The 56,648-nt window shown below is 43.7% G+C and carries 57 protein-coding genes, 1 pseudogene and 1 riboswitch (1 of these 59 running past the window's edge); of the genes and pseudogenes, 50 read left to right on the forward strand and 8 right to left on the reverse strand.

Annotated features, from left to right (window positions below):
* From ptsP to HMPREF1150_RS04140, 31 genes and pseudogenes are all read left to right on the forward strand, one after another.
* Positions 1 to 1,168, forward strand: a 1,168-nt coding sequence (ptsP, locus tag HMPREF1150_RS04285; protein WP_032905543.1) for a phosphoenolpyruvate--protein phosphotransferase, incomplete at its 5' end; no start/stop codon positions are given.
* A 233-nt stretch (positions 1,169 to 1,401) separates the two neighbouring features.
* Positions 1,402 to 2,826 (forward strand): NADP-dependent glyceraldehyde-3-phosphate dehydrogenase, encoded by a 1,425-nt coding sequence (locus HMPREF1150_RS04280; RefSeq protein WP_002910196.1) that lies wholly within the window; start codon positions 1,402 to 1,404, stop codon positions 2,824 to 2,826.
* 385 nt (positions 2,827 to 3,211) lie between these two features.
* Complete coding sequence (gene glgB / locus HMPREF1150_RS04275; RefSeq protein WP_002902694.1) at positions 3,212 to 5,122, forward strand: 1,4-alpha-glucan branching protein GlgB; 1,911 nt, start codon at positions 3,212 to 3,214, stop codon at positions 5,120 to 5,122.
* Between the two features lie 6 nt (positions 5,123 to 5,128).
* Complete coding sequence (locus HMPREF1150_RS04270) at positions 5,129 to 6,271, forward strand: glucose-1-phosphate adenylyltransferase (protein ID WP_009660014.1); 1,143 nt, start codon at positions 5,129 to 5,131, stop codon at positions 6,269 to 6,271.
* A complete protein-coding gene (glgD, locus tag HMPREF1150_RS04265) occupies positions 6,261 to 7,400 on the forward strand; it encodes a glucose-1-phosphate adenylyltransferase subunit GlgD (protein WP_002896012.1) in 1,140 nt (379 codons plus the stop codon). Before HMPREF1150_RS04270 ends, glgD begins: the two co-directional genes overlap by 11 nt.
* On the forward strand, positions 7,397 to 8,827 hold the full coding sequence (glgA, locus tag HMPREF1150_RS04260; RefSeq protein WP_009660010.1) for a glycogen synthase GlgA: 1,431 nt from the start codon (positions 7,397 to 7,399) through the stop codon (positions 8,825 to 8,827). The genes glgD and glgA overlap by 4 nt, the downstream gene beginning before the upstream one ends.
* Before the next feature lie 213 nt (positions 8,828 to 9,040).
* The gene (locus tag HMPREF1150_RS04255; RefSeq protein ID WP_009659998.1) at positions 9,041 to 11,437 is read left to right on the forward strand and encodes a glycogen/starch/alpha-glucan phosphorylase; all 2,397 of its coding nucleotides are present in this window, start codon (positions 9,041 to 9,043) and stop codon (positions 11,435 to 11,437) included.
* A gap of 142 nt (positions 11,438 to 11,579) precedes the next feature.
* The gene (locus tag HMPREF1150_RS04250) at positions 11,580 to 12,080 is read left to right on the forward strand and encodes a phosphatase PAP2 family protein (RefSeq protein WP_009660002.1); all 501 of its coding nucleotides are present in this window, start codon (positions 11,580 to 11,582) and stop codon (positions 12,078 to 12,080) included.
* A 125-nt stretch (positions 12,081 to 12,205) separates the two neighbouring features.
* On the forward strand, positions 12,206 to 13,147 hold the full coding sequence (gene manA / locus HMPREF1150_RS04245; protein ID WP_009659992.1) for a mannose-6-phosphate isomerase, class I: 942 nt from the start codon (positions 12,206 to 12,208) through the stop codon (positions 13,145 to 13,147).
* A gap of 263 nt (positions 13,148 to 13,410) precedes the next feature.
* Positions 13,411 to 13,611 carry a F0F1 ATP synthase subunit C gene (locus HMPREF1150_RS04240; protein WP_002897908.1) on the forward strand — a complete coding sequence of 67 codons (201 nt, stop codon included), beginning with the start codon at positions 13,411 to 13,413 and terminating at the stop codon, positions 13,609 to 13,611.
* Between the two features lie 35 nt (positions 13,612 to 13,646).
* A complete protein-coding gene (gene atpB, locus HMPREF1150_RS04235; protein ID WP_002897906.1) occupies positions 13,647 to 14,363 on the forward strand; it encodes a F0F1 ATP synthase subunit A in 717 nt (238 codons plus the stop codon).
* An 18-nt stretch (positions 14,364 to 14,381) separates the two neighbouring features.
* A complete protein-coding gene (atpF, locus tag HMPREF1150_RS04230; RefSeq protein WP_009659995.1) occupies positions 14,382 to 14,876 on the forward strand; it encodes a F0F1 ATP synthase subunit B in 495 nt (164 codons plus the stop codon).
* Positions 14,876 to 15,412 carry a F0F1 ATP synthase subunit delta gene (locus HMPREF1150_RS04225; RefSeq protein WP_002915582.1) on the forward strand — a complete coding sequence of 179 codons (537 nt, stop codon included), beginning with the start codon at positions 14,876 to 14,878 and terminating at the stop codon, positions 15,410 to 15,412. Before atpF ends, HMPREF1150_RS04225 begins: the two co-directional genes overlap by 1 nt.
* A 15-nt stretch (positions 15,413 to 15,427) precedes the next feature.
* Positions 15,428 to 16,933 (forward strand): F0F1 ATP synthase subunit alpha, encoded by a 1,506-nt coding sequence (gene atpA, locus HMPREF1150_RS04220; RefSeq protein WP_002895997.1) that lies wholly within the window; start codon positions 15,428 to 15,430, stop codon positions 16,931 to 16,933.
* A 15-nt stretch (positions 16,934 to 16,948) separates the two neighbouring features.
* Positions 16,949 to 17,830, forward strand: coding sequence for a F0F1 ATP synthase subunit gamma (locus tag HMPREF1150_RS04215; RefSeq protein ID WP_002895995.1), 882 nt, complete (start codon positions 16,949 to 16,951; stop codon positions 17,828 to 17,830).
* A 38-nt stretch (positions 17,831 to 17,868) separates the two neighbouring features.
* Entirely contained in the window at positions 17,869 to 19,275 is a 1,407-nt protein-coding gene (gene atpD / locus HMPREF1150_RS04210) for a F0F1 ATP synthase subunit beta (protein WP_009660004.1), read from the forward strand.
* 7 nt (positions 19,276 to 19,282) lie between these two features.
* Positions 19,283 to 19,705: a F0F1 ATP synthase subunit epsilon gene (locus HMPREF1150_RS04205; RefSeq protein WP_002895991.1), complete on the forward strand. Its 423-nt coding sequence runs from the start codon at positions 19,283 to 19,285 to the stop codon at positions 19,703 to 19,705.
* 174 nt (positions 19,706 to 19,879) lie between these two features.
* A complete protein-coding gene (locus tag HMPREF1150_RS04200) occupies positions 19,880 to 20,110 on the forward strand; it encodes a DUF1146 family protein (RefSeq protein ID WP_009659990.1) in 231 nt (76 codons plus the stop codon).
* A 67-nt stretch (positions 20,111 to 20,177) separates the two neighbouring features.
* Complete coding sequence (gene murA, locus HMPREF1150_RS04195) at positions 20,178 to 21,458, forward strand: UDP-N-acetylglucosamine 1-carboxyvinyltransferase (RefSeq protein ID WP_002897900.1); 1,281 nt, start codon at positions 20,178 to 20,180, stop codon at positions 21,456 to 21,458.
* Positions 21,451 to 21,633, forward strand: a complete 183-nt coding sequence (locus tag HMPREF1150_RS04190; protein ID WP_002900736.1) for a DNA-directed RNA polymerase subunit beta — start codon at positions 21,451 to 21,453, stop codon at positions 21,631 to 21,633. Before murA ends, HMPREF1150_RS04190 begins: the two co-directional genes overlap by 8 nt.
* Positions 21,634 to 21,691: 58 nt before the next feature.
* Entirely contained in the window at positions 21,692 to 22,552 is an 861-nt protein-coding gene (locus tag HMPREF1150_RS04185) for a DNA/RNA non-specific endonuclease (protein ID WP_009659999.1), read from the forward strand.
* Between the two features lie 176 nt (positions 22,553 to 22,728).
* Positions 22,729 to 23,448 carry a matrixin family metalloprotease gene (locus HMPREF1150_RS04180; RefSeq protein WP_009659982.1) on the forward strand — a complete coding sequence of 240 codons (720 nt, stop codon included), beginning with the start codon at positions 22,729 to 22,731 and terminating at the stop codon, positions 23,446 to 23,448.
* Between the two features lie 4 nt (positions 23,449 to 23,452).
* Complete coding sequence (locus HMPREF1150_RS04175) at positions 23,453 to 23,818, forward strand: hypothetical protein (protein ID WP_009660011.1); 366 nt, start codon at positions 23,453 to 23,455, stop codon at positions 23,816 to 23,818.
* Positions 23,819 to 23,917: 99 nt separating this feature from the next.
* Positions 23,918 to 25,813 carry an ABC-F family ATP-binding cassette domain-containing protein gene (locus HMPREF1150_RS04170; RefSeq protein ID WP_032905547.1) on the forward strand — a complete coding sequence of 632 codons (1,896 nt, stop codon included), beginning with the start codon at positions 23,918 to 23,920 and terminating at the stop codon, positions 25,811 to 25,813.
* Positions 25,814 to 25,949: 136 nt separating this feature from the next.
* Entirely contained in the window at positions 25,950 to 26,507 is a 558-nt protein-coding gene (locus HMPREF1150_RS04165; RefSeq protein WP_032905550.1) for a hypothetical protein, read from the forward strand.
* Between the two features lie 146 nt (positions 26,508 to 26,653).
* Positions 26,654 to 27,385: a hypothetical protein gene (locus HMPREF1150_RS04160; protein WP_009659985.1), complete on the forward strand. Its 732-nt coding sequence runs from the start codon at positions 26,654 to 26,656 to the stop codon at positions 27,383 to 27,385.
* 90 nt (positions 27,386 to 27,475) lie between these two features.
* Positions 27,476 to 28,147, forward strand: coding sequence for a hypothetical protein (locus HMPREF1150_RS04155; RefSeq protein ID WP_009660005.1), 672 nt, complete (start codon positions 27,476 to 27,478; stop codon positions 28,145 to 28,147).
* Positions 28,148 to 28,316: 169 nt separating this feature from the next.
* A pseudogene (locus HMPREF1150_RS0111240) lies at positions 28,317 to 29,222 on the forward strand (beta-carotene 15,15'-monooxygenase).
* A gap of 69 nt (positions 29,223 to 29,291) precedes the next feature.
* Complete coding sequence (locus HMPREF1150_RS04150) at positions 29,292 to 29,996, forward strand: hypothetical protein (protein ID WP_009659988.1); 705 nt, start codon at positions 29,292 to 29,294, stop codon at positions 29,994 to 29,996.
* Between the two features lie 216 nt (positions 29,997 to 30,212).
* Complete coding sequence (locus tag HMPREF1150_RS04145) at positions 30,213 to 31,109, forward strand: hypothetical protein (protein ID WP_032905564.1); 897 nt, start codon at positions 30,213 to 30,215, stop codon at positions 31,107 to 31,109.
* Positions 31,110 to 31,167: 58 nt separating this feature from the next.
* Positions 31,168 to 31,827 (forward strand): hypothetical protein, encoded by a 660-nt coding sequence (locus HMPREF1150_RS04140; RefSeq protein ID WP_009659979.1) that lies wholly within the window; start codon positions 31,168 to 31,170, stop codon positions 31,825 to 31,827.
* Between the two features lie 40 nt (positions 31,828 to 31,867).
* Here the strand turns inward: HMPREF1150_RS04140 and HMPREF1150_RS04135 are convergent, their stop codons facing one another.
* The 3 genes from HMPREF1150_RS04135 to murT are packed head-to-tail and all read right to left on the reverse strand — an operon-like array spanning position 31,868 to position 34,272.
* The gene (locus HMPREF1150_RS04135) at positions 31,868 to 32,125 is read right to left on the reverse strand and encodes a LapA family protein (RefSeq protein WP_002895980.1); all 258 of its coding nucleotides are present in this window, start codon (positions 32,123 to 32,125) and stop codon (positions 31,868 to 31,870) included.
* 18 nt (positions 32,126 to 32,143) lie between these two features.
* Positions 32,144 to 32,929: a lipid II isoglutaminyl synthase subunit GatD gene (gene gatD / locus HMPREF1150_RS04130; RefSeq protein ID WP_002906920.1), complete on the reverse strand. Its 786-nt coding sequence runs from the start codon at positions 32,927 to 32,929 to the stop codon at positions 32,144 to 32,146.
* Positions 32,929 to 34,272 carry a lipid II isoglutaminyl synthase subunit MurT gene (gene murT / locus HMPREF1150_RS04125; RefSeq protein WP_009659997.1) on the reverse strand — a complete coding sequence of 448 codons (1,344 nt, stop codon included), beginning with the start codon at positions 34,270 to 34,272 and terminating at the stop codon, positions 32,929 to 32,931. Before murT ends, gatD begins: the two co-directional genes overlap by 1 nt.
* Before the next feature lie 232 nt (positions 34,273 to 34,504).
* On the opposite strand from murT, the gene cdaA reads away from it, so the two are divergent.
* The 7 genes from cdaA (at position 34,505) to HMPREF1150_RS04095 (ending at position 41,138) form a co-directional block, all read left to right on the forward strand.
* On the forward strand, positions 34,505 to 35,353 hold the full coding sequence (gene cdaA / locus HMPREF1150_RS04120) for a diadenylate cyclase CdaA (RefSeq protein WP_009659978.1): 849 nt from the start codon (positions 34,505 to 34,507) through the stop codon (positions 35,351 to 35,353).
* A complete protein-coding gene (locus HMPREF1150_RS04115) occupies positions 35,341 to 36,105 on the forward strand; it encodes a YbbR-like domain-containing protein (protein ID WP_185760129.1) in 765 nt (254 codons plus the stop codon). The genes cdaA and HMPREF1150_RS04115 overlap by 13 nt, the downstream gene beginning before the upstream one ends.
* A 94-nt stretch (positions 36,106 to 36,199) precedes the next feature.
* Positions 36,200 to 37,552 carry a phosphoglucosamine mutase gene (gene glmM / locus HMPREF1150_RS04110; protein ID WP_009660006.1) on the forward strand — a complete coding sequence of 451 codons (1,353 nt, stop codon included), beginning with the start codon at positions 36,200 to 36,202 and terminating at the stop codon, positions 37,550 to 37,552.
* 66 nt (positions 37,553 to 37,618) lie between these two features.
* A complete protein-coding gene (locus HMPREF1150_RS04105) occupies positions 37,619 to 39,358 on the forward strand; it encodes an Ig-like domain-containing protein (protein WP_032905566.1) in 1,740 nt (579 codons plus the stop codon).
* Positions 39,359 to 39,475: 117 nt separating this feature from the next.
* Positions 39,476 to 39,604, forward strand: coding sequence for a DUF4044 domain-containing protein (locus HMPREF1150_RS11755; protein ID WP_002895969.1), 129 nt, complete (start codon positions 39,476 to 39,478; stop codon positions 39,602 to 39,604).
* A 50-nt stretch (positions 39,605 to 39,654) separates the two neighbouring features.
* A complete protein-coding gene (gene obgE, locus HMPREF1150_RS04100; protein ID WP_009660000.1) occupies positions 39,655 to 40,965 on the forward strand; it encodes a GTPase ObgE in 1,311 nt (436 codons plus the stop codon).
* 11 nt (positions 40,966 to 40,976) lie between these two features.
* Positions 40,977 to 41,138, forward strand: coding sequence for a hypothetical protein (locus HMPREF1150_RS04095; protein WP_002895966.1), 162 nt, complete (start codon positions 40,977 to 40,979; stop codon positions 41,136 to 41,138).
* Between the two features lie 86 nt (positions 41,139 to 41,224).
* Here the strand turns inward: HMPREF1150_RS04095 and HMPREF1150_RS04090 are convergent, their stop codons facing one another.
* Positions 41,225 to 41,776, reverse strand: coding sequence for an ECF transporter S component (locus HMPREF1150_RS04090; protein ID WP_032905569.1), 552 nt, complete (start codon positions 41,774 to 41,776; stop codon positions 41,225 to 41,227).
* Between the two features lie 13 nt (positions 41,777 to 41,789).
* Entirely contained in the window at positions 41,790 to 42,761 is a 972-nt protein-coding gene (locus HMPREF1150_RS04085; protein ID WP_009660013.1) for a nucleoside hydrolase, read from the reverse strand.
* Positions 42,762 to 42,881: 120 nt separating this feature from the next.
* Positions 42,882 to 42,926: riboswitch (PreQ1 riboswitch) on the reverse strand.
* Between the two features lie 132 nt (positions 42,927 to 43,058).
* Between HMPREF1150_RS04085 and HMPREF1150_RS04080 the strand changes: the two genes are divergently transcribed.
* The 4 genes from HMPREF1150_RS04080 to whiA are packed head-to-tail and all read left to right on the forward strand — an operon-like array spanning position 43,059 to position 46,267.
* Complete coding sequence (locus HMPREF1150_RS04080) at positions 43,059 to 43,439, forward strand: RidA family protein (protein ID WP_002906916.1); 381 nt, start codon at positions 43,059 to 43,061, stop codon at positions 43,437 to 43,439.
* Between the two features lie 55 nt (positions 43,440 to 43,494).
* On the forward strand, positions 43,495 to 44,385 hold the full coding sequence (rapZ, locus tag HMPREF1150_RS04075) for an RNase adapter RapZ (RefSeq protein WP_002921728.1): 891 nt from the start codon (positions 43,495 to 43,497) through the stop codon (positions 44,383 to 44,385).
* The gene (locus tag HMPREF1150_RS04070) at positions 44,382 to 45,359 is read left to right on the forward strand and encodes a YvcK family protein (RefSeq protein WP_002902735.1); all 978 of its coding nucleotides are present in this window, start codon (positions 44,382 to 44,384) and stop codon (positions 45,357 to 45,359) included. Before rapZ ends, HMPREF1150_RS04070 begins: the two co-directional genes overlap by 4 nt.
* Positions 45,356 to 46,267, forward strand: coding sequence for a DNA-binding protein WhiA (gene whiA / locus HMPREF1150_RS04065; RefSeq protein ID WP_002912116.1), 912 nt, complete (start codon positions 45,356 to 45,358; stop codon positions 46,265 to 46,267). The genes HMPREF1150_RS04070 and whiA overlap by 4 nt, the downstream gene beginning before the upstream one ends.
* Positions 46,268 to 46,300: 33 nt before the next feature.
* Here whiA and HMPREF1150_RS04060 read toward each other — a convergent pair whose 3' ends face one another.
* Both HMPREF1150_RS04060 and HMPREF1150_RS04055 read right to left on the reverse strand, forming a co-directional pair.
* On the reverse strand, positions 46,301 to 47,269 hold the full coding sequence (locus HMPREF1150_RS04060; protein WP_009659977.1) for an NAD(P)/FAD-dependent oxidoreductase: 969 nt from the start codon (positions 47,267 to 47,269) through the stop codon (positions 46,301 to 46,303).
* Positions 47,270 to 47,380: 111 nt separating this feature from the next.
* On the reverse strand, positions 47,381 to 48,697 hold the full coding sequence (locus tag HMPREF1150_RS04055) for an FAD-containing oxidoreductase (RefSeq protein WP_009660016.1): 1,317 nt from the start codon (positions 48,695 to 48,697) through the stop codon (positions 47,381 to 47,383).
* 189 nt (positions 48,698 to 48,886) lie between these two features.
* Between HMPREF1150_RS04055 and HMPREF1150_RS04050 the strand changes: the two genes are divergently transcribed.
* The 6 genes from HMPREF1150_RS04050 (at position 48,887) to rpsU (ending at position 53,348) form a co-directional block, all read left to right on the forward strand.
* Positions 48,887 to 49,243 (forward strand): DUF1304 domain-containing protein, encoded by a 357-nt coding sequence (locus HMPREF1150_RS04050; protein WP_002933015.1) that lies wholly within the window; start codon positions 48,887 to 48,889, stop codon positions 49,241 to 49,243.
* Between the two features lie 114 nt (positions 49,244 to 49,357).
* A complete protein-coding gene (locus HMPREF1150_RS04045) occupies positions 49,358 to 49,735 on the forward strand; it encodes a BlaI/MecI/CopY family transcriptional regulator (RefSeq protein ID WP_002895954.1) in 378 nt (125 codons plus the stop codon).
* Between the two features lie 15 nt (positions 49,736 to 49,750).
* Positions 49,751 to 51,220, forward strand: coding sequence for a M56 family metallopeptidase (locus HMPREF1150_RS04040; protein WP_009659991.1), 1,470 nt, complete (start codon positions 49,751 to 49,753; stop codon positions 51,218 to 51,220).
* Between the two features lie 377 nt (positions 51,221 to 51,597).
* A complete protein-coding gene (locus HMPREF1150_RS04035) occupies positions 51,598 to 52,329 on the forward strand; it encodes a polyphosphate polymerase domain-containing protein (RefSeq protein WP_009659986.1) in 732 nt (243 codons plus the stop codon).
* 11 nt (positions 52,330 to 52,340) lie between these two features.
* Complete coding sequence (locus HMPREF1150_RS04030) at positions 52,341 to 53,024, forward strand: DUF4956 domain-containing protein (protein WP_009660012.1); 684 nt, start codon at positions 52,341 to 52,343, stop codon at positions 53,022 to 53,024.
* Between the two features lie 147 nt (positions 53,025 to 53,171).
* On the forward strand, positions 53,172 to 53,348 hold the full coding sequence (gene rpsU / locus HMPREF1150_RS04025) for a 30S ribosomal protein S21 (protein WP_000048054.1): 177 nt from the start codon (positions 53,172 to 53,174) through the stop codon (positions 53,346 to 53,348).
* Positions 53,349 to 53,461: 113 nt separating this feature from the next.
* On the opposite strand, the gene mscL is transcribed toward rpsU, so the two are convergent.
* On the reverse strand, positions 53,462 to 53,845 hold the full coding sequence (gene mscL / locus HMPREF1150_RS04020; RefSeq protein ID WP_009660015.1) for a large conductance mechanosensitive channel protein MscL: 384 nt from the start codon (positions 53,843 to 53,845) through the stop codon (positions 53,462 to 53,464).
* 154 nt (positions 53,846 to 53,999) lie between these two features.
* Here mscL and dnaG point away from each other — a divergent pair, with 154 nt between their 5' ends.
* On the forward strand, positions 54,000 to 55,784 hold the full coding sequence (gene dnaG / locus HMPREF1150_RS04015) for a DNA primase (RefSeq protein ID WP_009660003.1): 1,785 nt from the start codon (positions 54,000 to 54,002) through the stop codon (positions 55,782 to 55,784).
* 2 nt (positions 55,785 to 55,786) lie between these two features.
* A protein-coding gene (rpoD, locus tag HMPREF1150_RS04010) for an RNA polymerase sigma factor RpoD (RefSeq protein ID WP_002897871.1) crosses the window boundary here: on the forward strand, positions 55,787 to 56,648 show its 5' portion. Its footprint extends 251 nt past the window's final position; 862 of the gene's 1,113 nt are visible here — the first part of the coding sequence; its start codon is at positions 55,787 to 55,789; its stop codon lies off the right edge, out of view.

Raw genomic sequence — 56,648 nt, forward strand, 5'->3', positions numbered from 1 at the left:
AAGCCACTCTGCTATCATGGCACGTACGCTTGAAATCGCAGCAGTATTGGGAACTAATAACATTACTGAACTTGTAAAAGACGGCGATGTGATCGCAGCTAACGGTATCACTGGTGAAGTGATTATCAACCCAACTGAAGAACAAATCGCAGCATTTAAAGCAGCTGGTGAGGCTTATGCTAAGCAAAAAGCTGAATGGGAATTGCTTAAAGATGCTCAGACTGTGACTGCAGATGGCAAGCACTTCGAATTGGCAGCCAATATCGGTACGCCAAAAGACGTTGAAGGTGTCAATGCTAACGGTGCAGAAGCAGTTGGGCTTTACCGGACTGAGTTCCTTTACATGGATTCTCAAGACTTCCCGACAGAAGATGAGCAGTATGAAGCATACAAGGCTGTGCTTGAAGGAATGAATGGAAAACCAGTAGTTGTTCGTACAATGGACATTGGTGGAGATAAGGAACTTCCTTACTTTGATATGCCACACGAAATGAACCCATTCCTTGGTTTCCGTGCTTTGCGTATCTCTATCTCGGAAACTGGTGATGCTATGTTCCGTACACAAATCCGCGCTCTCTTGCGTGCTTCTGTACATGGACAATTGCGCATCATGTTCCCAATGGTAGCCCTTCTGACAGAATTCCGTAAAGCTAAAGCGGTTTATGACGAAGAAAAAGCTAAGCTGCAAGCTGAAGGCGTTGCAGTAGCAGACAATATCCAAGTGGGGATTATGATTGAAATCCCAGCAGCAGCTATGTTGGCGGATCAATTTGCCAAGGAAGTAGACTTCTTCTCTATCGGTACCAACGACTTGATCCAGTACACTATGGCAGCTGACCGGATGAATGAGCAAGTCTCTTACCTCTATCAACCTTACAACCCATCTATCCTTCGCTTGATTAACAATGTTATCAAAGCAGCTCATGCTGAAGGCAAGTGGGCGGGTATGTGTGGAGAAATGGCCGGCGACCAAACAGCGGTGCCATTGCTCGTAGGTATGGGCTTGGATGAATTCTCTATGAGTGCGACTTCTGTCCTTCGGACTCGTAGCCTCATGAAGAAGCTGGATACGAAGAAGATGGAAGAACTGGCTCAGCGTGCACTGACTGAATGTGCAACGATGGAAGAAGTTCTTGAGCTTGAAAAAGAATATCTGGACTTCGATTAATCTGAAAATTAAGATCAGGGAGTTTTTCCTGGTCTTTTTTAGTTTTCTTCAAAGGCATAGTGAAGTTTGTTCAGAAAGTTGAAATCAAAGAAAATAGAAATAATCAGATATAATATGAACAAACTTAGACAATCTATCTTAATTGTGAAAAAATTCTTTAAATTTATAACTTTTGGTTGAAATTTTCAGAAAATTTGGTAAAATAATATTTAATAACATTTTGGAGGGGACAAGTGACACAATATAAAAACTATATAAATGGAGAGTGGAAAGTTTCTGAAAATGAAATTACCATCTCATCTCCTATCAACAATGAGATTTTAGGAACTGTGCCTGCCATGACTCAGGCAGAGGTTGACTATGCGATGGCAAGCGCTCGTGCGGCTTTGCCAGCTTGGCGAGCTCTTTCAGCAGTTGAACGTGCAGCTTATTTGCATAAGGTTGCGGATATTTTGGAGCGCGATCAGGAGAAGATTGGCGAAATTCTTGCAAAAGAAGTTGCCAAGGGGATCAAAGCGGCAGTCGGAGAGGTAGTCCGGACAGCAGACTTGATTCGCTATGCGGCTGAAGAAGGCATTCGTATTCACGGTCAGGTTATGGAAGGTGGCGGCTTTGAAGCTGCCAGTAAGAAAAAACTGGCTGTGGTTCGTCGTGAGCCTGTAGGAGTTGTACTGGCCATTGCGCCATTTAACTACCCAGTCAACCTGTCTGGTTCCAAAATTGCTCCTGCCCTTATCGGCGGAAACGTCGTGATGTTTAAGCCACCTACTCAAGGTTCAATTTCTGGTCTGCTCCTGGCTCAAGCTTTTGCTGAGGCTGGTCTGCCTGCTGGAGTTTTCAATACCATCACAGGACGTGGTTCAGAAATCGGGGATTACATCATTGAGCATAAGGAAGTAAACTACATTAACTTTACTGGCTCCACCCCAATCGGTGAGCGCATCGGGAAGTTAGCTGGTATGCGTCCAATTATGTTAGAATTGGGTGGTAAGGATGCTGCAGTTGTGCTGGAAGATGCTGACTTGGAGCATGCAGCTAAGCAGATTGTTGGCGGGGCATACAGTTATTCTGGCCAGCGCTGTACGGCTATTAAACGTGTCATTGTCATGGAGAGCGTAGCAGACAAATTAGCGGCGCTGATTAAGGCAGAGGTAGAGAAACTGACGGTTGGGGATCCCTTTGATAATGCGGATATCACACCAGTCATTGATAATGCATCAGCAGATTTCATCTGGGGCTTGATTGAAGATGCTCAGGAAAAGGGAGCGTCAGCCTTGACAGAAATCAAACGTGAAGCAAATCTCATCTGGCCTGCCTTGTTTGACCATGTGACACTGGATATGAAATTAGCTTGGGAAGAGCCATTTGGTCCTGTTCTTCCGATTATTCGTGTGACTTCCGTTGAAGAGGCTATTCAGATCTGTAACCAGTCAGAGTTTGGTCTTCAATCTTCAGTCTTTACAAATGATTTCCCTAAAGCATTTGAAATTGCTGAGAAACTGGAAGTGGGTACTGTACATATCAATAATAAGACCCAACGTGGTCCAGATAACTTCCCATTCCTTGGAGTTAAGGGATCTGGAGCAGGAGTGCAAGGGATTCGTTACAGTATCGAAGCGATGACACAAGTGAAATCCATCGTGTTTGATGTGAAATAATGAGAAAGGCGGCTTTGTGCGGCCTTTTTTCTTACATTGATGAACTTGTAAATCTAATAAGATTACCTCATGATTTGAAAAGAATCAAGCATTTATATGTTTAATTGCTTATTATTTTAAAATGTAAATTTACATATTGGTCTATATCTTTATGAAAATTTTCATCTTTTTCTTGTTTTGGATAGCTCCTATATTTAGCGAAAAAGGAATAAAAACATACTTAGAGGCACAAAATGCAGTGTTTTCTCTCTCATTTATTACTAATTTTAGCTAATGTTCGGTTTTAGTGATTTTCCGTAAGGATATTTGAAATTTACTTGAAAAAGAGATAAAAATAATGTAGAATAGTATTATAGAAAACGCTTACAAATAGAAAGGTGATTACATGGATAAGAACGAAGCATTAAGAACCTTTACAACAGGTGAAAACTTTCATTTGCAGCATTATCTAGGGGCGCATCAGGATGAAGTGGACGGCAAGTCTGGCTACTCTTTCCGCGTTTGGGCGCCTAATGCTCAGAGTGTCCATTTGATTGGAGATTTCACCAATTGGTATGAAGAGCAGATTCCTATGGTCCGAAATGAAGCGGGCGTTTGGGAAGTCTTCACGGAGCTGCCTAAGGAAGGTGATATATACAAGTACAATATCAAGCGCAGCAGTGGTCAGGAAATTTTGAAAATTGATCCGCTGGCTATTTATCTGGAAGAGCGTCCGGGCACGGGAGCAGTCATTCGCACTATTCCTGAGAAGAAGTGGAAAGACGGTCTTTGGCTGGCACGCCGGAAGCGCTGGGGCTTCTTCTCTCGGCCGGTCAATATCTATGAAGTGCATGCTGGTTCGTGGAAACGCAATGAAGACGGCAGTCCTTATAGCTTTGCCCAGTTAAAAGAAGACTTGATTCCGTATCTGGTGGAGATGAACTACACGCATGTGGAATTCATGCCGCTTATGGCTCACCCGCTGGGACTTAGCTGGGGCTATCAACTCATGGGCTACTTTGCCTTTGAGCACACCTATGGCACGCCTGAGGAGTTTCAGGACTTTGTCGAAGAATGTCACTTGAACAATATCGGTGTCATTGTGGACTGGGTACCGGGTCATTTCACTATTAATGATGATGCTTTAGCCTACTATGATGGGACACCGACTTTCGAGTATCAGGACCACGATAGGGCCCATAACTATGGATGGGGTGCTCTCAACTTTGATTTGGGCAAGAATCAGGTTCAGTCTTTCTTGATTTCCAGCATTAAATTCTGGATTGATTTTTATCATCTGGACGGAATTCGGGTTGATGCTGTCAGCAATATGCTCTATCTAGACTATGACAGCGGTCCATGGCAGCCAAATAAAGATGGCGGCAATCGTAACTATGAAGGCTATTACTTCCTGCAGCGCCTCAATACGGTTATCAAACTAGCCCATCCTGATGTCATGATGATTGCAGAGGAAAGCTCCTCAGAGACCAAGATTACTGGCATGAGAGAGCTGGGTGGTCTTGGATTTGACTACAAGTGGAATATGGGCTGGATGAATGATATCCTTCGCTTCTACGAGGAAGATCCGATTTATCGTAAGTACGATTTTAATCTAGTGACCTTCAGCTTTATGTACGCTTTCTCTGAAAACTTCCTCCTGCCATTCTCGCATGATGAAGTGGTTCACGGCAAGAAGAGTCTCATGCATAAGATGTGGGGTGACCGTTACAATCAATTTGCAGGGCTCCGCAACTTGCTGACCTACCAAATCTGCCATCCGGGCAAGAAACTGCTCTTTATGGGCTCAGAATTTGGTCAGTTCCTAGAATGGAAGTCAGAAGAGCAGCTAGAATGGTCTAATCTGGACGATCAGATGAACAAAAAGATGCAGGGCTTCACTGCTGCACTCAATGCCTTCTATAAAGACAATCGTCCGCTTTGGGAAATTGATTTGAGCTACGATGGCATCGAAATCATTGATGCGGATAATACCGATCAAAGTGTCCTCTCCTTCATCCGTAAGACGGAAAAAGGAGATATGTTAGTTTGTGTATTCAATATGGCGCCGGTAGAGCGGAAGAACTTTACCATTGGTGTTCCAGTGGAAGCCATTTATGAAGAAGTATGGAACACTGAATTAGAAGAATGGGGAGGTGTTTGGAAGGAACATAACGAAACAGTTCAGTCTCAAGAAGGACTTTGGAAAGATTATCCACAGACCTTGACCTTTACGTTGCCAGCTCTTGGAGCCAGCATCTGGAAGATCAAGCGTCGGATTGCTCGAAAAAATGTTAAAAAAGATTCCACAAAGGAGTAATAGTCTATGAAGAATGAAATGCTAGCTTTGATTCTTGCCGGCGGGCAAGGAACTCGTCTTGGAAAGCTCACACAGAGTATCGCAAAACCTGCGGTACAGTTTGGCGGCCGCTATCGTATTATTGACTTCGCCTTGTCTAACTGTGCCAACTCCGGTATTCACAATGTCGGTGTCATTACTCAATACCAACCACTAGCTCTGAACAGTCATATCGGAAATGGTTCTAGCTGGGGGCTCGATGGTATTAACTCGGGCGTGTCCATTCTTCAGCCTTATTCTGCGAGCGAAGGAAATCGTTGGTTTGAAGGTACCAGCCATGCGATTTATCAAAATATTGACTATATCGACAGTATCAATCCTGAGTATGTCCTGATTTTGTCTGGGGACCATATCTACAAGATGGACTATGATGATATGCTTCAATCTCACAAGGACAACAATGCCAGCCTGACAGTTGCTGTTTTGGATGTGCCTCTCAAAGAAGCCAGCCGTTTTGGTATCATGAATACAGATGCTAATAATCGGATTGTTGAATTTGAAGAAAAACCAGAAAAACCTAAGTCAACCAAGGCTTCTATGGGGATTTATATCTTTGACTGGCAGCGTCTGCGCAATATGCTGGTAGCTGCTGAAAAGAGCAATGTGGATATGTCTGACTTTGGTAAGAATGTTATCCCTAACTACCTAGAATCTGGCGAAAGCGTTTATGCTTATGACTTTGCAGGCTATTGGAAAGACGTTGGTACAGTAGAGTCTCTCTGGGAAGCCAACATGGAATACATCAGCCCAGAAAATGCTCTGGATAGCCGCAATCGTCGCTGGAAGATTTATTCTCGCAACTTGATTTCTCCGCCAAACTTCATCAGTGAAAATTCCCACGTGGAAGACTCGCTGGTCGTTGATGGCTGTTTCGTTGACGGTACAGTAAAACACTCTATTCTTTCTACTGGTGCTCAAGTCAAAAAGGGCGCAGTTATTGAAGACTCTGTTATCATGAGTGGAGCTGTTATTGGCAAAGACGCTAAGATCAAGCGGGCCATTATCGGCGAAGGTGCTATCATCTCTGATGGTGTAGAGATTGATGGTACAGAGGAAGTATATGTTGTTGGATACAACGAGAAAGTGGGGGTACCAAAAGATGAAGATTGATAAATACTCAGCAATTTTAGGAAACACAGTCGGCTTCCATGATATGTCAACTCTGACAAATCATCGTCCAGTAGCCAGCTTGCCATTCGGTGGGAAATACCGCTTGATTGACTTCCCGCTTTCAAGTCTTGCCAATGCTGGTATCCGCAGTGTCTTTGGTATCTTCCAGCAGGACAATATCAGCTCTGTCTTTGACCATATTCGTTCGGGTCGTGAGTGGGGTCTGTCTACCTTGCTTAGCCACTATTACCTGGGAATCTACAATACTCGTGTAGAAAGCTCTACAGTCGGTGAGGAATACTATAAGCAGCTTTTGACCTACCTCAAACGTTCTGGTTCCAACCAAACTGTTGCACTTAACTGTGATATCTTGGTTAATATTGACCTCAATCAAGTTTTCCACTTGCATAATACAACAGAGCAGCCGATTACAGTTGTCTACAAGAAATTGCATAAGGAAAATATCTCAGATGTGAATGCTGTTCTGGATATTGACGAAACAGACCATGTCAGAGGGCATAAACTCTTTGATGGCCGAGAAGATGCTGAGCTCTTCAATATGTCTACAGATATCTTTGTAGTGGATACTCCTTGGCTGATTGAAAAGCTGGAAGAAGAAGCTAAGAAAGAGCATCCACAAAAACTGCGTTATGTCCTGCGTGATTTAGCGACTCAGGAAGGGGCATTTGCCTACGAATATACAGGCTATCTGGCTAATATCTATTCTGTAGAGACCTACTACAGATCCAATATCGATATGCTGGAAAGTAAGAAATTTTACTCTCTCTTCAGTCCGAACCAAAAGATTTACACCAAGGTTAAGAATGAAGAGCCAACTTACTATGCTGAGTCTTCAAAAGTATCTCGCTCCCAGTTTGCGTCAGGAAGCATTGTGGAAGGTGAAGTCATCAATTCTGTGATTTCACGGAATACCAAGATTAAGACTGGAAGCAGTGTCAAACACAGTGTTCTCTTCCCTCGAGTGAAAGTTGGAGAAAATGCAACTGTCGAGTACGCGATTGTGGACAAGGGTGTTGAAATTGGCGAAGGAGTGGTGATTCGCGGAACAGCAGAAGACCCAATCGTAGTCAAGAAGGGCCAAAAAGTTACAGAGGACATAATTCGATGAAGATTTTATTTGCAGCAGCAGAAGGAGCCCCATTTTCTAAGACAGGTGGTTTGGGAGACGTTATCGGCGCTCTCCCAAAATCACTGGTCAAGGCTGGCCATGAAGTTGGTGTCATTCTGCCTTACTATGACATGACCCATGCCAAATTTGGCGACCAAGTGGAAGACCTTTTCTACTTTGAAGTCAGTGTTGGCTGGCGTCGCCAATACGTTGGGGTCAAGCGACTGGTCTTGAACGGTGTGTCCTTCTATTTTATTGACAATCAGCATTATTTCTTCCGCGGCCATGTTTACGGGGATTTTGATGATGGTGAGCGCTTTGCTTACTTCCAGTTAGCAGCCGTAGAGCTGATGGAGCGGATTGATTTCATTCCGGATGTTCTGCATGTTCACGATTATCATACAGCTATGATTCCTTTCTTGGTTAAGGAAAAATACCATTGGATTCAAGCATATCAGAATATCAAAACCGTCTTGACCATTCATAATTTGGAATTCCAAGGTCAATTCCCTGACAGCATGCTTTGGGAACTATTTGGAGTAGGCTATGAGCGCTATGCAGACGGAACCCTGCGTTGGAATGACTGTCTCAACTGGATGAAGGCTGGTATTCTATATGCTGATCGAGTGACAACTGTATCACCAAGCTATGCAGGCGAAATTCGTACACCAGAATTTGGCTGTAATTTGGATCAAATCCTGCGGATGGAGTCTGGTAAGCTGGTCGGAATTGTCAACGGTATAGATACAGATATCTATAATCCAGAAACGGATTCGCTATTAGCCCATCACTTTGACAAATCTGACTTATCTGGTAAACTAGAAAACAAGCGGGCTTTGCAAGAGCGAGTTGGTCTGCCTGTGCGTGATGATGTGCCAGTAGTTGGGATTGTTTCCCGTCTGACCCGTCAAAAAGGCTTTGACTTGGTAGTGGAAGAGCTGCACAATCTCCTCCAGGAAGATGTGCAGATTATCCTCTTGGGAACAGGCGATCCAGCTTTTGAGCAGGCTTTCGCTTGGTTTGGCCATGCCTACCCTGATAAGCTTTCAGCCAACATTCTCTTTGATGTAACCTTGGCTCAGGAGATTTACGCTGCCAGCGATATTTTCCTCATGCCAAGCCGTTTCGAACCTTGTGGCCTGTCACAAATGATGGCTATGCGCTACGGAACCCTGCCTTTGGTGCATGAAGTGGGCGGTCTGCGTGATACCGTCGAGCCTTACAATGTCTATACAGGACAGGGAACTGGCTTTAGCTTCAATAACTTTTCTGGCTACTGGCTGACTTGGACCTTCAAGGAAGCACTCAGGCTTTATGCCGATGACAAGGAAGCTTGGAAATCTCTGCAAGAGCAGGCGATGGAGAGAGACTTCTCTTGGGATACAGCCAGCAAGGCTTACAGTGATTTATATCAATCACTTCTATAACATTTACTTTGGAATCAGTATAAGCAAATCCTCTCTTGCCCATGGGACAAGGGAGGATTTCCGTGAGAATTACATTTTTATATATTATCATACTGTGTTGGAGCCCTGTTTTCAGCTTGTGGCTGAAGTGAGTGCTTCCCATCTTGATTGAAAAAAGTATTTCTACGTTTAAATCTGCTTCCCGCTATTAAGAAAGGGAGATAACCATCGACTATGGAACTAACAAAAGAACGTTTTATTCGAGATTTTAAGGATATTCTACATGAAAGACAGCTGATTAAGGTTGCTGATGCGACTTCAGTGGAGCTTTTTCAGGCTTTGGCCAGCACTGTCCGCAAGTATATCACGCCCCTGTGGCTGGAGCGCCGCAATCAGTTGATTGAGCAGCAGCAAAAGACAGCTTATTACTTTTCTATCGAGTTTCTTCCAGGACGCATGCTGGAAACCAATCTGCTCAACTTAGGTATCCTCGATATGGTCAAGGAGGGCTTTGCCGAGTTGGGCGTTGACTTTGAAGATGTCAAGAATGCGGAGTATGACATGGCCTTGGGCAATGGCGGTCTGGGCCGCTTGGCGGCTGCCTTTATGGACTCGCTGGCAACCACTGGCTATCCAGGATTTGGAAATGGGATTCGCTATCGCTATGGACTCTTTAAGCAACGCATCGTAGATGGCTATCAGGTAGAAATTCCTGATGCTTGGTTTGGCAGTCTGGGCAATGTCTGGGAGACCCGTAAGGACCATGATATTGTCGATGTTAAAATCTTCGGAAATGTTTCCCTCCATGCTAATGAAAAGGGCCGGATCGTGCCACTTTATGAGAATTCCAAAACCTTGCGGGCCGTTCCTTACGATGTGCCGCAGATTGGCTTTGGCAATGATAATGTCAATAATCTCCGGCTTTGGGATGTTGAAATTCCAGAGGAGTATGAACTGGACTATCCGACCATTGAAGCTCGTCGCCGGGTGCAAGACATCACTGCCATTCTCTATCCAGACGACTCTAGCTACGAAGGAAAAGAGCTGCGCTTGATCCAGGAATACTTTATGACCAGTGCAGGTCTGCAGACCATTATCAAATCCTACCTCAAGCAAGGTCGCCCGCTCAAGGATATTCATGAGAAGGTCTCTGTCCATATCAACGATACCCACCCAGCTGTCGCACCGGCTGAGTTTATGCGTCTCTTGGTGGATGAGTACGACCTGGAATGGGCAGATGCTTGGAATGCCACGGTTAAAACCATGAGCTACACCAACCATACCATTTTGTCTGAAGCCTTGGAAAAATGGGATGCAGAGCTCTTTAAGAATGTCCTGCCACGGGTTTATCAGATTATCCTAGAAATTGACAACCGCTATGTGGCTGAAATGGCTGGACGCAGCCTTGATCCGCAAGTCATCGAAAACACTCGGATCGTCAAGGACAATCAAATCCACATGGCTCACTTGGCTATCATCGGTGGTCATTCAATCAATGGTGTTGCTAAACTCCACACCGAACTGCTCAAAGAAGACACCTTGCGTGATTTCTACAGCATTTACCCAGAGAAGTTTAATAACAAAACCAACGGAATTATCCAGCGCCGCTGGCTGCAGATTGCGGATGAGCCTTTATCAGCTGAGATTGATAAGCTAATTGGTAAGGGCTGGAGAAGTGATATCCATGAATTGCGTAAGCTTTTGGAATTCAAGGACAATCAGCAAGTGCTGGGCGATTTTTATCGAGTGAAGCAAGAAGCCAAGGCTCGTCTGGCTGACTTCATCAAGGAATCAACAGGAGTAGAAGTTTCTACAGAAGCCATCTTTGATGTGCAGGTGAAACGTCTCCACGCCTACAAGCGTCAGCTTCTTAACCTGCTTCATATCATCAAGCTCTACTGGGACCTCAAGGACAATCCTGATAAGGATATGGTGCCACGCGTCTTTATCTTCGGTGCCAAGGCTGCTCCAGGCTACCACTTTGCTAAGTCGGTTATCAAGCTGATCAATGAAGTAGCCAATCTGGTCAACAAGGATGAAAGCCTGCAAGGCAAACTCAAGGTTGTCTTCTTGGAAAACTACCGGGTCAGTCTAGCTGAGCTCATCATTCCTGCGGCAGATGTATCAGAGCAGATTTCTCTGGCTTCCAAGGAGGCTTCTGGTACTTCCAACATGAAGTTCATGATGACAGGTGCCATTACTCTGGCTACATTGGACGGAGCCAATATCGAAATCAAGGACGAGGTCGGTGACGACAACATTGTTATTTTCGGGATGGACAAGGACCAAGTTTACGAGCACTATGCCCGCCATGATTATTACTCACGAGGTGTCTATGAAAGCAATCCAGATATTCGCCGAGTGGTCGATACCTTTGTCAACGGCACCATTCCAAATGTTCGTGAAGAAGGCTCTGAAATCTACGAAGCCCTCATCACCCACAATGACGAATACTTCCTCTTGGAAGACTTCCACTCCTATGTAGAAGCTCAAGAGAAGATTGATGCTCTCTATCGTGACAAAGAAAAATGGGCCCGCATGAGCTTGATTAATATCGCTACATCTGACAAGTTTACCTCAGACGATACCATTGAGCAATATGCCAAGGAAATCTGGAACTTGGAGAAATAATACTCTTCAGAAAACATGAACAATAAGAGATTGGGGCTGGGGTCTCAGTCTCTTTTGCTATCCATCTACCATCTTGTCTAGAAATATGCTATAGTAGAGAAAGTATGAGAGTCCAACTTTTAGAAAAGCAGGGTAAGAAAGCATGAAAGACTACACGATTTTTTATCAACAATTAACGGCTCCTTTTCGCAGTCGCCCTCAGTGGCTGAAAGGGCTGGTTTACTTTAATAGGGGAATGACCCTGTTCATACCTATTATTTATGGTCTCGTTCTAATCAGTGCCTTTCTGACGGAAGGCTGGAAAGGGCTGCTTGCTTTTTTCTTCCTGCCAGCTATCGGATTTGGTCTGTTATCAGCTATTCGTAAACGGCTGAATCAAGCACGCCCTTACGAAAAATGGGCTATTCAGCCTTTGCTTGCAAAGGATACATCAGGCAAGTCCATGCCCAGCCGCCATGTCTTTTCGGCGACAGTGATTTCTATGTGCCTACTCTACTTTTTCTGGTTGCCGGGACTCCTCTGCCTCTTGCTTTCAGCAGGGCTGGCCGCAGTGCGCGTGATTGGCGGAGTGCACTATCCAAAGGATGTGCTGATTGGCTATCTTTGCGGCATTTGCTGGGGAGCTTTACTCTTTTTATTATAAAGGACCTGTTTTCGGCAGAGAGTAGACAAAGAACCTCCAGCTATATTATAATAGAAGCAGCAACAACCGTTTCGACACCAAGGGCTATTCCTTGCTGGATGTAAAAAATATTTAAGGAGAATACTATGTCAGAACCATTATTTCTACAGTCTGTGATGCAGGAAAAGATCTGGGGCGGCACCAAGCTGCACGATGTCTTTGGCTATGAAATTCCCAGCGACTATGTAGGGGAGTACTGGGCTATCTCGGCTCATCCCAATGGTGTGTCAACCGTCAAGAACGGACGATTTGCCGGCCAGAAGTTAGATGCGCTCTATGCCGAGCACCGTGAACTTTTTGGCAATCGTTCGGAACCTGTCTTTCCGCTTTTGACTAAGATTTTAGATGCCAATGACTGGCTCAGCGTTCAGGTCCATCCTGATGATGCTTATGGACTAGAGCATGAAGGGGAGCTTGGTAAGACTGAATGCTGGTATGTCATAGCTGCAGATGAAGGAGCAGAGATTATTTATGGCCACAATGCCAAGAGCAAGGAAGAGCTGCGCCAGCAGATTGAGAGCAAGGACTGGGACCGTCTCCTGACTAAAATTCCAGTAAAAGCTGGCGATTTCTTCTATGTACCAAGTGGCACCATGCATGCCATTGGATCAGGTATTCTGATTTTGGAGACCCAGCAGTCCAGTGACACAACCTATCGTGTCTATGACTTTGATCGTAAGGACGATGCTGGCAATCTTCGCGAGCTGCATTTGGAGCAGTCTATTGATGTTTTGACTATCGGTGAGCCAGCCAATAGCCGTCCTGTTACCATTCAGGCAGATAGTTTGACTTCTACTCTTTTGGTGGCCAATGACTTCTTTGCTGTTTACAAGTGGGATATTGCCGGTTCAGTCAATTTTAAAAAGACAGCAGACTATAGCTTGGTCAGTGTCTTGGAAGGTATCGGTGAGCTAGAAGTTGATGGAGCTGTTTACCCGCTCGAAAAAGGGGACCATTTCATCCTGCCAAGCGACATCACAGAATGGACCTTGTCTGGAGATTTGCAGCTGATTGTCAGCCATCCATAACTATAGAAAAATCAAGAGCAAATAATCGCTTTGCTCTTTTTTCTTTTAAAAATATAGGAAATAAGTAAAATTCTAGACAGTTTCTTCTTATTTATATAGCAGAATAGTTTGTATGTTGATAATTATTCAATTGATTTTGGTAAAAAATTTTATATAACAAAAGAAAAAAACAAAAAACGCTTACAAGTGTGTAAAAGATTGACTATTCGATATTTTAGGAGTAAACTAAGGAAGTAATTAAAAAATATTAAGGAGAAGTCATCATGAATTTAACATATTTAGGACTTTGTTTTGCCTGCTTTGGCGTATCAATTGCTGAAGGTTTGATTATGAGTAATTTATTTAAGGCAGCGTCTCGTCAGCCAGAAATGATTGGTCAATTGAGAAGCCTCCTAATCTTGGGAATTGCCTTTGTCGAAGGTACTTTCTTTGTAACGCTGGCTATGGCCTTTGTTATCAAATAAGAAAGAATTCTCTTTAGAAAAGGGGGTGTCATCTGTTGGAAGAAAGTATCAATCCAACTATCAATGTCGGTCCTGTGACCTTTGATTTGACCCTGCTGGCCATGACTCTGCTGACGGTGTTTGTAACTTTTGGACTTGTTTATTGGGCAAGTCGAAAGATGACGATTAAGCCGTCAAGAAAGCAGAATGCTTTGGAATATATCTATGATTTTGTCATTGATTTTACCAAGGGAAACGTTGGCGAGCATTATATGAAGAATTACTCGCTTTTTCTATTCTCCCTCTTTCTTTTCGTGGCTGTGGCGAATAACTTGGGATTGATGGCTAAGGTTCAGACAACCAATGGCTTTAATCTCTGGACATCGCCGACAGCCAATCTCGCTTTTGACCTGGGCTTCTCTCTTTTGGTGACGATTTTCTGTCATGTTGAAGGAGTTCGACGTCAAGGGATAAAAGGATATCTAAAAGGTTTTGTGACTCCGGGTATCATGACACCCATGAATATCTTGGAAGAATTTACCAATTTTGCTTCTCTAGCCTTGCGGATTTATGGAAACATTTTTGCAGGTGAAGTATTGGCTGGTTTGCTCTTGACTTGGGCACATCAAGCGGCGTATTGGTATCCGATTGCCTTTATTATGAACATGGTTTGGACTGGTTTTTCCATCTTTATTTCCTGTATCCAAGCCTATGTTTTTACCATGCTAACATCTATGTATCTTGGTAAAAAAATTAATGGTGAGGTAGAATAAAAAGAAAGGATAGATAAAATGAATATAACCGTAGGTGAAATTATTGGCAACTTTATCTTGAGTGCCGGCTCCTTTCTTCTTTTAGTATTTCTCATTAAGAAGTTTGCTTGGGGCAATATTATCGGGATTTTAGATCAGCGTGCTCAAAAGATTTCAGACGATATTGACGGTGCGGAATCGGCCCGTAAGAAAGCTGAAGACTTGGCGCAAAAGCGCGAGGAAGCTCTGGCAGGTAGTCGGGTCGAAGCAGTTTCTATCGTTGAGACTGCTAAGGAGACAGCTGAAAAGAACAAGGCTGGAATCCTAGCTGATGCAGCAGAAGAAGCAGGACGTCTGAAGGCTAAAGCCAATCAGGAAATTGCCCAAAATAAGGCAGAGACTATGAGCAGCATCAAAGGAGAAGTGGCTGACTTGACAGTGACTCTGGCTAGTAAGATTTTGAGTCAGGAGCTGGATAAGGAAGCTCAGAGCGAGCTCATTGATCGCTATATCAAACAGTTAGGAGATGCCTGATGGATAAGAAGCAATATGCAATCATTGAGAAATATGCTTTGCCTTTTGTTCAGACGGTCTTTGAAAAAGCTCAGCAAGAAGATGTTTTTGAAAAACTTAGTCAGATTAAGGCTGTTTTCGCGGAGACCGGCCTTGCTGACTTTTTGTCACATATCGGCATCAGTGACCACGAGAAAGAAAAGAGTCTGCGACTCTTTCAAAACTCAGGCTCTCAGCTGCTTGATAATCTGATTGAAATCGTCATTCTCAATCATCGTGAGGACCTCTTTTATGAGATTTTGCTGGAGAGTCAGCACCAGCTTGAAAAGATCAGCAATGAGTTTGAGGTGACGCTGCGCTCTGTTCAGCCTTTGACAGCCAGTCAGAAGGAAAAGATTCGACCGATTATTGAGCAGAAGATGGGCCTAAAAGTCCGCTCGCTCAAGGAAGAATTGGACAGCAGCTTGATTGGCGGCTTTGTCATCTCTGCCAATAACAAAACAATTGATGCAAGCATAAAACGTCAATTGCAAGTCGTAAAAGAAAAATTGAAATAGAAAGTGGTGTGAATTTTGGCGATTAACGCACAAGAAATCAGCGCTTTAATTAAGCAACAAATTGAAAATTTCCAGCCAAATTTTGACGTCACAGAAACAGGGGTCGTCACTTATATTGGTGATGGAATCGCGCGTGCTCATGGACTGGATAAGGCTATGAGCGGAGAGCTCTTAATCTTTGAAAATGGCTCTTATGGTATGGCGCAAAATCTAGAGTCAACCGATGTTGGGATTATCATCTTGGGAGACTTTACAGACATTCGTGAGGGAGATACCATTCGCCGGACTGGTAAAATCATGGAAGTTCCTGTGGGAGAGGCCTTGATTGGGCGGGTTGTTGATCCGCTGGGTCGTCCTGTTGATGGACTTGGTGACATTGTCACGGACAAGACACGTCCGGTTGAAACACCGGCTCCGGGTGTCATGCAGCGTAAGTCAGTATCTGAGCCTTTGCAGACAGGTCTCAAGGCTATTGATGCCTTGGTTCCGATTGGCCGCGGCCAGCGGGAGCTGATTATCGGGGACCGTCAGACTGGGAAGACGACCATTGCCATTGATGCCATCCTGAACCAGAAAGGTCAGGATATGATTTGTATCTATGTGGCGATTGGTCAGAAAGAATCTACCGTTCGTACGCAGGTAGAAACGCTGCGTCAGTATGGTGCTTTGGACTATACGATTGTCGTGACAGCCTCTGCTTCACAGCCGTCCCCCTTGCTTTTCCTAGCGCCTTATGCTGGTGTAGCGATGGCAGAAGAGTTCATGTATAATGGCAAGCATGTTTTGATTGTCTATGATGACTTGTCTAAGCAGGCGGTGGCCTATCGTGAACTGTCCCTCTTGCTCCGTCGTCCGCCAGGCCGTGAGGCCTTTCCTGGAGATGTTTTCTATCTGCATAGCCGTCTCTTGGAGCGTTCAGCCAAGGTTTCTGATGAGCTGGGCGGTGGTTCGATTACAGCTCTGCCATTTATTGAAACGCAGGCTGGAGACATTTCGGCTTATATCGCAACCAACGTGATTTCAATCACTGACGGACAAATTTTCCTCAGCGACAGCCTGTTCAATGCTGGGGTACGTCCAGCCATTGATGCAGGTTCTTCTGTATCACGGGTTGGGGGCTCTGCCCAAATCAAGGCTATGAAGAAAGTAGCTGGAACCCTGCGTATCGACCTGGCTTCTTATCGGGAGCTTGAGGCCTTTACTAAGTTTGGTAGTGATTTGGATGCAGCAACGCAGGCCAAACTCAATCGTGGCCGCAGGACTGTAGAAGTCTTGAAGCAGCCGATTCATGAACCGCTGCCGGTTGAAAAGCAGGTCGTGATTCTCTATGCTTTGACCCATGGTTTCTTAGACAGTGTGCCAGTAGATGATATTTTGCGCTTTGAGTCAGAATTATTTGCCTACTTTGATGCGCATCAAGAAAGCATTTATGAAACCATTCGGACAACGAAAGACCTTCCAAGTGAGGAAGTCTTGGATGCTGCCATTACTGAGTTTATTGACCAGTCTAGCTTCAAATAAGAATAGAGGTGTCAGATGGCAGTTTCATTAAATGATATTAAAAATAAAATTGCATCCACGAAAAACACCAGTCAAATCACCAATGCCATGCAGATGGTTTCTGCTGCTAAGCTGGGAAAGTCTGAGGAAGCAGCTAAGAACTTTCAGGTCTATGCCCAGAAAGTGCGTAAGTTAGTTACGGATATGCTGCATGGCCACGAGGCAGAAAATGCCCGTCATCACTCGATGTTAATCAGTCGGCCAGTTAAGAAATCAGCCTATATCGTCATTACTTCTGACCGCGGTCTGGTAGGCGGTTATAACGCAACCATTCTCAAGGCTTTGATGGAGCTGAAAGCTGAGTACCATCCGACTGGAGAGGACTTTGAAGTCATCTGTATCGGAAGCGTCGGTGCTGATTTCTTCCGAGCTCGGGGGATTCAGCCAGTTTATGAACTGCGTGGTCTAGCAGATCAGCCTAGCTTTGATGAGGTCCGTAAAATCATTAGCAAGACCATTGAGATGTATCAGAATGAGCTCTTCGATGAGCTCTATGTCTGCTATAATCACCATGTCAACAGTCTGACTAGTCAGATGCGGGTGGAGCAGATGCTGCCAATCATTGACTTGGATCCCAATGAAGCTGATGAAGATTATACGCTGAATCTGGAACTGGAGTCCAGTCGGGATTCTATCTTGGATCAACTGCTGCCCCAGTTTGCAGAGAGCATGATTTACGGTGCCATTATTGATGCCAAGACGGCTGAAAATGCTGCCGGTATGACTGCTATGCAGACAGCGACAGACAATGCTAAAAAGGTCATCAGTGATTTGACTATTCAGTACAACCGCGCTCGGCAGGCTGCCATTACGCAGGAAATTACTGAAATCGTGGCGGGTGCAAGTGCCCTAGAATAAGGCCACAAATGAATTAGAAATTAAACGAGGGAAAAAACATGAGCTCAGGCAAAATTGCTCAGGTTATCGGGCCGGTCGTAGACGTTGCGTTTGCTGCCGGAGACAAACTACCTGAGATAAATAATGCACTTGTAGTCTATAAAAATGATGAGAAAAAATCAAAAATCGTCCTTGAAGTAGCTCTTGAGCTTGGTGACGGTGTGGTGCGGACCATTGCCATGGAGTCGACCGATGGTTTGACACGTGGTTTGGAGGTCTTGGATACTGGTCGTCCGGTTTCTGTGCCGGTCGGCAAGGAAACTCTGGGCCGGGTCTTCAATGTCCTAGGAGACACTATCGACTTGGATACGCCATTTCCTGCTGATGCAGAGCGCCAGCCGATTCATAAGAAGGCACCAACCTTTGATGAACTATCAACTTCATCAGAAATCCTGGAAACAGGGATCAAGGTTATCGACCTCCTAGCTCCTTATCTGAAAGGCGGGAAAGTTGGTCTCTTTGGTGGTGCCGGAGTAGGTAAGACTGTCCTGATTCAGGAATTGATTCACAACATTGCCCAAGAGCATGGAGGGATTTCTGTCTTCACAGGTGTTGGTGAACGGACGCGTGAAGGGAATGACCTCTACTGGGAAATGAAAGAGTCTGGCGTTATCGAAAAGACCGCTATGGTCTTTGGTCAGATGAATGAACCGCCAGGAGCTCGGATGCGGGTTGCTCTTACCGGACTGACTATCGCGGAATATTTCCGTGATGTGGAAGGTCAGGACGTGCTGCTCTTTATTGACAACATCTTCCGCTTTACGCAGGCTGGTTCGGAAGTGTCTGCCCTTTTGGGCCGCATGCCGTCAGCCGTTGGTTACCAACCAACACTTGCAACAGAAATGGGACAGTTACAAGAACGGATTACCTCAACCAAGAAAGGTTCCGTTACTTCCATCCAAGCTATCTATGTTCCAGCCGATGACTATACTGACCCAGCACCAGCGACAGCTTTTGCTCACTTGGACTCTACAACTAACCTAGAACGGAAATTGGTTCAGCTAGGGATTTATCCAGCCGTGGATCCACTCGCTTCCAGCTCTCGTGCCCTTTCACCAGAGATTGTCGGAGAAGAGCACTATGCAGTGGCAGCAGAGGTTAAGCGGGTCTTGCAACGTTATCATGAATTGCAGGACATCATTGCTATCCTTGGTATGGACGAGTTGTCAGATGATGAGAAGACTTTGGTTGCACGTGCGCGGCGGATTCAGTTCTTCCTGTCACAGAACTTCAACGTGGCGGAGCAATTTACCGGCCAGCCAGGTTCCTATGTGCCAGTAGCTGAAACGGTTCGTGGCTTCAAGGAAATCCTAGAAGGTAAGCACGATAAGCTGCCAGAAGACGCCTTCCGTGGTGTGGGCTCCATCGAGGATGTATTGGCCAAGGCTGAGAAAATGGGATTCTAAGAGGTGAATGATGGCTCAAATGACAGTACAAATCGTGACACCGGATGGTCTTATTTATGATCACCATGCTGCATTTGTTTCCGTAAAGACCATTGAGGGTGAGCTGGGGATTTTGCCCCGCCACATCAATACCATCGCTGTTTTAGAAGTGGATCAGGTTAAGGTGCGCCGGGTTGATGATGACAAGCATATCGACTGGATTGCGGTTAATGGCGGAATCATTGAAATTGCAGATAATGTCATTACCATTGTGGCGGACTCAGCTGAGCGTGAGCGAGATATCGACATTAGTCGGGCTGAGCGGGCTAAGCTCCGAGCTGAGCAAGAAATCGAAGAAGCACATGATAAGCATTTGATTGACCAAGAACGCCGGGCTAAGATCGCCCTGCAGCGGGCAATCAACCGGATCAATGTCGGAACAAGATTATAAGAAGCTATTTTACATAGATTGATGGAGGTCGTTCATCATCTGGTAATATGCTTTCTTGAATACAAACTGAATACGCAAAACTGAGGCAAATCTGTCTCAGTTTTCTTTTCCAAAGAAAAAGGGCGGGATTGTTTAGTTCGTCCTTGACTGGAGTCTTGTGGTATAATAAAAGTTATGGTAGAAGTTGTTTTTAAATTATGCAGTCATTTGCTCTTTATTTTCTTTGCCTTTCATCTGCTGTCAACGGTTGTTGAGTGGGAGAGGTTTTTCAAGGTTAATGCTGATAATGCGTTGAAGATTCGCTTTTTGATTCTCTTGTTCAGTATTGCCTTGGGCTATTTAGTCAGCCTTTTCTTCATTGGTATTTACGATATGAGCCGGGCGATTTTTAACGGTACTTTATAAGGTCATATTTTTGATTTTATGGTATGATAGTATGGATGATTTTAAAAATTTAGAGTAAGGAATCGGTATGGAAAAAATTATTATTCAAGGTGGAGATAATCGCTTGGTCGGAAAGGTCAAGATTGAAGGAGCAAAAAATGCGGTGCTGCCTCTCTTGGCAGCGACAGTCTTGGCTAGTGAAGGCCAGTCTGTTTTGAAAAATGTTCCGGTCTTGTCTGATGTCTTTACCATGAACAATGTGGTCCGCGGTTTAAACACTCAGGTGGATTTTAATCAGGAAGAAAATACAGTTGTTGTGGATGCCACTCAGCCTTTGTCCGAGGAAGCACCTTACAAATACGTCAGCAAAATGCGAGCGTCTATCGTTGTTTTGGGGCCAGTTCTAGCTCGTAATGGTCATGCTAAGGTTTCCATGCCAGGCGGCTGTACGATTGGCAGTCGGCCCATTGACTTGCACCTGAAGGGCTTAGAAGCCATGGGCGCTCAGATTACCCAAACAGCGGGTTATATCGAAGCGAAGGCAGAGCGACTCAAGGGTGCCCACATTTACATGGACTTTCCTAGTGTGGGAGCAACGCAAAATATCATGATGGCTGCGACGCTGGCTCAAGGTACGACAGTGATTGAAAATGCTGCTCGGGAGCCTGAAATCGTTGACCTAGCCCTCTTTTTGAATGAAATGGGAGCCAAGGTCAGAGGAGCAGGTACTGAGACTCTGACTATTGTCGGAGTGGACCAGCTGCGAGGGGCCAAGCATAATGTGGTTCAAGACCGTATCGAAGCAGGAACTTTTATGGTTGCTGCAGCCATGACCAGCGGTGACTTGCTGATTGAGGATGCCATTTGGGAGCACAACCGTCCCCTGCTTTCCAAAATGCAGGAAATGGGAGTGGAAGTGACAGAGGAAGATGAAGGGATTCGGATTCGTTCCGATGTTTCGAAGCTGAGACCGGTTGCGGTCAAGACCCTTCCTTATCCAGGCTTCCCAACGGACATGCAGGCTCAGTTTACGGCGCTCATGGCTATGGCCAAGGGCGAGTCTACGATGATTGAGACTGTCTTTGAGAACCGCTTCCAGCATCTAGAGGAAATGCGTCGGATGGGGCTGCACTCTGATATCATGCGTGATACAGCTCGTATCTGGGGCGGCGGCAGTCTTCAGGGAGCTGAAGTCATGTCAACAGACCTTCGGGCCAGTGCGACTTTGATTCTGATGGGCTTGATTGCTGAAGGCGAGACTAAGGTCAGCAAGCTCGTACACTTAGACCGAGGCTACTATAAATTCCATGAAAAATTGGCAGCCTTGGGAGCCAAAGTGAAGCGTGTAAAGGAAGAAGACGATGAGTGAAAATCTTAAATATTTAGGTCGGCAAATTGGCCTTGTTCTACTGGTTCTCTTGGTAGCCGTGATTCTCTTTTTTGTGGCTTTGATGATTGGCTATAACATTATCGGAAACGGTAAGGGATCAGTTTTTTCACCAGAAACCTGGCAAGAATTAATCGGGAAGTTTACTGGAAACTAACTCCTAGTCGAACAGACTGGCTGAAATAAATCCAGTTTGCTAAGTTGAAAGAAAGAAGATGAAAAGAAAGACTAGTCAGAAAAGGAATTCTAAGAGCCTGCAAGGCTGGGCTGGGCTGACTCTGGCCTTGATTTTGGCGCTGGCTGGCTATTTCTGGGGACAGGATGGTCAGCAGCCACTTCAGAGTCCAAATTCAGAAATCCGAGTTGGGCAAGTCCAAGATCAGGCCGCTCCTAGTCAGGAACTGGCTGAGAGCGTTCTGACGGATGCTGTCCGAGCTCAGCTCAAAGGCAGCATTGAATGGAACGGAGCTGGCGCCTTTATCGTGAATGGGAATAAAACGGACTTGGATGCGGGGATTTCTAGTAAGCCCTACGCTGACAATAAGACCAAGCTTGTTCAAGGGCAAACTCTTCCGACGGTGGCGAATGCCTTTTTATCCAAGTCTACCCGCCAGTACAAAAAACGGGAAGAAACTGGAAATGCCAACACTTCATGGGTACCGGCAGGTTGGCATCAACTCAAGAACCTCTCTGGTGAGTACAATCATGCTGTGGACCGAGGGCATCTCTTGGCCTATTCGCTGATCGGTGGTTTGAAGGGCTTTGATGCCTCTACTAGCAATCCTGCTAATATAGCTGTGCAGACGGCCTGGTCCAACCAAGCCAATGAAGCAGACTCGACAGGGCAGAATTACTACGAAACAAAGATTCGTAAGGCTTTGGATAAGAACAAGCGGGTGCGCTACCGGGTAACCTTGATTTATGCCACGGAGACTGATTTAGTACCGGTTGGGTCACATTTAGAGGCCAAGTCCAGCGATGGTAGTTTGGAATTTAATGTCTTTATCCCGAATGTGCAAAAAGGGATTCGCCTGGACTATAATAGTGGCAGGGTCAGTCTGGATAGAGGTTCTTAATTTTATACTCAAAAATAGATTTGCAAAGAGTATTCAATAGTATGAAAAGAAATGGTTGCAGATTTGTAGTCATTTTCTTTTATACTAATAGATGAAAGAAGGCGAATTTTTCAGTCTTCTTTAAGAAAGCGGTGGTAAAATCAACGTTCTCTTACAATCTAGTAAAGGAGGTTGCGATGGGAATTATTTTTAAATGCATCCGGTTCCTCATGCGTCTGATTGGGCGTGTAGTTTGGGGACTTGCCTGGTCCTTTGTCCTGAGCTTTATGGTTATTGTCGGAATTTTCTATTTTACCACTTCGACAGAGCCAGGTACAGAGGGACTGACGCAGGCTGTTCAGACAGCTGTTGGCAGAGTGGATCAATTTTTAAATCACCAAGGCATTTCCACGGGGCTTCACAGCAGTGAGGAGACGCAGACGGATCAGCTGACAGATGAGCATGCAACAACAGGGGCTCGTTGGGATCAGCCAAGCGCCACGATTTATATCGATACAAATAATGAAACCTTCCGTTCAGCCTATAAGGAGGCCATTGATTCTTGGAATCAAACAGGTGCCTTCACCTTTCAAATCATCAATGACAAAGACAAGGCGGACATTGTTGCGACGGAGATGAACGATGGCAACATCAGTGCAGCTGGTGAAGCTGAGTCGCAGACCAATCTCCTAACCAAGCGGTTTACCCATGTCACGGTTCGCCTTAATAGTTACTACCTGCTGGACAGTCGCTATGCCTATTCTCATGAGCGGATTGTCAATACAGCAGCGCACGAATTGGGCCATGCTATCGGATTAGACCATAATGAGGAGGAATCAGTAATGCAGTCAGCAGGCTCATTTTACAGTATCCAGCCGACAGATATCCAGGCTGTAAAAGACTTGTATCAATCGTAAGCCTATGTTAAAATCTATTTTTTACTTGATTCGACACTTTCCAGAGCAAGTTTTTCTCTTTGTTTTTAACTCAGGAATCTTTGTCTGGCTATGGAAAAGCGGCAATGAGATTGCCAACCAGCTAGGAGTGACAGCGGCTTGGGAAAATCATGTTCCGGCGCCCATTCAGGTCTTCTTCGGCCAGAATATTGAGGCAGTTCAGGGATTTTTTCACAATTCCGCCTTTATGTGGCTAGTCGGGTCCATGATAATCCTTCTGGTTATTCGTCTGATCAAGGGAATGATTAAATTTGTTGTCTTTACGGTTCTGATTTTGCTGGGAATTTATCTGATTTTGCAGAATCAATCCATTCTCAATAATTTTATGTAAGGCAGTCAGGTATGGCTGTCTTTTTTCTTTTGGGGAGCTGAGTTCGCTTTCTCTTGAATTCTGATAGCTGTGCTTCTGGAAATCTGCTATAATGGTCTTATGATTATTTTACAAGCAAGCAAGATTGAGCGCTCTTTTGCAGGGGAGCTTCTTTTTAACAATATTAACCTGCAAGTGGATGAGGGTGATCGGATTGCTCTCGTCGGTAAAAATGGAGCTGGGAAGTCAACTCTGCTCAAAATTTTGGTGGGCGAGGAAGAGCCTACTTCTGGTCAGATCAATAAAAAACGAGACTTGTCCCTGTCCTATCTGGCTCAGGACAGTCGCTTTGAGTCGGAGAATACTATCTACGACGAGATGTTGCTGGTCTTTGATAGCCTGCGCCAACATGAGAAGCGATTGCGGCAGATGGAGCTGCAAATGGGAGAATTGTCAGGGGAAGACCTGACTGCTCTCATGAACCAGTACGATCAGCTGTCAGAGGACTTTCGACAAAAGGGTGGTTTTACCTATGAGGCCGATATTCGAGCGATTTTAAATGGCTTCAAGTTTGACCAGTCCATGTGGCAGATGAAGATTTCTGAGCTTTCAGGCGGGCAGAATACCCGTCTGGCTCTGGCCAAGATGCTGTTGGAAAAGCCAGAACTGCTGGTCCTGGACGAGCCGACCAACCATTTGGATATCGAGACCATTGCCTGGCTAGAGACTTACTTAGTCAACTACAGCGGTGCCTTGATCATTGTCAGTCACGACCGCTATTTCCTAGACAAGGTTGCGACCATCACGCTGGATTTGACCAAGCATTCCTTGGACCGCTATGTGGGCAATTACTCTAGCTTTGTAGTCCAAAAGGAGCAGAAGCTGGCCACTGAAGCCAAGAACTATGAAAAGCAACAGAAAGAAATCGCTGCGCTGGAGGACTTTGTCAATCGCAATTTAGTCCGGGCTTCCACAACCAAGCGGGCTCAGTCCCGCCGTAAGCAGCTGGAAAAGATGGAGCGTTTGGACAGGCCGGAGACCGCCAGTCGATCGGCTAATATGACCTTCAAATCGGATAAGGTTTCGGGCAATGTTGTTCTGACCTTGGAAGATGCAGCTATTGGCTATGGTGAGGAAGTGCTGTCGGAGCCGATTAACCTTGATATTCGCAAGTTTAATGCGGTAGCTATTGTCGGACCAAATGGGATTGGAAAGACGACTCTGATTAAATCACTAATCGGGCAAGTACCCTTCATCAGAGGCAAGGAACAGCTTGGGGCTAATGTGGAAGTGGGCTACTATGACCAGACCCAGAGTAAACTGACTCCCAGCAATACGGTACTTGATGAGCTATGGAATGACTTCAAGCTGACACCAGAGGTCGAGATTCGCAATCGCTTAGGCGCTTTCCTCTTCTCGGGAGACGATGTCAAGAAGTCTGTCGGCATGCTATCAGGTGGAGAGCGAGCACGCCTGCTTCTAGCCAAGCTGTCTATGGAAAACAACAACTTCCTCATCCTTGACGAGCCGACCAACCACCTAGATATTGACAGCAAGGAAGTGCTGGAAAATGCCCTGATTGACTTTGACGGAACCCTGCTCTTTGTCAGCCATGACCGCTACTTTATCAATCGCGTGGCAACCCAGATCATCGAGCTCTCTGAGACAGGCTCCACCCTTTATCTAGGTGATTATGACTACTATCTGGAGAAAAAGGCAGAGCAGGAAGCCTTGCGTGAGGAGACGGAGCAGGTAGATTCTGCTAAGCCATCATCTACCAATGACTATCAGCTTCAAAAGGAAAACCAGAAAGAACAGCGCCGGCTGGCCCGCCGCCTAGAGCAATTGGAAGCGCAAATCGAGGACTTGGACAGCCAGATCAGTCAGCTTCAGGAAGCCATGGAGGTCACTAATGACGTCGCCGAACTCATGGAGATCCAGCAGCAAATCGACCAGCTGACCTCCACCCAAGAAGAAGCCATGCTAGAATGGGAAGAACTGGCGGAGAAGGTGTAGGAGTATGCAGTTTCTGTGAGAAATGAGCTTCTTAGAGCTTACAGGAAAAATTAAATTGATATTCAATGTGGTTCAGTTATCGTATTACTAAAGATTTTGATGACTGAATCGTTTTGTTTAAGAAAAATAGGAGAAAATGATGGATTTTGTAATAATTTTTATTGTCTTAATGCTAGCAATTTTTGCTTTCGTAGGTTGGATAGTTTATTGGGCGATTAGTCATTCCGCTAAAAAGAATAAAGTATACCAAGCCTTCGCTTCCGAGCACGGCTATCAATTTGACAAAGCACAAGGTAATGACTATTACAGAGATTATTCCAAGCAAAAAACAAGTAACGATTTCACACTAAAACTTTCCCAGAATCCGTATGTAGAAAAATACGCTAATTTTAGTCATTATCCATTTGGTCGTGGAAATATGGTAAAAGTTGCCTATGTAATTTCAGGTGACTACAATGGTTCTCAATTTCGGGCTTTCACCTATCATTTTGAGGGGAATGCAATTGAAAATTCTGGTCCCGGTGGTGTTTTCAGCATTGTTATGATTCAGTGCCCCGATGAACCAAAAGGTCAGCTTTCAGAGCAAATGTTTTATGAAAATGGAATGCTCTGTGAATACCTTCGAGAAAATTTGAATGTAGAAACGATTCATGAGAGAATTGAGAAATTAGCTTATATTGCAAGTACAAAATAAGTTTGGGAATATAAAATAAGAATTTTTCTACAATACAGATGTTGAATGAAAAAGTTAGCTAATTCAGTTTTTGGAACAGAGGTTTGCTGACAGAACTAGAATAAGAATTAGAAATGAGGAGAGATATGTTTTTTAGAAGACGTCGTATGTATTTGAATCAATATTATGACAAAGCCATTTATTATGATCGTAAGACCCACGAAGTTTTAGAGGCACCAAAGAGTAAACTATTAGATACAGAGAAATCAAGCAGGATGAATCGACATATTCCTTTATTAGTTGTTCTCTTTATAGCTGGCGGAGGTGGCCTTACTTCCTTCTTTAGTCTATTTTTACAAGGAACTTATAGCATGACAACTTTTTGGAGTGTTATTCTTATCTGGATAGCAGAGTTTGCTTTCATTACTATCCTTGTAGAACGAGCCTTGTATCGAAATATCAATAGAGCGCAAGTGACTACTCAAACGGTCAGCCTTTTTACTATTTGTGATTCAGAGGATTTAAAAGAAAAGAACTTGAGCGAAAAAGAGAAGCGCAATAATACTTATTTATTTAACGCTTTGTTGTTCACTATTCCTGCAGTAGGTTTCTACTATGTCTATGATTTTATTTTTCACTTCAAAGATTTTTTAGGAGAACCGATTGGAGGAGAGATTTTTAAGATTATTTTTGCAGGTCTTTTGTTGGGAGTTGCTTTTGTTATATATAATCAGAATAATATTTCTGGTATTTTAGACATAACAGAAAAATTTGAGTCTGGAAAACTGAGTGTGATATGTAGAACTGACGACGATCCAGATGTCTATCTAGAAGTGAGCGTCGGACCGGATGGAGCTATTTTGACAAAAGAGCTACATGATTATAAAGCTGGAGCTTAGCTGATTTGAAATTAAATAAAAGTGAGTGAAGTAGTAGAGATTATAAAGTTTAGTAACAGAACTTCAATAAGTAATTAGAAAGAGGTTAGTATGTTTTTTCTTAGACGTCGTCGAGTATTTATTGGCGAGTGTGATGGTCAGGCGGTCTATTATGACCAGCAGACTAGAGAGGCTTTAGCAGCTCCCAAAAGTTTCCTGCTCAATACGGAAGGAGCGCGTAAGACCAATGCCTATATTCCTGAATTGGTGATTCTATTGATGGCAGGTGGACCTGCTGTCTTTGGATTCTTTTCAGTCTTGTCCATTGGTGTCTATAACTGGACCAGTTTGACCTATATACTACTATTTTGGTTGGCTGAGTTTCTGTTAATGGTCGCTATTCTTGAGCGAGGGCTTTATAAAAATGTTCGCAAGGCTCAGCCGACAACAGAGAAGGTGTTTTATTATGCAGCTTCCCATAATTTGATGGTGGGTGACGAGAATTTTGACCCAGCTAAAGCATCTTCAACAATCTATCGAATTGCTCGCTACATAATAATTGCTGCTGATATATATTTAGTATTTGTTTTTTACGGCTATACTCAAAAGTTTGGTCAGCCTATTGAGACTAATTACGGTTTTTGGATAGCCGGATTTATGTTCTATACGCCCTTTTTGTTTTATAATCAAAACAACCCGGTTCGCTTTGTGAAGATTATGAAGCTATATAGCCAAGGGAAAGTACGTTTTAAGGAAGAAACAGAGAGCGAAACGTGTAACTAGGTGTTAGGTAAAACAGTCGAATCGCAGAAGGCAAGTGCTATATCTTTAGCGAAGCGAGGAGTAGTTGTTGCGACAGTTGCTGTTTTGTGACACAATTTGTTGTCTATCCTCAAATGGAAGATTCTCAAGGATAATAGGATTTCTGCTAGATGAAATTTGGAGATTAAAAATGAAAAAAATTAGTATTTTCGGTGCAGACTTTGAACGAAGTAAGAAAATCGTAACAAACGGAAAGTTTGTCTTAACCGCCGGTATGCCAAATCCTATTCATATGGGGATGATCAATCGGCTGTTTACGGTCGTGTTTTGAATATTTATCTTTTTTGGAATTATGGTTTACTTTCTATTAATTGCTTCACCAAGTAGTGTAGGTCAAAGTGGAGAAGTACACTATCTTTCTCATCAATCAGTTTCTTTGTTTCACACAATTGGGCAAATAATGCGACCAATCAGTATAGTTTTCTATCTAACTTTCCTTTTTGGTTCTATCCCTGTTTTTTTGCCCAAGAAACGCTTGAACAGTCAGCTTTGGACCTATTTTCCTTTTTATTTTTCAATGTCAGTTTGTGCTTTTATATCAGTGTTTTATTTTGCCAGTGCGGTAGCTTACGACTCTTATACAGTGGTGGGATTCTGGTTTCAGCTTGTGTTGGGAATTATTCTCTTTTTCTGTATTATTATGAATAGTATCCAGAATCTGAAAAGGAGACTGAACGATGAAGAAGAAAAGTCAATTCTTAAGAAAGTGATGATGATTACAGTCGGAACGATGGTAGTTCTCTTTCCGGTATCACTGGTCTATCATCTAATGAATCAACTTCCGGTCCTTTGGTATTTTTATATTTTTGGATTATTTTTGGTGGTTTGGTTTGTCATTAGCGGTTATTTTATAGCTTTTATGATGAATGTGCATATTTTTCAAGCCTATTATATCCACAAGTACCCAGAAGAGTATAAATCCTACTTAAAGATTTCAGACCGAGAATGGTACAGCAAACGATATTATAAAAAGCTGGTCAAAAGTGGCAAGCTAGAAGAAGAAACAACACAAGAGAATGGAGAAGAAAATGAATAAAAAATTATTACCTTTAGGAAGTGATGTCAATAAAGAACTAGATCGAAATATTAAGTCTAAAAAGCTAATATGGAGTTGTCCATTGTGAAAAAGATAAGATTATTATTTGCTGTTGATAATGGGATGGGAACCAATTTAAAAGGAACAGGCTTAGCTGCAGAGTACTATTTTTTATCAGGAGATGTTGTTTGGAGAAAGCTAGATAAGGAAAGCATAGGGAATCACCAAAACATAGCTAAGAAAATTAGCAGATTAACTTGGATGTCTTCGCCATTATTGATTGTCCCGATTATGGCTTTTATCGCTGGTTATTCTGATAATTACATTGTTCCTCAAAAAGAGTTCGGCTTTTTTTCTTTTCTATTGCCGATGATCTTAGGAATTTGGTTTTTTATACTTTTTGAACTATGGATGGTTTCAATTAGAAATACTTATCCTTTGATTGAAGCTCCTAGTAGTACTGTCCAGAAAGAATATTTTGAAGTTATACACGATATAACTTTAAAACATAATGATGTTTTGAAACAGATAAAAACACCTTATCTTGCAAACATCTTAGTAGTTTTGTTTATTGTCTTTGCAGTTATTCCTTTTGTTTATTGGTTTTATTTTATGCCAAGTACAATTATAGAGTTTATAATAAAATTAGTTGTACTTGCTATACTACTTTCTTTGGTTCCAAATATTATATGGAATGGCATAGTCAAAACTGTTATAAATAATAAAATTTTAGATAAATTAAATTATGAATTGGAGAATGAAAATGGAAAATAATAACCCTATTTTACCAATTGGTTCGGTTGTCATAAACCAGTTGAGATCAAACCATGTAATGTCTGTATGTCTAGCAGAATTAAAAAAATGCTTTTAGAGATACAAAGGCCAAATTTTTTGAGGTAGAAAATGAGTGAAAAAAATATAGTTTTAGGACCAGAAGAATTAAACAAGAACTACTTTCAATCACTAGGTGCGACACGAGCTTCTGTTGGGATGCTTGGCTTGGCCTGGTCCGGTATATTTGCCTTAAGTATTGCCTTGTCGCATGTGTATTATTTTATAAAAGATCAACTCAAATTGAATCCCTTTTCTAATCTTATATTCCTATTTTTTTGCGTATACCTTCTTTTTATGCTGATATGTCAAGTTATTTCTTTCAATCAAAAATTGATTTATAGGCATCAATTTTTTGGCACAGCCATGCTTTTTGCAATGATTAATGGATTACTTCTGTCATTAGTTTTAACGGATTATGTTATTGTTGTACTCACTAATAATTTATTGAGAAATTCTTTTATATATACCATTATTTTTGGGCTTAGTTCTCTGATTCTATTTTTGGGTTTAATCCTTTATAATGTAAGATGGCTAAAGAAACAATTAGAAACAGGCTTTTCCGAGCAACGGACTAATGCCAACTATGTTGCTGCTTTGAGTGTCTATAGTAAACCCTCTATCTGGATAATTCTAGGAGCTACCTTGCTTGGGGGAATGATGGTTGGTTGGATATCCGGTTATTCTAAGCAAATATTAGGTATTTTTGGTAATCTAGTGTTTATATCAGCTTTCTCGAGACTCATTGTCGAAGTCGGATATTTACTTAAGTTGAGAGCGAAAGATAAGACTTACTGGGAAGAAGTACCAGAAGAATTATATAATCAGAGTTTTTTAAAAACTTTAGATTTCAAAAAGACTAAGCCCCGTTTGATTACAGAGGTTATTCTATTTCTTGGTATTATTGCTTGTTTGCAATTATTGCATATAGATGCTGAAAATAGTCCGATTTGGCTAATATGGTTTATTAGAATTTTTGGCTATACGATTGTCTTGGATGCTACGGGGAGTTTTATTTATTATCAGTTTAAAAAGAGGAAGAAAAGAAAATGCTGAGAACTATATCAACCTGACTTGTTTTAATTGTTGGTATATAGAGAGGAAAGGATGAAGGATGTTTTTTAGGAAAGTTATTTATATAGGGGAAAGTGATGGTCAGGCTATTTATGTAAATGTAGAAAAGCCGAGAGATCCCTTAGCAGCTCCTAAAAGTAAACTATTGAATACAGAGGCATCGCGTGGCAATCGAAAACAAATCATTTTAATTACATCATTTCTGATTGCTTTTAGTGGTGCGATGCAGCTTTTTCCTGAGACACGATTGTTTGGTGGTGTCTATGGCTATGGTACTTTGGTTTATTTTCTAATTGTTTGGTTTCTGGAAGGTACTCTTTTGCTGGTCATAGTAGAGCGAGCCCTTTATAAGAATGTTAAGTTGGCACAGCCAACCAGTAAAGAAAATTTTAGACGGGCAGTTGATACTAATCTTATTTGGGGTAATTTTGGCGATAAGAAGGTTACTCTTGGCAAGAAGATATTCGCTTGGATTTTCACAGTATTTATGGCTTTAATGGGACTGATTGGTCCAATTTTAGTCATATCTATTCTAGTTTTTAATATGATAGGAACACCTATCGGCAGTGAGATTATCACTTTAAGCTTTATGGGTATTTTACCAGCTGCAGCAGTTCTGTTATTATGGCAAAACAATATGGTTAGATGGTTTATGGCTGTTGAAAGATATAGAAAGAATAGATACAATAAAATTTCATAAAAAGAAAATACAAAAAAACTAGGCTGGAATAATTTCCAACCTAGTTTTCTGTATGGGAATTTTTAAGTGCTTCTTTGGTTTTCTTAAGCTCTTTTTTCAGCGAGAAGTTTTTTAGCATGCTGATGAGAAAGGTCGTGACAGAGCCTAGGAGCACTGAGACCAAAATCAATATGATTAAGGGAAGTTTGAAGCTAAATAGGATAAAGCTAACATTGACACTCTGCATATTGGCCAAGGAAATACCAGCAACTAATAGAACGGTAATTAAAAGCAGGATATAGTGCAATTTTTCTTTCATAGTGATTCTCCTGTTTATCTATTCAAACTCTGCCTTGCTCTTGATATCTCCATATTCTTCTGGGATTTCTTGGGCTAGGATATCTTCATAAGCCGCCAGTTCAATATCTGAGCCATACTTGTTTTTCAGAGCAGTGGTCACCAGACGGTAGGCCAAGTTCGCATTGCGGGACAAGATAGGGCCGTGAAAGTAGGAGCCAAAGACATTTTTATAATGAACGCCTTCGCAACCATCCTCTTGGTTGTTGCCATTTCCATAGACGACTTTGCCCAGAGGTTTTTCATCGTCAGCGAGGAAAGTCCGTCCTTGGTGATTTTCAAAGCCGTAGTAGGTTTCATCGAATTCTTCGTTATGAATCTTGATGTCACCGATATAGCGATTATTGGTCTGGTTGAGGGTATAGTGACCCATGATGCCCAGACCTTCGATTCGTCGGCCAGAAGCTTCTATATAGTATTGGCCTAAGAGTTGGAAACCACCGCAGATAGCTAGCACAACGCCATTTTCATTGATAAAACTTTCCAAAGCTTCTTTTTTAGACGGCAAGTCACGAGCCACAATCGTTTGCTCATAGTCTTGACCTCCGCCAAAGAAGACGATGTCGTAGCTGTCCTTGTCAAAGTCATCTTCTAGAGAGACGATATCGACTTCAACTCTAGTACCTAGCTTTTCAGCCACATACTTGAGCATGAGAACATTGCCGTTGTCGCCGTAGGTATTCATGAGATTGCCATAGAGATGGGCAATTTTAATATCGTAACGGTAATCCTTGTTTTCAGGAGAAGTGAGGGATCTGTAAACCATTAGTTCATCTCCTTTCTGACCACTTGACGCTCTGCCAGTAGCTCGCGGAATTCCAGCATGGCAGTATAAGTTGCTAAGATATAGGCATGCTTGGTTTCTTGCTGCTCAATGGTCTTAAAAACTGCTTCCAAATCTTTGACTTCAGTAATCTGATTTGCTGGATAGCCCGTTACCCGCAAACGACGAGCAATCTCAGAGTGGCGCACACCACCTGCAATGACATGAGGAATCTCCATCTCTAAAATCTTCTCAAAGTCAGCATCCCAGATCCAGCTGGTGTCAATGCCGTCCGCATAGTTGGCATTGAGTAAGACAGACAAGCTAAAGTCAAATGGTGCAAGTCCAATCATATCTAAAGCTTGGGTGGCTCCGACCGGATTTTTAATCAAGACTAAGGTACATTCCTTATCGCCGATTTTAAAAGTTTCCTGACGGCCAAAGACAGCACGGCTCTTGTCAAAGCCAGCCTTGATAGTAGCCGGCTCAACGCCAAAGAACTGAGCCACTGATACAGCGGCCAAGGCATTGTAGATATTATAAAGACCGCCGATATTGATTTGATAGTCTTGACCATCAATGGTAAAGGCCGAGCGGTTATGCTCAAGTGTTTTGAGAGCGGTCAGGCTGTAGTCAAGCTTAGGACGCTTGAAGCCGCAGTCCTCACAGATATAAGCCCCCAGATTGGCATAAGTGTTGAGCTCGTATTTGAGGATATGCTCGCACTTGGGACAGAGAATGCCCTCTGTATTGTAGTGAGCCAGCTGAGCTTGGCCTTTCTCGGTATCAAATCCATAGTAGCGTACAGGATTCTTCAGGCTTACGGAGTTAAAGAGGGGGCTGTCACCATTCATCAGTACAGTTGCTTCAGGCACTTTAGCTGCAGCATCCAGAATCATCTGGTAGGTCGTGTAGATCTCGCCATAGCGATCCATTTGGTCTCGGAAAATATTGGTAAAAACGAAGAGGCTAGGCTTGATATAATCACAAATCCGAGATAGGCTGGCTTCATCTATTTCCAGCACAGCGATATGTTTGCCAGATTTGCCTTTTTTAGCAGTCAGGAAGGTTGTCGTAATCCCAGTGATCATATTGGCACCGCTGGGATTGGTCACCACTTGTCCGAAGGCTTCCTTGAGAATGCCTACCGTCAGAGCTGTAGTCAGAGTTTTACCATTGGTTCCGGTAATAACCACGACCTCATAGTTCTTCGCTAGGTTTTGTAAAATATTTTTATCAAATGTCAGGGCAACTTTCCCTGGCAGAGTCGATCCACGCCCCATTTTGCTGAGAACAAAGTGGGAGGACTTGCCTGCCAAGAGGCCCAATGCTGTATTTATCTTCATAAGAAATATTTTATCATAAAAAAGTAAAGAAGGTTACAGAAAAATATTGACAAACGTGATATAATGGGTTGGTAAGTCTTTAAGCATTAAGACCCACTGTAAAATAAAAAGAGAGAAGTTAATTGAGTAAACTCTTATTACAAGATAAAATCAGGCTGATACTAGGTTTAATAAGTTCGATTTGTTGCTACAGCTGTTTGATTTTGCTTGTAGAGGAGTAGGAAGTCTAAGTATGAATTTTCAACAACTAACCAATCTCCAATATTGGGCCAGTTTGTTTTCTGACCCCTGGAGGATTGTAATTAATATTATTGACGTCGTTATCGTCGCATGGATTCTATATTATCTAATCAAGGCCATTGCTGGTACCAAGATTATGATTCTGGTCCGTGGGGTGCTCTTCTTTATCTTGGCACAGTTTTTTGCCAATATCATCGGCTTTACCACCATTTCTTGGTTGATTAATCAGGTCATCACTTACGGGGTCATTGCGGCCGTGGTGATTTTCTCGCCTGAGATTCGGGCAGGATTGGAAAAGCTTGGCCGAGCAACGGATATCTTTTCTGCGACGCCCATCAGTAACGAAGAAAAAATGGTTCAGGCCTTTGTCAAGTCTGTTGCCTATATGAGTCCGCGGAAAATCGGGGCTTTGGTGGCCATTCAGGGAACCCGCACCTTGCAGGAGTACATTGCAACAGGGATTCCTTTGGATGCAGATGTGTCTGGAGAGCTGCTAATCAACATTTTTATCCCCAATACGCCATTGCATGATGGAGCTGTCATCATAAAAAACAATAAGATTGCGGCTTCCTGTGCCTACCTGCCTCTGACAGAAAGCAGTGGTATCTCTAAGGAGTTTGGAACCCGGCACCGCGCAGCTATTGGCCTGTCTGAAGTATCCGATGCGTTTACTTTTGTTGTTTCAGAAGAAACAGGCGGTATTTCCACCACACACAATGGGATTTTCAAGCATGATTTGACTTTGGATGAGTTTGAGACAGAGCTGAGAAAGGTCTTCTTATCAGAGCAGGACAAGCCAGCGGGTTTGAAAAAACGCTTCATGGGAGGATGGAAGAAATGAAAAAACGTAAAAAAATTCTTTATATCATCTCTTCGTTTTTCTTTGCCCTAGTGCTTTTTGTCTATGCAACCTCCAGCAGTTATCAAAACAATACTGGAGTTCGACAGGTCACATCTGAAACTTATACCAATACGGTTTCCAATGTGCCGATTGACATCAAATATGACAGTGAGAATTACTTTATCAGCGGTTTCACTTCTGAAGTTTCCGTCGCTCTGACAGGCTCCAACCGGGTCAATCTAGCCAGTGAAATGCAGGAAAGCACTCGAAAATTTAGAGTCGTTGCTGATCTTTCCAAGGCTACAGAAGGCACAGTAGAGATTCCGCTAAAAGTGGAAAACCTACCGAGCGGTCTGACTGCTACAGTCACTCCGCAGAAGATTTCTGTTAAGATTGGTAAAAAGGCCAGCAAGAAGGTTGAAGTTCGCTACCTCATTACAGACAGCCAGGTGGCTGAAAATGTGTCTATCAGTGGTGTGACCTTGGAAAATAAGGAAGCTACAGTTACCAGTGACGAGGAGACCCTGTCTAAGATAGAGTCTGTCGTGGCCATTCTCCCGACCAATGTCATTATCACTGGTAACTATAGCGGGACAGTACCGCTGCAGGCTGTGGATGGTCAGGGAAATGTCATGCCAAGCGTGGTGACACCATTTGAAACGACTATGCGTGTCAACACTAAAACAGCAGACAGCTCAGGCTCGTCCTCCTCTAACAGTAGCTCAAATACGAGCTCATCAAATAAAAACTAAATAAAATTTTGAAAATAAACTTGGATTAAAGCGGTCTGCCTTGCTTGCAGCCTAAATCTTTACATCCAGGTCTTATGAAAGGAAACTATTTATAATGGGTAAATACTTTGGAACCGATGGTGTTCGCGGAGAAGCAAATGTGGAATTAACGCCGGAATTGGCCTTTAAACTCGGTCGCTTTGGTGGTTATGTTCTGAGCCAGCACGAAAGTGAAGTTCCTCGGGTCTTTGTTGGCCGGGATACTCGAATTTCAGGAGAAATGCTGGAAAGCGCCTTGGTTGCAGGACTTTTGTCCGTTGGGATTCATGTTTATAAGCTGGGTGTCATTGCAACGCCTGGTGTAGCTTATCTGGTTAAGTCAGAGAAAGCTAGCGCAGGAGTCATGATTTCTGCCAGCCACAATCCAGCTTTGGATAATGGTATCAAATTCTTTGGTGGTGACGGCTATAAGCTGGATGATGAGCGTGAATTGGAAATCGAAGCTTTGTTGGACGCAGCAGAAGACACCTTGCCACGTCCAAGCGCCGAAGGTTTAGGTGACTTGGTTGACTATCCAGAAGGACTGCGCAAGTACCAACAATACTTGGTTTCAACTGGCTTGGAACTAGAAGGAATGCATGTGGCCTTAGATACGGCCAACGGTGCGGCTTCTACCAGCGCCCGTCAGATTTTTGCGGATCTCGGCGCACAGTTGACGATTATCGGAGAAAATCCAGACGGCCTCAATATCAATCTGAATGTTGGCTCTACGCATCCAGAAGCTTTGCAGGAAGTTGTTCGTGAGTCTGGTGCAGCGATTGGTCTGGCCTTTGATGGAGATAGTGACCGCTTGATTGCAGTGGATGAAAATGGTGAGCTAGTAGATGGTGACAAGATTATGTACATCATCGGTAAGTACCTGTCTGAGAAAGGCGAGCTGGCGCATAATACCATTGTTACGACTGTCATGTCCAACCTAGGCTTCCATAAGGCTTTGGATCGCGAAGGTATTCAAAAGGCTGTGACAGCAGTTGGTGACCGCTATGTAGTAGAGGAAATGCGTAAGAATGGTTATAATCTTGGTGGTGAGCAGTCTGGACATGTTATCATCATGGACTACAATACGACAGGTGACGGTCAGCTTTCAGCTGTGCAATTGACCAAGGTCATGCAGGAAACAGGTAAGAAACTATCCGAATTGGCCGTTGAAGTAACCATCTATCCGCAGAAACTAGTCAATATCCGTGTGGAAAACAGCATGAAGGATAAGGCGATGGAAGTCCCTGCTATCAAGACGGTGATTGAGAGAATGGAAGCCGAAATGGCTGGTAATGGCCGGATTTTGGTTCGTCCGAGCGGAACAGAGCCTCTGCTGAGGGTCATGGCTGAAGCACCGACTGACGAAGAAGTAAATTATTATGTAGATACCATTGCCAATGTTGTTCGAGATGAAATTGGAATTGAGTAATAAAAAGTAAAGAAACTGAGACATAACGTCTTGGTTTTTTTACATTTGTGTGAATATTTAAACACTTTGATACAAAATGTTGATAAATTGCAATACTCTTGGTATAATAAGCTACGAAAGGAGAAAAAGATGAAAAATAAAAATACAATTATTTTTAAAATTCTTATCTTATTAACAGCTATTGTTACAGGTTTAGGTTTTGCTGCTCGAACTCAGGCTTCTGAAGTAACTGAATACAGTCAGCAAACCAGCATTACTAAGGATGGTGAGCCATTAACAAGTGACTCAACTGTTAAGACTAATGAAACCTTGTCTGTAACAACCAACTTCACATTTCCTGCGGCTCAAACGATCGCTGAAGGGGATACCCTGACTTTTAAACTTCCGGAAGAATTAAGTCTGATTACTGCCTTAAACTTCGATGTCTATGATGTTGTTAATCATACGGGAGAGTTAGTCGGTACAGCTCAAACTGATCCAGCGACCCATTCGGTTACAGTAACCTTCAGTAACTACTTCACAAACTATACACAAAAGAAAGAGCTTTCTCTGACTTTTAATGTACGAATGAATAACGAAAAAGTTAAAGAATCAGGTCCAGTTGCTTTCAAATTTGGCCAGACAGACTTTTCTTTCCAATACCAAAAGGAAGATGGAACTGCTGGTGAATATGAAATGAAATATGGTTATCAAGACAGTAGCGATCCAAGCATTGTCAAGTGGCGTATTATCCTGAATGCAAGACAGGACATGCTTCGTAACATGGTAATTTCAGACAACTTTGGTGATGGTCTGACACTGGTACCGGGTACTCTGCGTGCAGTTCGTTATGCTCCTGTAGAAGGCGGTATCCGCAATGAAGCGCACTTGCTGACTCTGCCTGTTTTGGATAACTTTACTAACAAGGCAGTCCTAACCCAAAACGCCAATGGCGATGCTAACGGTTTTACCATCAACTTTGGTGATAACTACAACTGGCCAATGTACATCGAGTACTCTACTCGCGTACCAGAAGGTACAAAAGTGGGTGATGTGGTTAACAACAAGTTATCATGGACAGCTAAAGGCTTCCCAGAGCGTACTATTACTAAGTCAGTCCGCTTGGAAGACGGTTCTGGTAAAGGAAGCGCAGTTTTAGCAAAAGATGTGAAGATTCAGGCTCAGAAAAAGCTTGTTAACAAAGAATTAGAAAAGGGTCAGTTTACCTTTGGTCTCTTTGATGAAAACGGTAATTTGCTTCAAACAGTGACCAATGAAGCGGATGGATCTATCAACTTCAAGGCCTTGAACTATAGTGCAGCTGGTACTTACCGCTACAGCATCAAGGAAATTCCGGGCAATGATGCTAACTACATCTATGATGACAAGGAAGCTCAGCTGACAGTTACTGTTAAAGATGTGAATGGTGAGTTTTTGGGATCTGTTAAATATGATTTGGATCCAGTCTTTACAAATACCTATAGAGGTAATGATCCAGGCAAGGCAGTTCAGCCACCTAACCCTGGAAATAACAACAATCCAAACAATCCAAATAACAACCCTAACAATAACCCAAATAATAATCCAAACAACAACCCAAATAATACCCCTGGTAACAGTTCCGACAATCCAAAGGGAGGAACAGACAATCCAGGAAATGGAAATAACAATTCAAACAACGGTACCAATGATCCAGGTGCTGCAGGAGGCAACAAAAAAGTTCTGCCTAAGACTGGTCAAGAAACGACACTTTGGCTGTCAGTTGCAGGTTTGGCAATCTTAGTTGGCTTTGGAAGCTATGTCTTTCTTCAAAAAAAGACTAGATAATATTCAAAGGTTTTAAGAGTTTTCTCTTAAAGCCTTTTTACATGCTTTTCCATTTGAAAAAACGGAGCAATCGTGTTAGAATAGACCTAGTAATTTTTAAAGGATAGAGGTGTTATCGTGGCTTTTGGAGATAACGGACAACGCAAAAAAACAGGATTTGAAAAATTGACGATGCTGGTCGTGATTATCATGCTTATCGTGACAGTCGGAGCGATTTTTGCTTCTGCTCTCAGCGCAATCTTTTAATCCAAACGCTTCAGGGCGTTTTTTTAGACTAGAAAAAGAGAATAGAAAAAATGAGTATGTTTTTAGATACGGCCAAGATTCAAGTTAAGGCTGGCAATGGTGGTGATGGCATGGTGGCCTTTCGCCGTGAAAAATATGTTCCTAACGGCGGCCCTTGGGGTGGCGATGGTGGCCGTGGCGGCAATGTTGTTTTTGTTGTAGACGAGGGCCTGCGTACCCTGATGGACTTTCGTTACAATCGCCACTTCAAGGCTCAGTCTGGTGAAAAGGGCATGACCAAAGGAATGCATGGTCGTGGAGCTGAGGACTTGATTGTTCGTGTGCCTCAGGGGACGACAGTTCGTGATGCGGAGACGGGCAAGGTGCTGACGGACTTGGTAGAAAATGGTCAAGAATTTATCGTAGCGCGTGGTGGCCGAGGCGGTCGTGGAAATATTCGCTTTGCAACGCCTAAAAATCCTGCTCCAGAGATTTCTGAGAACGGAGAACCGGGTCAAGAGCGAGAGCTTCTGCTGGAGCTCAAGGTCCTAGCAGACGTTGGTCTGGTCGGATTCCCATCTGTCGGGAAATCCACTTTGCTTAGTGTTATTACAGCAGCTAAGCCTAAGATTGGTGCTTATCATTTTACAACAATCGTGCCTAATCTAGGCATGGTTCGCACTCACTCTGGAGAGTCCTTTGCAGTAGCAGATCTGCCGGGTTTGATTGAGGGGGCTAGCCAAGGAGTGGGACTGGGAACCCAGTTTCTCCGTCATATTGAGCGGACACGGGTCATCCTGCATGTCATCGATATGTCAGCTAGTGAGGGACGTGACCCTTATGAGGACTATCTGGCTATCAATAAAGAGTTGGAATCCTACAATCTTCGTCTCATGGAGCGCCCGCAGATTATTGTTGCCAACAAGATGGATATGCCAGATAGCGCTGAAAATCTTAAGATATTCAAAGAGAAGTTAGCAGCTAATTATGATGAGTTTGCGGACTTACCGCAAATCTTCCCGATTTCTAGCTTGACCAAGCAGGGACTTGCGACCCTCTTGGATGCGACCGCAGAATTACTGGATAAGACACCAGAGTTCTTGCTCTATGATGAGTCTGAAATGGAAGAAGAAGCTTACTATGGCTTTGACGAGGAAGCACCAGCCTTTGAAATTTCTCGTGATGATGATGCGACTTGGGTGCTGTCAGGTGACAAGCTTGAGAAACTCTTTAATATGACCAACTTTGACCGCGATGAAGCAGTCATGAAATTTGCCCGTCAACTTCGTGGTATGGGCGTTGATGAAGCCCTTCGTGCTCGCGGAGCCAAGGATGGTGACCTGGTCCGCATCGGCAAGTTTGAATTTGAATTCGTTGACTAAGGAGGCTTGCAATGGGTGATAAACCAATATCCTTCCGAGATGAAAATGGAAACTTTGTCTCTGCAGCCGATGTCTGGAATGCAGAAAAGCTAGAAGAGCTCTTTAATAAACTCAACCCCAAACGCAAGCTGCGTCTGGAAAGAGAAGCATTAGCAAAAGCGGAAGAGGAATAAGATAAAAAGCAGCTGAGCAGGAATAATTCCTGCTCAGCTGCTTTTTTGTGCTAAAGATGTATTCGTTAAGGTAATTAATCTTTGTTTTAAGCAAAGATTTTAGGACTGACTGCTTTTATTCGAGGGAGAGTAGCTAGGCAGACACCTAGAACGATAAGCTTGTCTGCATAATCAGTCAGTATTTGGACGAGGACGATACTAAGGACGGGGTTGACTCCCATTCCCCGCAGGGCTTGGACTATGAGGCTGGATCCGCTGGATGTTATGCCTCCGAAGAGCAGGACAGTGATTGCAGAGGCTACTAGGGTACCCGGAAGGGCTACCAAAAGGGTTTTCCAGAGAAGACTGAGCTTTAAGCTTCCTTTTTCTTTAAAAAACCAAGCTGCTGAAAGAGCAATGATGATAGCGACTGGCGAGTAGTAGAGAGAAAAGATATCGGTTGTCATCCAGCCAATGAGGGCGCTGAGAAAGGCAACGCCAGCCCCAGCAAGAGGCCCTAAGGTTAAGCTAGCTAGAATCGTTCCAAAGGTATCTAGATAGATAGGTAATTTCAGAAAAAGTGCAATATTAGCTCCCACATAGTTAAGAGCGATACAGATAGACAAGAAGCTTAGGATAAGGGGTGTCGATTTTTTCATGATAAAATTTTCCTCATAAAAGTGATGATAGGTCTTGAGCAATCGTTTCCTTAGGCTGATTCAGGAGGATAGCTAAGAAGTCTTGGAAGAAGAGTGAGGGACTGACTTGAGTTGCAATATAGGCATTGGCTGGTTTATGATAGAAGTCATAAGCATCAACCACAGTCTGTCCAAGAGCAATGCCTTCGGTTACGACTTCAACATAGGAGTCGAAGCCCATACAAAGGTCCTCATGCAGAAAATGAGCAATAGCCAGGGGATCATTGATAACACAGCCGATGATGTGTTCATATTCCCAGTGGAAGTCCCAGTAGAAACGCGTGATACGGCCGACAAACTCAGCTACTTCTGGCTGTAGGAAACGCATGTACTCTAATAGATTGGGGGTGAGGACGATGGCGCGTGTGACATCCAGTCCCACCATCTCGATTTTTCGGCCTAACTTTTGATAGACAAATTGAGCGGCGTGTGGGTCACACCAGTAGTTATACTCGGCTACAGGTGAGCAGTTGCCATGAGATTTGTAGCTGCCGCCCATGCTGACAAAGCGTTTGATATGTTTTCCAATTTGGGGATTTTGCTTTATAGCCAGTGCTAGATTAGTCAATGGTCCCAAGGTGATTAGGGAAGTGTCCTGAGCCTTCTGGAAATAGGTAGCCAGAAATTCAGAGGCTTTCTGAGGCTGGGGCTGACAATTGCTTGTTCGATTGATTTCGCTCTCGCCTAAACCATCCATACCGTGGGTATCCTGAGCTGAAACGAAATCGCGGACTAGAGGTTTTTCTGCCCCTGCATAGACTGGTATATCTAGCCGGTTCAGTTTTTCTAATATTTTAAAGGCATTTTCAACACCAAGGTCCACTGGGACATTTCCAGCGACGATGGTCAGTGCTACAACTTCTAAATCGGGATGTTGAATGGCATAAATTAGGGCTAGACTATCATCTATACCAGGGTCACAGTCGATAATGATTTTTCTTTTCATGAGTTCTCCTTTGCCTATATAAAAATGAGGTTGAGACAATCGGTCCCAACCTCTTAACTGTCAGCCTAATCGAGGAGACAGCAAAAAAACTATGCGCAAGACATTTTAAATACAATATAAAGGCACTTAGTTTTTTATTCTGGGAAGTTTTCGAACCAGTCCAAAACCGAGGTTTTGATTTCTCTATTTTTCTATCATAAATAAAAATAAGGAAAAAGTCAATGGGAGTAAGACTAACATGGTCACCCCCATCTTTTTATGGTATAATGAAAAAAATAAGTAGGAGAAGTGATAATTATGGCAAAAACGATTCATACAGATAAAGCACCAGCAGCGATTGGACCTTATGTTCAAGGAAAAATTGTGGGCAATCTTTTGTTTGCGAGTGGGCAGATTCCCCTGTCTCCTGAGACTGGAGAAATTGTTGGGACGACTATTGAAGAGCAGACCCAGCAGGTACTGAAAAATGTTTCAGCCATTTTGGAAGCCGCTGGAACAGATTTTGACCATGTAGTCAAGGCTACTTGCTTCTTGAGTGATATCAATGATTTTGTGGCCTTTAATGAAGTTTACAAAACGGCCTTTACAGAAGCATTTCCAGCTCGTTCAGCAGTCGAAGTGGCTCGCCTGCCTAAAGATGTGAAAATTGAGATTGAGGTTATTGCCGAGATTCTCTAAAAAAGAGCAGGGGAAAACCACTCTTTGACGGATTCTATCTGATGAAAGGATTATTATGTCTGAGAAGAAAATTCAGCTTGTCATTGTGACTGGAATGAGCGGGGCGGGGAAAACCGTAGCCATCCAGTCTTTTGAAGACTTAGGTTATTTTACCATTGATAACATGCCGCCAACTCTGGTGCCGAAGTTCTTGCAGCTGGTCGAAGGGACTACTGACAATGATAAATTGGCTCTGGTTGTCGATATGCGCAGCCGTTCCTTCTTTTTGCAAATTCAGAACGTTTTGGATGAATTAGAGCAAAATGAGAATATTGATTTTAAGATTCTTTTCCTAGATGCGGCGGATAAGGAGTTAGTGGCTCGTTACAAGGAAACGCGTCGCAGCCATCCGTTGGCAGCTGATGGAAGGATTTTAGATGGGATTAAACTGGAGCGCGAACTTTTAGCTCCTCTGAAAAATCTTAGCCAAAATGTTGTGGACACAACAGATTTGACACCACGGGAGCTCAGAAAGACCATCTCTGAGCAATTTTCAAATCAGGCTGACATGCATAGTTTCCGCATTGAGGTCATGAGTTTTGGTTTCAAATACGGTCTGCCTTTGGATGCAGACTTGGTTTTTGATGTGCGCTTTCTGCCTAATCCCTACTATAAGCCTGAGCTACGCAATCAGACAGGCTTGGACAAGGATGTCTTTGACTATGTCATGAACCATGCCGAGTCAGAAGAATTTTACAAGAACTTGCTAGGCTTGATTGAGCCTATTTTGCCGGGATATCAGAAGGAAGGAAAGTCTATCCTGACTATCGCTGTGGGCTGTACGGGTGGTCAGCACCGCAGTGTAGCCTTTGCTCAGCGCTTAGCAGATGATTTGGCTAAAAATTGGCCGGTCAATGCCAGCCACCGCGACAAAAACCGTCGGAAAGAAACGGTGAACCGCTCATGAGAAAGCCACGAATTACAGTCATTGGCGGTGGAACAGGGATTTCAGTTATTTTAGACAGCCTGCGTAAAAAGGACGTAGAGATTACAGCCATTGTCACAGTAGCAGATGATGGCGGCAGTTCTGGTGAGCTGCGGAAAAACATCCAGCAGCTGACTCCGCCAGGTGACCTTCGAAATGTTCTGGTAGCCATGTCTGACATGCCAAAATTCTATGAGAAGGTCTTTCAGTATCGCTTTGCGGAAGGAGACGGCGTTCTAGCGGGGCATCCTTTGGGCAATCTGATTATTGCCGGTATTTCTGAAATGCAGGGCTCAACCTATAACGCCATGCAGCTTTTGACCAAGTTCTTCCATACGACAGGAAAAATTTACCCTTCTAGCGACACTCCCCTAACTCTGCATGCTGTGTTTGCAGATGGGACGGAAGTTGTCGGTGAAAGCAATCTGACCAGTAAGAGCGGAATGATTGAGCGGGTCTATGTGACCAATACCTATGATGACAAGAAGCCTGCTGCTAGCAAAAAGGTGGTTGAAAGTATCCTGGAAAGCGATATGGTGGTTCTGGGACCAGGTTCGCTATTTACCTCAATCTTGCCTAATCTCGTTATCGAGGAAATCGGCCAGGCTCTTTTGGATACCAAAGCAGAAGTGGCCTATGTTTGCAATATCATGACCCAGCGAGGTGAAACAGAGCATTTTTCAGACAGCGACCACGTCCAAGTACTGCATCGCCATCTAGGCAGGAAGTTTGTAGATACAGTCTTGGTTAATATCGAACATGTCCCTCACGAGTACATGGACAGTAATCAGTTTGACGAATATCTGATACAGGTGGAGCATGATTTTCAAGGACTCCAGGAGCAGGTTCCGCGCGTTATTTCTTCGAACTTTCTTCGTTTAGAAAATGGCGGAGCGTTCCATGATGGTGAGTTGGTCGTTGACGAATTGATGCAGATTATACAGGTACGTAAATGAGCTTTACAGTAAAAGTAAAAGAAGAATTGCTAAGTCTGGCAAGCAGAGATAAAAATGAGCTGTCAGCCATGATCAAGATGTCTGGCAGTTTGGGCTTGGCCAGCAGTGGTTTGACCTTATCAGTCACAACAGAAAATGCCAAGATTGCCCGTCATCTCTATGAGTTGCTGTCGGACCTCTATCAGGTCAAGTCAGAAATCCGTCACCATCAGAAGACCAATCTACGCAAGAACCGTGTATACACAGTATTTCTGGATCAGAAAGTAGAAGAAATCCTATCTGATCTGCACTTGGCTGACTCCTTTTTTGGTATCGAGGCAGGGATTGACCAGGCCATTTTGTCAGATGACGAAGCTAGCCGAGCCTACCTCCGGGGAGCCTTTCTCTCAAATGGCAGCATGCGGGAGCCAGACTCAGGTAAGTACCAGCTGGAAATTCTGTCCGTTTATCTGGATCATGCTGAGGATTTGGCTGCTTTGATGCGTCGTTTCCTACTGGATGCCAAGACCATTGAGCGTAAGAAGGGGGCTGTCACTTATCTGCAGCGTGCTGAAGACATCATGGATTTTCTCATTGTCATCGGGGCTATGGAAGCCATGGCTGAGTTTGAGTCTCTTAAGCTCATGCGGGAAGCGCGCAATGACCTCAACCGCGCTAATAATGCGGAGACAGCGAACATCGCCCGCACGGTCACAGCCAGTATGAAAACTATCAATAATATTGCCAAAATCAGCGATAATATTGGTATAGAGAGTTTACCTGTAGACCTGCAGGAGGTAGCCCAGCTTCGTATCCAACATCCAGACTACTCCATCCAGCAGCTAGCTGATAGTCTGAGCCGGCCACTGACTAAGAGCGGTGTCAATCATCGCTTGAGAAAAATCAATAAAATCGCAGATGAATTATAAAAGCTGCTGAGCTTGAGCTCGGCAGCTGTTTTTTTATAGGCTTGTAGAATGTTTGGGTTGGACTTTTTGCTCAGGATAGATATGGTTAATGGCATTGTTGACAGCAGTAGGTGCCTCACCTAGCCCAGTTGCAATCAGGTCAATCTTCCCCTCGTAGCTGCAGCAGTCTCCAGCTGCATAGATACCTGGCACAGAAGTTTCTTGCTTGCTGTTTACCAAAATCTTGTGACGGTTGAGCTCCAAGCCCCAATCTTTGAGATTGCCGACAGAGGATTTAAAACCGTAGTTGACAAAGAGATGATCCAGAGGCAGAAGCTGACTTTCCTCTCCCTTGACTTGGCTGATTTCCAAATGGGTAATCTTGCCATTTTCGCCGACCAATCGACTGGGTACAAATGGTGTCTTAATCTCAACACTAGAAGCCTTGAGTTCTTCTACACTATGCTCCAAAGCCCGGAAGTTGTCCCGACGATGAACCAGACTGGTTTCCGCAATCTTTTCAAAAGCTAGCGCCCAGTCAACTGCTGAGTCGCCGCCGCCCAGAACAACAACCTTTTTGCCTGCGTACTGGCTGATGCTTGACACATGATAGTGGAGGTTGCTGTAGTTTTCAGCATCGTCTAGCTCCAAAGCTCTCGGTTTGAAAGCACCACCTCCCATGGCGATGATAATGGTTTTGGTCTGATGCTGTGCTTGAGAAGTTGTGATGGTGAAGCCATCATCCGCTTTGACGATATCCAGCACCGTTTCATTGAGGCAAATCTCAGTCTGGAAAGTTTCCAGTTGCTCAATCAGGCGCTGAGTCAGTTCTTCGCCACTTAGATTGGTAAAGCCCGGTACATCCAGAATCTTCTTCTCTGGATAGAGAATGGCCGGCTGACCGCCCAGCTGAGGCAGGGAATCAATGATTTTAACCTTGGCTTGGCGCAGATGAGCGTAAAAAGCTGCGAATAGGCCAACTGGACCGCCGCCGACAATCGTAATATCATACAGTTCAGACATAATCTTCCTCAATCTTTTTAAAATAAACTAGCATTATTGTACCACAAAAAGGGGTTGAAATGTGAGCAAATGTTTTGAAGACATCTTAAAATCCCCATCAGGGGCTTAAAATTAGATTGCAAATAAATCATTGAGGTTTTCAGCCAATGTTGGATGGGTGAAGATTTGCTTGCTCAAGTAGGTGTAAGGAATCTTATTATCCATGGCTACAGTCAGTATATTGATAATTTCCTGTGCCCCTGCTGAGAAGATAGTCGCTCCTACGATTTCCTTGGTTTCAGTGTTGACAACAGCCTTGAAGGCACCGCGTAAGTCAGCGTTGACATGTCCGCGAGGCATTGCTGCGACTGGAATCTCTTTAACTGCAATCGGCAGGCCTTGCTCTTTGGCTTCCTTTTCAGTCAATCCGATTTGAGCCAAAGGCGGTGTGATGAACATGCTGGTAGGGACATTTTTACGGTCTTCCAGTGTGTAGCTGCCATCGCCAGCCAGATAGCTATAAAGGATACGGAAGTCATCCAGTGAGATATAAGTAAACTGCAGACCGCCATTGACATCGCCCGCTGCAAATACACCAGGTACAGATGTTTCCAAGTGCTTGTTGACCTTGATAGCTCCGCGCTCTGTCAGCTCGATATCTGTATTTTCCAACTGTAGTGGTTCAACATTCGGCTTGCGGCCAGTAGCATAGAGCAGGGCGTCAAAACGAAACTCTCCATCCTCTGTTACAACGACAACTTCAGCACCATCATTTTTAACCTGAGTAGTACGTACATTTTGTAAGAGCTGGATTCCGTCTTCTTCCATGTATTGCTTAGCTAGAGCAGCGATAGAAGGCTCTACTCTTGGAAGAAAGCCAGGAGCAGCATCCAGCACAGTCACCTGACTGCCCAATTTGTTGTAGAGTCCAGCGAATTCTAGTCCGATGTTACCGCCGCCCAGAACTCCTAAACGTTTAGGAAGTTCCTTCAGATTTTGAATGCTAGTTGAGTCATACACGTGCTCGGTCTCAGTCAGTCCTGAAATTGGCAGGACATTGGAAACGGCACCGGTATTGATGACAATAGTTTCAGCAGTCAGTTCCTCTTTCTCATCGCCAGCTGTGATTTCAATGACTTTATTGGAAATGAAATGAGCTTCCGCATCGATGATGTCAACACCAGCACCACTGATTGCTGCATAGTTCTTCCCGTTGAGACGGCTGGTTACAGCATTCTTCTCAGCCATGACTTGGTCGAAAGCCAGGCCTTTTTCAGCTGCGACAAGCAGGGTCTTGGTTGGGATGCAGGCGATATTGATGCAGGTTCCCCCGTACATAGCCTTGCTTCGCTCAATCAAAGCAACTTTTTTTCCTTGAGCCGCCATTTTGGCTGCCAATGTTTTACCGGCTTTCCCAAAGCCGATGACAATTAAATCATAGGTTAACATAATTTACCTCCATTTTTCAAAAAAGATTGTATCACATCTAGTCAGAAATTGCTGATTTCTGCTACGCTTTTTTTCTTCAGTATTTTTAGTATTTATTTTTATACATAATGTCCATTTTTGAGCAAGATTTTCGCAGTTCCAGTCAGTCTGTGTTATACTAAGTTTCGTTATTTATTTTAGGAGGGTAAAATGTCTATTATTACATTGATTTTGGCAAGTTTGGTTGCCTTGGAATTTTTCTATATTTTGTACTTGGAGACCATCGCGACGACTTCTGCGGCGACAGCTCGGGTTTTCGGTATGTCGCAAGAGGAGTTGGAGCAGCAGTCGGTCAATACACTTTTCAAAAACCAAGGAGTTTATAACGGATTGATAGCTGTTTTGGTCTTGATTGCGGCCTTTGTACAGCCTAGTTCGTTTTGGCTGGGAATTTTTATGGTTTATATCATCTTGGTGGCAGCTTACGGTGCAGTGACCAGTGACCCCAAAATCCTGCTTAAGCAAGGAGGGCTGGCGATGCTGACCCTGCTTAGTTTATTTTTCTAATAGAGTGAGGAAAATTGATTTCCCACTCTTTTTTTATATAATGATTGACTTTTTTATTAGACAAGTGTAGAATAAAATTAGAAATAGCATTAATTTAGAAAGTGCGTGGGAACGATGAAAAGATCTATTAAACGTTTGCCGGACGGGGAATTTACTATTTTAAAGGTAATTTGGCAGCTGCCTACTCCGACGACCTCTGCCCGTATTATGGAAAAGCTGGGACCAGACAACCACTGGAAGCCCCAGACTTTGCTGACAGTCTTGGCTCGCTTGACGGAGAAGGGCTTTTTAGAAAGTGTCCGCAAGGGACGTGAAAGGCAGTATACAGCCTTGATCTCAGAAGATGAGTATCTGGAAGTTGAGGCTTCGGATTTCTTGAAGCGTCACAGTGGCCGTTCTATGGGCGGGTTTGTCAAAACACTCTTTTCTTCTAACTCCTTTTCGGAAAATGAATTGGATGAGCTGCGCAGTCTGCTCAACCAAGGAAAGTAGGATGGAGGGATAAGCATGAAACAGTTCCTTCTTTCTTTTCTTCTGACCAGTTTGTCGACATCCATTTTGGTGCTTTTGCTTAGTCTGCTTTTTACGGCCTTTAAGACTAAGATTTCGGTCAGAGTGAAGTATTTTATTTGGTTTCTGATATTGCTGAGTTTTCTGTTTCCGTTCCGTCCTCAGCTCGGCTCAGGCCTGATTCGGCTGAATACAGGCTCGGTAGTTCAGACAGCAGTGACTGCCACCCAGACAGGTGGTGCTCAGGGCGCTTCTCCAGCAGTTGAAAAAGCTGCCCAGCCAAATCTGTGGGAGGCTTTTCTCGGTCTGCCTTGGTTTGAGATTCTCTTTGCCATCTGGCTGATTGGCTTTGTCTTTAGTATAGGAAGATACGCTTATTCTTATATTCGCTTCAGAAAGATGCTGAAGCGCTGGGGCACGGAGTTTCAGGACGAAGAAGCAATGGCTCAGCTCCGGGCTGTTCAGCAGGAGATGGGAGTTAAGGGCCAGATTCGTCTGCTCCACTATCCTATGTCCCAAAGTCCTATGCTGCTAGGTTTCAGAGATATTTTAATCGTGCTTCCAGAACTTGACTACACGGAAGAAGAGCTGCAGCTGATTTTCAAGCATGAGCTGACCCACTACAAACACCGAGATGTTTTAATCAATCTCTTAGGGATTTTTGCCAAGAGTCTGCACTGGTTTAATCCGGTTGTCCGCTTTGCCTGCCGTGAAACCCAAGAAGCAGGAGAAATGTACTGTGACTACGATGTTCTGAGCTGTAGAGATACAGAGTATCGGACTTTCTATGGTGAAACGATTTTGACCATGATAGACCGCAGTAAGAAGACTCCAATTGCTCTGACGACTTGTTTTTACTCTGACAAGTTTAATCTCAAGCGGCGGATTGTCGGTATTATGGATAACCGCCTGCCTAAGAGGTTTCTGTCTGCTGCCTTTGTAGTAGCAGTCCCTCTCCTTTTGCTCTTGACTAGCTCGGTCTTTGCCTTAGAAAGCCCAGCTGCTCAACAAAGCCAACCTGTGGCGGGTCAAAAACAGCCCCAGGGACTCAGTCAGCGTCAGGCACTAGCATCCGTCTTAAAAGAGCTGTCTCTTTCTGAAAAGGATATTAAAGACCTCCAGATTGCGCGTGAGAAAGACACTTATAAGATTCGCTTCTCGCACGGGCAAACGGCCCATGAAACAATTGTCAATGCTAAGGATGGAAAACTAGTCAAATCCAAGCAGCATACTATTGTCGAAAAGACGGTAACGGTCGAAAAAGAAGTCAGCCCATCCTCATCAGCTGCATCAACTCCAGCTGACAACAGCGCTACTGCAGGCGCAGGGAATACGGGAGCAGCGGGCTCGACCAGAGCGAATACTGGAGCTAGTACAGCGACAGTTCAAACTCCGTCTCAGAACAGTTCCTCTCATACGACAGATACTGATGATTCGGACGATGATGATGACCATGATGACGATTAAATAAAGGATTCTGCCAGTTTAAGTTTCTTAAAAGCTTAGATTGGTAGAATTTTATTATCTTCTCAAAGGGGGATTTGGCAATCCTCCAAGAGCAGTTTGTCATCAGTTTATCTTTATTTTAGGACGATTTTGCTTACAGTTTGCACTTCGTTTCCTAATGCAAAAAAAACTGAAAGATTATTTATCTTTTTTCTTGACATTCATAAACGACAATTGTAGAATATACTTATAAACTACATTTGTAGAATGTTTTTGAAAAATACTGCTTGGAAAGGAGAAGAAAGCAAAGCCTATCCAGACGCTTGTAGGATGCAGAGCGGAAGCTCTATTTCTTTTAAAAGAACAAACTACATTTGTAGAATCAAAGGAGAATTCAAATGAAACAAAAGCAAATCCAAACAAACTTCCAACGAATCGAAACGAAGTATATTCTTGACCGAGCAATGCTAGCTCGTCTTGAAGCTGACATGAGACCTTACCTCACCGCAGATGATTATGCGACATCAACCATTTCCAATGTGTATTTTGATAATGATGAGTTCCAGATGATTCAGGATTCCATTGCCAGAAAAGGCGGTCGTGAAAAGATGCGGATGCGGACTTATGCTGAGCAGCCGAATGATGATAGTCAAGTTTTCTTGGAAATCAAGAAGAAACGCGATGAAGTAGGCTTCAAATATCGTTTGGTTTCTAATCCTCTCTCCGTGACGAACTATATTGTGAATGGTGTGGCAGACCATACTATTTCTGATGACCGGGTCAAGGCAGAAGTGGAGCAGTTACAGGAGCGCTATATAGACTTGAAGCCAAAAATGGTGATTAGCTATGACCGCTACTCTATGAGAGGATTGGAAGATAAAAAGGTACGTGTGACAGTTGATTCCAACATCCGCTACCGAGATTATGATGTAGACTTGGCTTTAGGCCGCTATGGACTGCCCTTGCTGGAAGACGACAAGGTGATTATGGAAATCAAGGTTCCTGGTCAATATCCTCAGTGGCTGGCCGATATTCTGAACAAATACGGTCTTGAAGATCAATCCTTCTCAAAATACGGCAATGCCTACCTGAAAACTAAAGAAAGGCTGACTCAAACAGTCAAGGCCTAAGGAGGTAGTCTATGCTCAATCAGTTATTTAACAGTATCTACTCTTCTACGGAAGTCAAGATAAATCCTTTAGCATTGATTTTTTCACTAGCAACTAGTGTGGTTTTAGGAATTATATTGGCCAAGGTCTATAAGCGCCAAACCATTTATACCAAGGAATTTGTCGTCACCCTCTCCCTTTTGCCAGCCATTATTTCCATTATCATCTTCTTGGTTAATGGAAATCTGGGTACCAGTGTCGCCGTAGCAGGGACTTTCAGCTTGATTCGCTTCCGGTCGGCCGCAGGTGGCTCCAAGGAGCTTCTAGCCATCTTTATGGCGACAGCTATCGGGATTACAACGGGGATGGGCTTTGTAGCATTGGGAATTGTCTTTACTCTAGCTATTTCAGGCATCTGGATGCTCTTTGAAAAGATGAGCTTTACTTCAGTCAGTCCGACAAGACGTTATGTCCAGGTTCAGGTTCCAGCTGACTTTGACTACGAAGTACTCTTTGATGCTATCTTTGAAACGACTTGTAAATCAGCCGAACTGACATCTCTCAAGTCGGCTGAAAAGAAGTCTATCAAGCTGGACTATGTTGTTGACTTGAATCCTGACATGACTGACAGGGAGCTTATTCAGCAGTTCCTGTTCTATGATAAGGTACAGGATATTTCCCTTTCCAAAGCCGCTAAGAAGCGTAAAACCCTCTAAGCAAAAGAAGACCAGCTGCAGCAGAGCAGTTGGTTTTCTTGTTTGTATCATAAAAAGGGGATACATCATACTTACAGAAAATACTTGACACTCTTTTCTATATGTGGTATGATTATATAGATTTTGGACTTGAAGGGAGTGAAAAAAATGTCAAAAACAGTAGTACGCAAGAATGAATCACTTGATGATGCACTTCGTCGTTTCAAACGTGCGGTTACTAAAGCTGGTACTCTTCAAGAAACACGCAAACGTGAATTCTATGAAAAACCTTCTGTAAAACGCAAACGCAAATCAGAAGCAGCTCGTAAACGTAAAAAATTCTAATTGAACAAAAAAGCAGACTCCGGTCTGTTTTTTGTTTTCACTCTTTGGAGAGAAGGGGATGATTGTGAGCAATAGGCAAGAAAAAAACACTGATTTTCATCAGTGAATTCTCTTTATTTTTTCTCAGCCAACAAAGCTTTGATTTCTTGCAGGACTTCCAATTCAGTTGGTCCAGCTGGCGCTTCTTCAACTTCTTCCTTCTTCTTAGCAAGGCTTTGTGCTTTTTCTGCAGACTTGACGATGAAGAAAAGAACAGTACCGATTACCAAGAAGTTAATTACAGCACTCAAGAAGTTACCATAAGCAATTCCGTTCCATTTCAGATCAGCAATTTGATTCAAGTGTGCAGCATCCAAAATTGGTTTGAGGAAGAGAGGAGTGATTACGTCAGTAATCAATGAAGTGACGATTGCTCCAAAAGCGTTGGCGATGATCACACCGACTGCCAAATCAATCACGTTCCCGCGCAGCAAGAATTCTTTAAGATCCTTTAACATTCTTTCTTTCCTTTCAAGAATTTATTAATGAGATTATATTATAGCTTATTTATATGACATCTACAAGATATTTGTTTGTCAAATATTTTACATTTGCTTCATTTTAGTATAAAATATAGAATGATATTCTATGATAAATTGGAGGTATTGTCTCTTGATTGATAAAGAAATCATTTCTGAAATTAAAAACAGCGTCAATATCGTCGATGTCATAGGAGAAACAGTGGCCTTGACTAAGGCTGGGCGGAATTTCCTGGGACTCTGTCCCTTTCATGGCGAAAAGACTCCCTCTTTTAACGTTGTAGAGGACAAGCAGTTTTATCACTGTTTTGGCTGCGGCAAGTCGGGCGATGTCTTCAAATTCATTGAGGATTATCGAGGCGTTTCCTTTATGGATGCTGTTCAGATTGTAGCAGAGCGGGCAGGGATTCCCTTGGCTGTAGAGACAGCGGGCAATGACCGACCGAGACAAAGCCATCCGCACCAGGCTCTCTACGATATCCATACCGAGGCAGCGAAATTTTACCATGCGGTCCTGATGACGACCAAGATGGGAGAGGAAGCGCGGGCTTATCTCTACCAGCGGGGGCTGACAGATGATGTTCTTAAGCATTTTCAAATCGGGCTGGCTCCTAATGAGGGCAATTATCTTCATAAGAGTATGGCTGGCAAGTTTGATGAGAATACCATCATGAACTCGGGTCTATTTAATCTGGCGGAGAATAATCTGGTCTATGATGCCTTTCAAAACCGAATTATGTTTCCCCTGACCAATGACAGTGGGCAGATTGTGGCTTTTTCCGGACGGATTTGGCAGGCAACGGCTACTGACGGCCATCAAGCCAAGTACAAAAACAGTCGCAGCACTGCTATTTTCAATAAAAGCTACGAGCTCTATCATCTGGATAAGGCCAAGCCGGTTATCAAGAAGAGCCATGAGGTTTATCTAATGGAAGGCTTCATGGATGTAATTGCGGCTTATCGGGCTGGGATTGAAAATGCGGTTGCCTCTATGGGAACAGCTCTGACACCTGAGCATGTCCAGCATCTGAGTAAGTATTGCAAGAAGATTATCCTGTCTTACGATGGAGATAGGGCAGGGCAGGCAGCGACTGCAAAGGCTTTGGATGAGCTGAAAGATATGACGGTGGAAATTGTTCGGATTCCAGATAATTTGGACCCCGATGAATTTCTAGCTAAAAATTCTGAGGAAGATTTGCAGCATTTGCTGAGTAAAACGCGAATAAGTAATGTGGAGTTTCTGCTGCATCATCTGAAACCAGATAATATTGAAAATCTACAGGCTCAGATTGAGTTTGTAGAGAAGATGGCGCCGATTATTGCGAAGACCAAGTCCATCACAGCGCAGAACTCCTACATCTACATGCTGGCGGAGCTGCTTCCGGACTTTGACTATCAGCAGGTGGAGCAGACGGTAAATAACAGCCGACTGGCTGAGCGCTCTAGTCGCAGTCAGGAGGCGCCGATTCAGCAGTCTCAACCAGTCGTCATGCAGTTTTCGCCCTCAAATCGGCTGAGTCGTCTCATGAAGGCGGAAAATCATATTTTCCACCGCATGATGCATCATCCTTTGATTTTGAACCAATACCGGCTGAGAGAAGACTTTGCCTTTGACTCGGAAGAATTGCAGGCCTTATATGAGATTTTGCTGGCAAATGGCGAGGTGACACCGCAGGATTTGTCCCAGCTGCCGGATCATGTCCAGCAGGCTTGGTACCGCGTTTTAGAAGAAGACTTGCCCGATGAGGTTTTAGAAGATGAATTGAAAGAAGTGGAAGAAACCAGAGAGCGGGAGATTTTGCGCAAGCATAATCAGTTTATTAGTAAGAAGATTCGAGAAGCCTCTCACAGCGGAGATACGGATACAGCCCTGTCCGAGCTAGAGCGCTTGATTGAGCAAAAAAGAAGAATGGAGTAGGAATGGCTACAAAACAAAAAGAAGTAACAACATTAGACGTTCAAATTGCAGAATTTATCCGCAACCACAAGCAGACAGGGGTTGCGACAGATGATGAAATCAATGACCAGCTGGTCATTCCTTTCACTTTGGATGCCGATGGGATTGAGGATTTGCTGCAGCGCATCCAGGATGCGGGCATCTCAATTACGGATAAAGAAGGAAATCCCAGCGCGCGTGTCTTAAATAACGAAGAGGAAGAAGCGGAGCTGACGGATGAAGAGCTCCTAGGCAGCAATTCAGCCAAGGTTAATGACCCAGTCCGCATGTATCTGAAAGAAATCGGGGTTGTGCCCCTTCTCAGCAATGAAGAAGAGCAGGAGCTGGCTATCTTGGTAGAACAGGGAGACTTGGAAGCCAAGCAGCGTCTGGCTGAGGCCAATCTTCGTCTGGTTGTTTCCATTGCTAAGCGTTATGTCGGTCGTGGTATGCAGTTCCTTGATTTGATTCAAGAAGGAAACATGGGGTTGATGAAAGCCGTTGATAAGTTTGACTACACCAAAGGATTTAAGTTTTCAACTTATGCGACTTGGTGGATTCGTCAGGCCATTACCCGTGCGATTGCTGACCAAGCTCGGACTATTCGGATTCCAGTCCACATGGTGGAAACCATTAACAAGCTAGTCCGCGAGCAACGCAATCTCTTGCAGGAATTAGGTCAAGATCCTACGCCTGAGCAAATCGCTGAGCGGATGGATATGACACCTGACAAGGTTCGTGAGATTCTCAAGATTGCTCAAGAGCCAGTTTCCTTGGAGACACCTATCGGTGAGGAAGATGACAGTCATCTGGGAGACTTTATCGAAGATGAAGTGATTGAAAATC

The sequence above is a fragment of the Streptococcus sp. AS14 genome, from assembly GCF_000286495.1.
Classification (GTDB): Bacteria; Bacillota; Bacilli; order Lactobacillales; family Streptococcaceae; genus Streptococcus; species Streptococcus sanguinis_P.

What these genes read in the sequence shown, in the direction of transcription:
- HMPREF1150_RS04040 (WP_009659991.1), top strand. Translation starts at nt 49,751, where the DNA reads ATGAAACAGTTCCTTCTTTCTTTTCTTCTGACCAGTTTGTCGACATCC.
- HMPREF1150_RS04080 (WP_002906916.1), top strand. Translation starts at nt 43,059, where the DNA reads ATGGCAAAAACGATTCATACAGATAAAGCACCAGCAGCGATTGGACCT.
- HMPREF1150_RS04140 (WP_009659979.1), top strand. Translation starts at nt 31,168, where the DNA reads ATGTTTTTTAGGAAAGTTATTTATATAGGGGAAAGTGATGGTCAGGCT.
- HMPREF1150_RS04115 (WP_185760129.1), top strand. Translation starts at nt 35,341, where the DNA reads ATGGAAGAAATGAAAAAACGTAAAAAAATTCTTTATATCATCTCTTCG.
- HMPREF1150_RS04050 (WP_002933015.1), top strand. Translation starts at nt 48,887, where the DNA reads ATGTCTATTATTACATTGATTTTGGCAAGTTTGGTTGCCTTGGAATTT.
- manA (WP_009659992.1), top strand. Translation starts at nt 12,206, where the DNA reads ATGTCAGAACCATTATTTCTACAGTCTGTGATGCAGGAAAAGATCTGG.
- HMPREF1150_RS04155 (WP_009660005.1), top strand. Translation starts at nt 27,476, where the DNA reads ATGTTTTTTCTTAGACGTCGTCGAGTATTTATTGGCGAGTGTGATGGT.
- atpD (WP_009660004.1), top strand. Translation starts at nt 17,869, where the DNA reads ATGAGCTCAGGCAAAATTGCTCAGGTTATCGGGCCGGTCGTAGACGTT.
- HMPREF1150_RS04255 (WP_009659998.1), top strand. Translation starts at nt 9,041, where the DNA reads ATGGAACTAACAAAAGAACGTTTTATTCGAGATTTTAAGGATATTCTA.
- HMPREF1150_RS04135 (WP_002895980.1), bottom strand. Translation starts at nt 32,125, where the DNA reads ATGAAAGAAAAATTGCACTATATCCTGCTTTTAATTACCGTTCTATTA.
- HMPREF1150_RS04160 (WP_009659985.1), top strand. Translation starts at nt 26,654, where the DNA reads ATGTATTTGAATCAATATTATGACAAAGCCATTTATTATGATCGTAAG.
- murA (WP_002897900.1), top strand. Translation starts at nt 20,178, where the DNA reads ATGGAAAAAATTATTATTCAAGGTGGAGATAATCGCTTGGTCGGAAAG.
- HMPREF1150_RS04070 (WP_002902735.1), top strand. Translation starts at nt 44,382, where the DNA reads ATGAGAAAGCCACGAATTACAGTCATTGGCGGTGGAACAGGGATTTCA.
- HMPREF1150_RS04200 (WP_009659990.1), top strand. Translation starts at nt 19,880, where the DNA reads ATGGTAGAAGTTGTTTTTAAATTATGCAGTCATTTGCTCTTTATTTTC.
- HMPREF1150_RS04240 (WP_002897908.1), top strand. Translation starts at nt 13,411, where the DNA reads ATGAATTTAACATATTTAGGACTTTGTTTTGCCTGCTTTGGCGTATCA.
- cdaA (WP_009659978.1), top strand. Translation starts at nt 34,505, where the DNA reads ATGAATTTTCAACAACTAACCAATCTCCAATATTGGGCCAGTTTGTTT.
- HMPREF1150_RS04175 (WP_009660011.1), top strand. Translation starts at nt 23,453, where the DNA reads ATGTTAAAATCTATTTTTTACTTGATTCGACACTTTCCAGAGCAAGTT.
- HMPREF1150_RS04170 (WP_032905547.1), top strand. Translation starts at nt 23,918, where the DNA reads ATGATTATTTTACAAGCAAGCAAGATTGAGCGCTCTTTTGCAGGGGAG.
- murT (WP_009659997.1), bottom strand. Translation starts at nt 34,272, where the DNA reads ATGAAGATAAATACAGCATTGGGCCTCTTGGCAGGCAAGTCCTCCCAC.
- gatD (WP_002906920.1), bottom strand. Translation starts at nt 32,929, where the DNA reads ATGGTTTACAGATCCCTCACTTCTCCTGAAAACAAGGATTACCGTTAC.
- HMPREF1150_RS04190 (WP_002900736.1), top strand. Translation starts at nt 21,451, where the DNA reads ATGAGTGAAAATCTTAAATATTTAGGTCGGCAAATTGGCCTTGTTCTA.
- HMPREF1150_RS04055 (WP_009660016.1), bottom strand. Translation starts at nt 48,697, where the DNA reads ATGTTAACCTATGATTTAATTGTCATCGGCTTTGGGAAAGCCGGTAAA.
- HMPREF1150_RS04095 (WP_002895966.1), top strand. Translation starts at nt 40,977, where the DNA reads ATGGGTGATAAACCAATATCCTTCCGAGATGAAAATGGAAACTTTGTC.
- atpF (WP_009659995.1), top strand. Translation starts at nt 14,382, where the DNA reads ATGAATATAACCGTAGGTGAAATTATTGGCAACTTTATCTTGAGTGCC.
- HMPREF1150_RS04045 (WP_002895954.1), top strand. Translation starts at nt 49,358, where the DNA reads ATGAAAAGATCTATTAAACGTTTGCCGGACGGGGAATTTACTATTTTA.
- whiA (WP_002912116.1), top strand. Translation starts at nt 45,356, where the DNA reads ATGAGCTTTACAGTAAAAGTAAAAGAAGAATTGCTAAGTCTGGCAAGC.
- HMPREF1150_RS04060 (WP_009659977.1), bottom strand. Translation starts at nt 47,269, where the DNA reads ATGTCTGAACTGTATGATATTACGATTGTCGGCGGCGGTCCAGTTGGC.
- HMPREF1150_RS04270 (WP_009660014.1), top strand. Translation starts at nt 5,129, where the DNA reads ATGAAGAATGAAATGCTAGCTTTGATTCTTGCCGGCGGGCAAGGAACT.
- HMPREF1150_RS04030 (WP_009660012.1), top strand. Translation starts at nt 52,341, where the DNA reads ATGCTCAATCAGTTATTTAACAGTATCTACTCTTCTACGGAAGTCAAG.
- rpsU (WP_000048054.1), top strand. Translation starts at nt 53,172, where the DNA reads ATGTCAAAAACAGTAGTACGCAAGAATGAATCACTTGATGATGCACTT.
- HMPREF1150_RS04185 (WP_009659999.1), top strand. Translation starts at nt 21,692, where the DNA reads ATGAAAAGAAAGACTAGTCAGAAAAGGAATTCTAAGAGCCTGCAAGGC.
- HMPREF1150_RS04180 (WP_009659982.1), top strand. Translation starts at nt 22,729, where the DNA reads ATGGGAATTATTTTTAAATGCATCCGGTTCCTCATGCGTCTGATTGGG.
- HMPREF1150_RS04165 (WP_032905550.1), top strand. Translation starts at nt 25,950, where the DNA reads ATGATGGATTTTGTAATAATTTTTATTGTCTTAATGCTAGCAATTTTT.
- HMPREF1150_RS04225 (WP_002915582.1), top strand. Translation starts at nt 14,876, where the DNA reads ATGGATAAGAAGCAATATGCAATCATTGAGAAATATGCTTTGCCTTTT.
- HMPREF1150_RS04215 (WP_002895995.1), top strand. Translation starts at nt 16,949, where the DNA reads ATGGCAGTTTCATTAAATGATATTAAAAATAAAATTGCATCCACGAAA.
- HMPREF1150_RS04035 (WP_009659986.1), top strand. Translation starts at nt 51,598, where the DNA reads ATGAAACAAAAGCAAATCCAAACAAACTTCCAACGAATCGAAACGAAG.
- HMPREF1150_RS04205 (WP_002895991.1), top strand. Translation starts at nt 19,283, where the DNA reads ATGATGGCTCAAATGACAGTACAAATCGTGACACCGGATGGTCTTATT.
- obgE (WP_009660000.1), top strand. Translation starts at nt 39,655, where the DNA reads ATGAGTATGTTTTTAGATACGGCCAAGATTCAAGTTAAGGCTGGCAAT.
- mscL (WP_009660015.1), bottom strand. Translation starts at nt 53,845, where the DNA reads ATGTTAAAGGATCTTAAAGAATTCTTGCTGCGCGGGAACGTGATTGAT.
- HMPREF1150_RS04250 (WP_009660002.1), top strand. Translation starts at nt 11,580, where the DNA reads ATGAAAGACTACACGATTTTTTATCAACAATTAACGGCTCCTTTTCGC.
- glgB (WP_002902694.1), top strand. Translation starts at nt 3,212, where the DNA reads ATGGATAAGAACGAAGCATTAAGAACCTTTACAACAGGTGAAAACTTT.
- HMPREF1150_RS04090 (WP_032905569.1), bottom strand. Translation starts at nt 41,776, where the DNA reads ATGAAAAAATCGACACCCCTTATCCTAAGCTTCTTGTCTATCTGTATC.
- glmM (WP_009660006.1), top strand. Translation starts at nt 36,200, where the DNA reads ATGGGTAAATACTTTGGAACCGATGGTGTTCGCGGAGAAGCAAATGTG.
- rapZ (WP_002921728.1), top strand. Translation starts at nt 43,495, where the DNA reads ATGTCTGAGAAGAAAATTCAGCTTGTCATTGTGACTGGAATGAGCGGG.
- glgA (WP_009660010.1), top strand. Translation starts at nt 7,397, where the DNA reads ATGAAGATTTTATTTGCAGCAGCAGAAGGAGCCCCATTTTCTAAGACA.
- HMPREF1150_RS04145 (WP_032905564.1), top strand. Translation starts at nt 30,213, where the DNA reads ATGCTTGGCTTGGCCTGGTCCGGTATATTTGCCTTAAGTATTGCCTTG.
- HMPREF1150_RS04150 (WP_009659988.1), top strand. Translation starts at nt 29,292, where the DNA reads ATGGAGTTGTCCATTGTGAAAAAGATAAGATTATTATTTGCTGTTGAT.
- HMPREF1150_RS04085 (WP_009660013.1), bottom strand. Translation starts at nt 42,761, where the DNA reads ATGAAAAGAAAAATCATTATCGACTGTGACCCTGGTATAGATGATAGT.
- glgD (WP_002896012.1), top strand. Translation starts at nt 6,261, where the DNA reads ATGAAGATTGATAAATACTCAGCAATTTTAGGAAACACAGTCGGCTTC.